Raw genomic sequence first — 56,703 nt, 5'->3', positions numbered from 1 at the left:
CGCTGCCCGCATCCCAGGCATTGAACAGCAACAGCGGCTGCGGCCCGGTATGCAGCGCGTGCAGGCGGCGGGCGAGTTCGGTGCGTCGATGCATGTCGTGGCTCCTGGCCGGTGCGAGCGGCGCAGGCTGCGCCCGTGAGGCGTGCGCGGCAATGACCTGCGCGTCATGCCGGCATGACCCCGGGGTCATGGATGCCGGACCGCGGCCGGCCGTATCCTTGGCCCATGGATGGTGCGATCGCGAGGCACGGCAGCGACACCCGCCCGGGACCGGTCGGCGCGCGGCTGCGCGCATGGCGTTCGGCGCGGCACCTGAGCCAGCTGGCGCTCGCCTTGGCGGCCGACACGTCGGCGCGGCACCTGAGCTGCATCGAGAACGGCCGCTCGCAGCCCGGGCGGGAACTGCTGGCGCGATTGGCCGACGCACTGGAAATGCCGCTGCGCGAGCGCAATGCGCTGCTGCTGGACGCGGGTTACGCGCCGCTGTTCGCGGAGACCGCGCTCGGCGCGCCGGTGCTGGCGCGCATCGACCAGGCCATCGACGCGATCCTCGCCCAGCAGTCGCCGTACCCGGCGTTCCTGATCAACCGCCGCTGGGACGTGCTGCGCGCCAACGCAGCGGCCGAGCGGGTCAACCGGCTGATGCTCGGCGGCCGCCCGAGTGCGCACGACAACATCATGCGGCAGTTCTTCGACCCGGCCGACCTGCGTCAGGCGATCGCCAACTGGGAGGAGGTGGCGGGCGAGCTGATCCGGCACCTGCACGAGCAGGTCGCAGCGTCCCCCGGCGACCGGGTCGCGGCCGCGCTGCTGCAGGACATGCTGTCCTATCCGGGCGTGCCGGCGCGCTGGCGGCTGCGCGACCTGTCGAACCCGCCGTCGCCGCTGTTGACGACCGTCCTGCGCAGGGACGGGATCGAGCTGCGCTTCTTCTCGACCATCACTACCTTCGCCATGCCGCGCGACATCACCCTGGACGAGCTGCACATCGAGTGCTGCTTCCCGATGGACGATGCGACCGCGGCGCACTGCCGCGCGCTGGCGGCGGCTGCGGGAGATGCGGAAGCGCCGGCTCTCAGTCGATGAACTGCAGCCGCGCCAGTTCGGCGTAGAGGCCGCCCTGCGCCAGCAACTGTTCGTGCGTGCCCTGCGCGACGATGCGGCCCTGGTCCATCACCACGATCCGGTCGGCCTTGAGGATGGTGGCCAGGCGGTGCGCGACCACCAGGGTGGTGCGGCCTTCCATCAGGTGCTCGAGCGCGGTCTGCACCGCGCGCTCGCTTTGCGCGTCGAGCGCCGAGGTGGCCTCGTCCAGCAGCAGGATGGGCGCGTCGCGCAGCAGCGCGCGGGCGATGGCGATGCGCTGCTGCTGGCCGCCGGACAGGCGTGCGCCGCGTTCGCCGAGCTGTTCGTCGTAGCCGTTAGGCAGGGCGGTGATGAAGTCGTGCGCCTCGGCCGCGCGCGCGGCAGCCTCCACCTCGGCATCGCTCGCGCCCAGCCGCCCGTAGCGGATGTTCTCGCGCGCGCTCGCAGCGAAGATCGCGGGGTGCTGCGGCACCAGGGCGATCGCGCCACGCAGCGCGGAGGGGTCGAGCGCGGCGATGTCGGTGCCGTCGACCGCGATCCGCCCCGACTGCGGGTCGTGGAAGCGCAGCAGCATCGCGAACACCGTGCTCTTGCCCGCGCCTGAGGGGCCGACCAGGGCCACCGTCTCGCCCGGCGCCACGTCCAGGCTGAAATCGCGCAGCGCAGGTGCTTCCGGCCGCGAGGGATAGTGGAACGTGACCTGGTCCAGGCGCAGGGCGCCGCGCAGCGGCTGCGGCAGCGCCGCCGGCCGCGCCGGGGCCGTGATCAGGCTGCGCTCGCCCAGCAGTTCGCCGATCCGGCCCATGCCGCCGGCAGCGCGCTGCAGTTCGTTCCAGACTTCCGCCAGCGCGCCCACCGAGCCCGCGCCGAGCAGCGCGTAGAGCACGAACTGGCCCAGGGTGCCGGCCGTCATTTCGCCGTCGATCACGTCGTGCGCACCCGACCACAGCACCAGGATGATCGCGCCGAACACCAGCGAGATCGCCACCGCGGTCACCAGCGACTGCACGCCGATCCGCCGCCGCGCGGTGGCCACCGACAGCGCCACTGCGCCCGAGAAGCGCTCTCGCTCATAGTCCTCGCGCGCATGCGACTGCACGGTGCGGATCGCACCCAGCGCCTCGGCGGCGAGCGCGTTGGCGTCGGCGACCCGGTCCTGCGCCTGGCGCGAGATCGACTGCAGGCGGCGCCCGCCCAGGACCAGCGGCAACACCAGCAGCGGGATGCCGACCAGCGCCCACACCGCCAGCTTGGGCGCGGTGACCACCAGCATCACCACGCTGCCCAGCACGGTGACCACGCTGCGCAGGGCCACCGACATCGTCGAGCCGATTACGCTGCGCAGCAGTTCGGTGTCCGCGCTCAGGCGCGAGACCAGCTCGCCGCTGCGGCTGCGTTCGAAGAAGGCCTGGTCCAGGCCGACCAGGTGCGCGTAGAGCCGGTTGCGCAGGTCGGCGACCACGCGTTCGCCCAGCAGCGACACGAAGAAGAAGCGCGCCGCGGTGGCGACGGCCAACGCCAGCGCCACCAGCAGCACCATCGCGAAGGTCGCGTCGATATTGCTGCCGCTGCTGAAACCCTGGTCGATCACATGGCGCACCGCCACCGGCAGGGCCAGGGTCGCGCTCGACGAGGCCGCCAGCGCCACCAGCCAGGCCGCGAACAGGCCCTTCTGGCGGAGGACGAAGGGCCATAGCGTGCGCAGCGAGCCGATAGGCGCCCTGCCGGCATCGGACGCGGTGTCGCGGGCGCGACCGCGCCGGTCATGGGAAAACGCCATCAGCCTTCGTCGTCGAAACGTGCCCGGTCACGGGTGGCGTCGCGCAGGCGCGTTTTCAAGGCGTCCACCTGGTCGGCGGGCAATTCCAGCGCGATCCGCGCGCCGGTGGCGGCGAAGGTTTCGTCCAGTTTGGTGGCCGCGAAGGCTGGCAGCAGGTGGTGCAGCAGCGAAATGTCTTCGAATGGCACCTGCACCGCCAGCCGCGTGGTGTCGACCAGGGCCAGGCGGGGCGCCAGCCGCAGGCACTCGGCCGCGGCGCCGCCATAGGCGCGCACCAGGCCGCCCGCGCCCAGCTTGACCCCGCCGAACCAGCGGGTGACCACGACCACCACGCGGTCGTAGCCCTGGCCGTCGATCGCGGCCAGGATCGGCCGACCGGCGGTACCGGCCGGTTCGCCATCGTCGCTGCTGCGGTAGTCGCCGCCCAGGCGCCAGGCCCAGCAGTTGTGGGTCGCATCGGCGATCGACACCTCGTGCAGGAAGGCGGCCGCTTCAGCGGGCGAGCCGACCGGCGCGGCCCGCGCCAGGAAGCGGCTGCGCTTGACCTCGAGAACGTGCTCGACCGGGGCCGCGAGGGTGTCGAGCGTCATTCTTCGAGCAGCACGCGCAGGTCGGCCGGCACCTTTGCGTGCGGATGGCGGCGCACGAACTCGCGCAGGCTTGCGCGCGCCTCGTCCTCGCGCCCGGCCTGGCGCAGTTCGCGGATGCGCTGCAGCCAGTGCGCGCGTACGCCGGGCGATTCGGCGGACGCGGGCGGGCTGTCGTCCAGGGGCTGGTCGGCCAGTAGATCGGGTTCGACGGCCGGAGACGCTCTGGACCCGCTGACCGTGAGCGGTTCCCGCGCAGGCGCCGCGATGGACCGTGTCTGCGGCTCCGGTGGCGGCGCAACGCCCGCCGCAGGCATAGCGGGAGCGGGCGAGGCGACCGCGGCTTCGGACGGTGGGGGCGGCGCCGGCGGGGCCGGCGGCGGAGGCGGGGGCACGAACCGCCGTGCGTCCGCGGCAGGGGCCGGCGCGGCACGCCGCGGCGCGGGGGACGCTTCGGCCGCAGGTGCGATCACTGCCGAGGGCACGGGCGCCGGCACGGGCGCGGGCGGCGGAGCCGCCATCGCAGCCGCCTCGCGGGCAGCCAGCCGCGCTGCTGCCTGGCGCGCCAAAGCCTGCCGCGCCTCGGCCTGTGCCGTGGCCTCGGCCGCATCGCGCGCGGCCTGCGCGGACGGGCTGGGCGCGCGCTCCACTTCCTCCGGCACGGCGGAGGCGGGCGCCGCCTGGACCGCCAGATCGGCTTCCGCCGATGGCAGGGAGGCGCCATGGGCGTCGGGGCGAACGGGCGTGTCCGCGACCGCCTCGTCCGCAGCCGGTGCGTGCATGGCGTTGGCCGCAGCCGGCGCGGGAACGCGCTCGGCGGCGGTCTCCAGCACGTGCTGGTCCGGCAGCGGCCGCAGTTGCCAGGCCACGCCCATCGCGACCGCCAGCGAGGCCGCCAAGCCCATGGCCACCGGCCAGCGGCGGCGCGCCCGGCGCGGCATGGTCTGGACCGGCGGGGTGGACGCGGACGCGGCATGGGCGGCAGCCAGGATCCTGGCGTCGAGCGCCGACGGCGGGGCGGCCGCAGCGTCCAGCCGCGACAGCCGCTGGGCCAGGTCGCGCTCTTCCGGCGACAGTGGTTCGCGTTCGTGGCGGCTCATGGCGCAGCGCTCCCCAGCCGCGCGCGCAGCTTGTCCATGGCGTAGCGCAGGCGCGATTTCACCGTCTCCCGGCCGACCCCGGTCACCTCGCCGATCTCCTCCAGGCTCAGTTCCTGCTCCAGGCGCAGCACGATGACCTCGCGCTGCTCCGGCGGCAGTTCGTCCAGCGCCAGCTGCAGCCGGCGCCGCTGCTCGAATTCCGACAGCAGCCGTTCGGGCGTGTCCGGGTCCGGCACCCGGGCGGTGCGCTCGTCCGCGTCGGCGGGCGCAGGCGGCCGGTGCTGCAGTGCGCGCCAGTGGTCGGCCAGCCGGTTGTGGGCGATGCGGTACAGCCAGGTGGCGAACGCCGCGTCCGGCGTCCAGCCGCCGCGCGCGGCGATCAGCTTCTGCCACACGTCCTGGAACAGTTCGTCGGCAAGCGCCGCGTCGCGCAACTGGCGCATCAGGAAGCGGTACAGGCGCAGCCGGTGGCGGCCGTACAGCGTCTCGAAGGCGCTCACGTCGCCGGCGGCATAGGCCAGCATCAGCGTCTCGTCGCTGGCTTCGGGGTCGCTGGCTGGCGCGGCGTCGTACACCGGCAGCAGGGTAAGCGCTGGCCCGGTGCGAGTGAAGCCGGGCGCGCGCGGCTGCGCCAGTCCGCAGGTGGGGGAGGAGGACATGGACATGGCAACGGGCGAGGGGCGCAAGCGGGGTTGCCGGTTCGCGCGCCGGATCCCGTTATGCTTTTCCGATGGAGGTGTCGTGGTCGTGAATATCCCCGTGGTCGAGGCACAGGTTCGGGACCCCGGAGGAGACCCGGCGCTGGCCGCCCTTGGCCCGTTGCTGGCCGATACCCTGCCGCCCGGTGCCGCCGTCACGGTGGGCTGGGACGACCCCCTGCTGGGGGGCGGGATCTCGCAGGGCGGTCGCGGTGGCGCGGCCCCTGCCGCCGCGGCGACGCTGCTGGCCGGAGGGGCTGCGGCGGCGGGACGCCACGACCTGGTCCAGTCCTGGACGATCGAGACCACCCGCGTGGCGCTGGTGGTGCAGCCGGGGGGGCGGCTGCCGGGCGCCCTGCGCGACAGCTGGATCGGGCTGGCCCGCGGCCTGATCGACGCGCATGTCGCCAGCGCCCGCGCGCAGTCGCGCTTCGAGGGCCTGCGCAAGTCCGAGCGGCTGCGCCAGGCCCTCTACGAGATCGCAGACCTGTCCGGCGCCAGCCTCGACATGCAGGAGATGCTGGCGCGGATCCACGCCATCGTCGGCACCCTGATGCCGGCCGAGAACTTCTACATCGTGCGCTATGACGATATGCGCGAAACCCTGCGGTTCCTCTACTTCGTCGACCAGCGCGATCCCTGGGTGGCCGATCCGGACGAGGAGATCCCGCTTTCCGAGATGCCCACCAGCCTGACCGTGGCCATGCTGCGGCACGGCCAGCCCATGCTGGGGCCGTCGGCACAGGTGCGGCGCGCGCTGGGCGTGGAGACCGACCCTGCACACGGGCCCGACAGCGCCGACTGGCTGGGCGTGCCGATGCGCCGCGACGGCTGCGTCAGCGGCGCGGTGGTGGTGCAGAGCTACGACCAGCCGGAGCGCTATACCCAGGAGGATCGCGCGCTGCTGGAATTCGTGGCCCAGCACATCCTCACCGCGCTGGACCGCAAGTCCGCGCAGGAGGAACTGGAGCGGCGGGTGGACGAACGCACCCGCGAGCTGCAGCACGCCAACTGGGTGCTGGAGGCCGAGATCGTGGAGCGCGAGCGCGCCGAGAGCCTGCAGCGCGCGCTGTTCCGCATCAGCGAGCTGTCGATCACCGCCGGCAGCATCGAGCGCTTCTACGCCGACGTGCACGGCATCATCGACGAGCTGCTGGACGCGCGGAATTTCTACATCGCCCTGCTATCGGAGGACGGCAGTTCGCTCGAGTTTCCCTATTCGGTCGACGAACTCGACCCGGTGCGCCGGCCGCGGCGGCTGGGCACGGGCCTGACCGAGTACGTGATCCGCACCGGCCAGGCACTGCTGGTGGACCGCTACGGCATGGCGCAGCTCGAACAGGCGGGGCAGGTGCGCAGCCACGGCAGCCTGGCCCACTGCTGGCTGGGCGTGCCGCTCAGCCGCGACGGCATCGCCTGCGGGGTGATCGCCGTGCAGAGCCACAGGCCGGACTGCGTGTTCACCCCGGCCGACCAGGACCTGCTGACCTTCGTCGCCCATCATGTCGACGGCGCACTGGCGCGCAAGCGCGCGCAGGAAGTGCTCAAGGCGACCCATGCCGAACTGGAGTTCCGGGTCGATGCGCGCACCCGCGAGCTGGAGCAGGCCAACCGCGAACTGCGCGCGCAGATCGGCGAGCGCGTGCGCGCGCAGCAGCGGCTCACCCACCAGGCCCGCCACGATGGCCTGACCGGGCTGCCCAACCGCGTGTTCCTGCTCGACCGTCTCGACAGCATGATGCGGCGCATGCCCGAGAACGGCCAGCGGTTCGCCGTGCTGTTCCTGGACCTCGACCGCTTCAAGCTGATCAACGATTCGATGGGCCATGCGGCCGGCGACGCGATGCTGATCGAGATCGGGCGCAGGATCCGCGCCGCGATCGGGACCGAGGACGTGGTCGCGCGCCTGGGCGGCGACGAGTTCGCGATCGTGCTGGCCGGCGTGGACGGTGCGGCGGCCGCCGAAGCCCGTGCCGCGCGCATCCTCAAGAAGCTGGGGCGATCGATGTGGGTGGCCGGGCGCGAGCTGTTTCCCTCCGCCAGCATCGGCATCGCCCTGTGGCAGGCGCGCTACCGCCACGCCGACGAGCTGCTGCGCGATGCCGACGCCGCGATGTACCGGGCCAAGGCCTGCGGGCGCGACCGCAGCGCGCTGTTCGACGAGGAGATGCGGGCCGAGGCGATGCGCCTGCTCGATCTGGAGGCGGACCTGCGCCGCGCGATCCAGCGCGATGCTTTCGAACCGCACTTCCAGCCGATCGTGCGCCTGTCCGACGGCGCGGTGGTCGGGCACGAGGCGCTGCTGCGCTGGAAGCACGAACTGCATGGCTGGCTGCCGCCGTCGGAGTTCCTGCGGGTGTGCGAGGACAGCGGCCTGATCGAGCAGGTGGACTGGCTGCTGTACCGGCGCGTGGTGGCGTGGATGGCGGGCCATCCCGAGGGCTACGTGTCGATCAACGTCTCGCCGCGGCACTTCCACGCCGATGATTTCGCCGAGCGCCTGCTGCGCATCGCCGAGGACGCCGATGTCGACCCGCGCCGGCTGCGCATCGAGATCACCGAGGGCGCGCTGCTGGACGATGCGCCGCGCGCCGCGCGCATCCTCGGTACCTTGCGCGCGCGCGGCGTGCTGGCCCAGCTCGACGACTTCGGCACGGGTTTTTCCGCGCTGTCGTACCTGCACCGCTTCCCGATCCAGGCGCTGAAGATCGACCAGAGCTTCATCGCCGGCCTCTCCGGGGATACCCAGGCCGAAAGCCTCGCGCTGGTGCGGGCGATCCTCGCGCTGGCCGGCACCCTCGGCATCGACACCATCGGCGAAGGGGTCGAGACCTCGCAACAACGCCAGCTGCTGTCCGAACTCGGATGCGCCTACGGCCAGGGCTACCTGTTCGGACGGCCGCGGCCGACGCAGCCCGCGCCTGCCGCCGCCCTGCTGCCGGCCTGAATCACCACGCCACCGGTGGCGCCGCGCCGCCGCGATCGTCGCTGCCGGCCACCAGCGCCGCCGAGGCGTCCACCAGCCCGGCGAACTCGGCGCGCAGCTTCCAGGCATCGTGGCCGCGGTTCTCGCGCGCGCTCGCCGCGATGGCGGTCCAATCCCAGCCGCCCAGGTGCTTGCCGCCGCGCAGGGCATCGGCGAAGGCCGCCACCGTGGCCGCGAAGCGCATCGATTCGCCCGGCTGCGCGCGCATCGCCGCCTGCGTGACCGGGGTTTCGATCAGCCGGCTCGAGGTTTCGCCGGGGCGCTTGTAGCGCAGGCGCAGATGCGCGAACTCGCCCGACGGCGTCGCCACGGCAGGCGTCGGCGCGCCGTAGCGTAGCGCCGGCAGGCGCTCGCCGCCGGAGCCGGCCAGGGTGATCTCGTACAGCGCGGTGACCTCGTGGCCGGCACCGATGTCGCCGGCATCGACCCGGTCGTTGGCGAAATCCTCGCGCGCCAGCATGCGGTTCTCGTAGCCGATCAGGCGGTATTCGGACACCAGCGCGGGATTGAACTCGAGCTGGATCTTCACGTCCTGGGCGATGGTGAGCAGGGTCGAGGACATTTCCTCCACCAGCACCTTGCGCGCTTCGAGCAGGGTGTCGATGTAGGCGTGGTTGCCATCGCCCGCATCGGCCAGGCGCTCGGCCAGGTGGTCGTTGTAATTGCCATGGCCGAAGCCGAGCGTGGTCAGCGCGATGCCGGCTCGGCGCTGGTCGGCGACCATGGTTTCCAGCGAGTCGCCGTCGACGGTGCCGACGTTGAAATCGCCGTCGGTGGCCAGGATCACGCGGTTGACGCCGCCTTCGATGTAGGCGCGTCGCGCCATCGCATAGGCCAGGCGGATGCCGTCGCCGCCATTGGTGCTGCCGCCGGCCTCCAGGCGCCCCAGCGCACCCAGGATCTCGTCCTTGCGGTCGCCGGGCGTGGGCGGCAGCACCAGGCCGGCCGAGCCGGCATACACCACGATCGACACGCGGTCCTGCGCGCGCAACTGGCCGGTGAGTTCGGCGAAAGCCTGCTTGAGCAGCGGCAGCTTGTCGGGCGAATTCATCGAGCCGGAGGTGTCGAGCAGGAACACCAGGTTGGCCGGCGGCAGTTGCGCCTTGGGCACGTCGTAGCCCTTGAGTCCGATCATCAGCAGGTGGCGGCGCGCATCCCAGGGCGCGGGCGCGATCTCGGCGGTCGCGCGGAACGGCGTCTCCAGCGTATCCGGGCCGGGATGGCCATAGTCGAAGTAGTTGATGAACTCCTCGGCCCGCACCGCATCGGCCGGCGGACGCACGCCGGCGCGCAGCATGCGCCGCACGTTGCTGTAGCTGCCGGTGTCGACATCGATCGAGAACGTCGATACCGGCTGCTCGCTCGTGCGCTGCACCGGATTGTCCTCGCGAGGCGCGTAGCGTTCGGTGTTCGCCGGTGCCGGCGCCTCGGCGGCGAGCACGTGGGCCGCGGACACCTGGATGGCGGTGGATTCCCGAGCCATCGCGCGCTGCGCGGCCAGGGACCGCTGCGCTCCGTCCGCGGCAGCCGGCATGGGAGGCGGTGGCGGGGCGGGTGGTGCGATGAGCGTGGCGAGGTCGGCATCTCTCCCGGGCGCGGCCGAACGGCAGGCGGACAGGAGCAGGGCGGCGGCGAGTGCGGCGGCGAGTGCGTTGCGGAACATGAGCGGTCTCCCGAGGGCGTCGGGGAGTGCAAACGCACGGTGCGGCGGAACGGGGTTGCCGGCCCCGCACCTGCGGGCGCCGGGATCAGCCGGCGAGTTCGCGGACCTGTGGCAACAGGTGCCCGAGCACGCGGAACACCTCCGGATCCAGGGTCCGGGCCGTGGCATCGCCCAGCTTGCGCATGGCCTGCGCCTCGGGCATCGGCGCGTGGTAGGGCCGCCGGCTGGTCATGGCGTCGTAGGCGTCGACCAGCGACAGTACCCAGCATTCGAGCGGGATCGCATCGCCGCGCAGGCCGTCGGGATAGCCCGAGCCGTCGACGGCCTCGTGGTGATGGCGGATCAGCTGCGCCACCCGCTGCGCGTCCTCGCGCGCGGTGGCGAGGAACAATCGCTCGCCCCGTTCCGGATGGGTTGCGCATGACGTGCCAGTCGGCTGCGTCCAGCGCGCCGGCCGACAGCAGCACGCCGTCGGGAATGCCGATCTTGCCCACGTCGTGGAAGCGCGCGCCCAGGGCCAGGTCGTGCAGCTGCCGCTGGTCGAGGTCGCAGTGCGTCCCCAGCAGCGTGGCCAGGACGGCCACGCGGTCGCAATGCACGTGGGTGTCGCGATCGCGCTGGTCGAGCGCCGCGGACAGGACGTGCAGGGCGGCATCGTCGACGCCGGGCCGGATTGCGCCGTCGGCGCGGGGTGCAGAGGACATCGCGGGCAGTGCGGACTATGCTGGCAGTGGAAAGGGATGGAGCCGTGCGCAGCGAACAGTCGCGAGCCGACATCGACGCCGGAATTCCAGCCCAAGCCCCGGACGGCGCAGGCGATGCGGTCGCGGCGCCCGCGCGGGCGATAATGCGGCACATGCCCGCCGACCGCCGCCCGCCCGCCATCGCGTTGATGGGCCCCACCGCATCGGGCAAGACCGCGCTGGCGCTGGACTGGGCGCAACGCTTCGGCGGCGAGATCGTCAGCGTCGACTCGGCACTGGTCTACCGCGGCCTCGACATCGGCTCGGCCAAGCCCGACGCCGCCGAACGCGCGCGTGCGCCCCACCACCTGCTCGACCTGCGCGATCCCTGGCAGGCCTATTCGGCGGCCGAGTTCGCCCGCGACGCGCGCGCCGCCATCGAGGGCATCCTCGCCCGCGGTCGCCTGCCGATCCTGGCCGGGGGGACCGGCCTGTACTTCCAGGCCCTGCTGCGCGGACTGTCGCCCATGCCCGAGGCCGACGCGGCGACGCGGGCCGCGATCGCGGAGGAGGCGGCCGTGCGCGGCTGGCCCGCCCTGCATGCCGAACTGGCGCGGATCGACCCGGATGCCGCCGCGCGGATCAAGCCCGGCGATCCGCAGCGCATCCAGCGCGCGATCGAGGTGTTCCGGCTGAGCGGACGCACGATCAGCGACTGGCAGCGGCAGGCCCCGCGGTCGCACCGGCCCCGGGTGCGCGTGCTCAGGCTGGTGATCGCGCCGCGGGAGCGCGCGGTGCTGCACGCGCGCATCGCGCAGCGCTTCGACGCCATGCTCGCCGCCGGCTTCCTTGACGAGGTGCAGGCGCTGCGCGCGCTGCCGCCATTGGCCACGCATCCTGCGCCGCTGGACCTGCCCGCCATCCGCGCCGTCGGCTATCGACAGGCCTGGGAACACCTGGATGGCGGCACCGACGCGGCGCAGTTCCGCGAGCGCGTCATCGCCGCGACGCGCCAGCTCGCCAAGCGCCAGCTCACCTGGTTGCGTGGCGAACTCGACGCCCTGTGGTTCGACCCGGAACGGCAGGGCGAGGCCATCGCCGGCACCGTGCGGCGATTCCTGGGACGCGGCTGACGCCGCCTCGCGGCAGTCCGAATCCGCTCCCGGTCGTGCCTTTTGTGACGCCATCCACCCGCAGCCCGCCCGCGACGCGGCCGGTTGTGTACCATCCCCGTGTTGCCGCCGCCGGGGATGCAAGCGGGTCGGGCAATGCGGCCGGGAAGGTCCGCCAGGGGCGCCGGCCGGACACAACAATAACCAAGCTGGGGAAACACCATGTCCAAGGGACAGTCCTTGCAGGATCCTTTCCTGAATGCGCTGCGGCGCGAACGCGTTCCCGTCTCGATCTACCTGGTCAACGGCATCAAGCTGCAGGGCGTGATCGAATCCTTCGACCAGTTCGTGGTCCTGCTGCGCAATACCGTCAGCCAGATGGTCTACAAGCACGCCATTTCCACCGTGGTGCCGGCGCGCAACGTGCGCGTGGGGCCGGGCGGCGGCGTGGTCCAGGCGACCGACGGCAGCGACGAGGCGCCGGTCGATCCGGCCTGAAGCCGGCCAGGGGGCGTCCCCGCGACGCCCCGGTGGTTGAAGACGGGCACCGCGGCCTCCATGTCGGGTGCCTGAGCCAACCGCCGAGATCCGATGCCGACCCAACTGTTCGAGCGCTCCCGCAAGGGCGAGCACGCGCTGCTGATCCAGCCCCATGCCGGAGGCGCGCCCGACGACGCCGAACTGGAGGAGTTCGCCGAACTGGCGCGCTCCGCCGGCGCCACCGTCGCCACCGTCCTCACCGCGCGCATCGACAAGCCCAACCCGGCGCTGCTGATCGGCACCGGCAAGCTCGAAGAGGTCAAGGCGGCCTGCGAGGCGTCCGGCGCCGACCTGGTGCTGGTCAACCACCCGCTCACGCCCGGCCAGGAACGCAACCTGGAGAAGGCGCTGGAGCGGCGCGTGGTCGACCGCACCGGCCTGATCCTGGACATCTTCGCCCAGCGCGCTCGCAGCCACGACGGCAAGCTGCAGGTCGAACTGGCCCAGCTCAAGCACATGTCCACCCGCCTGGTCCGCGGCTGGACCCACCTCGAGCGCCAGCGCGGCGGCTCGATCGGCCTGCGCGGCCCCGGCGAAACCCAGCTCGAGACCGACCGCCGCCTGCTGCAAAAGCGCGTGGACATGCTGCAGAAGCGCCTGTCCAAGGTGCAGGTGCAGCGCGACCAGATGCGCCGTGCCCGCGTGCGCAGCGAGCTGCCGCGCGTAGCCCTGGTGGGCTACACCAACGCCGGCAAGTCGACCCTGTTCAACGCCCTGACCGGGGCCGATGCCTATGCGGCCGACCAGCTGTTCGCCACGCTGGATCCCACCGTGCGCCGCATCGGCCTGCCCAGCGGGCCGGTGGTGCTGGCCGACACGGTGGGCTTCGTGCGCGACCTGCCGCACGAACTCGTCGCCGCGTTCCGCTCGACCCTCAGCGAGGCGCGCGAGGCCGACCTGCTGCTGCACGTGATCGACGCCGCCGACCCGCTGCGCGAGGAGCGCATCCGCCAGGTCGACGCGGTGCTGGCCGAGATCGGCGCCGGCGATATCCCGCAGCTGCTGGTGTTCAACAAGATCGACCGGATCGAAGGCGCGCAGGCCAGGCGCGATGCGCCCGAGGCGGCGAACGGCAGCGGCGATGCGCTGCCCGGCGGCACAGTGGCTCTCGGCCGCGAGCGGGTCTGGATCTCGGCCCGCGACGGCCTCGGCCTGGACCTGCTGCAGCAGGCGCTGTCGCAACGGCTCGCCCAGCGCAGGATCGTGGCCGAACTGGCGCTCCCGCCCGAGGCCGGACGGCTGCGCGCGCGCCTGCACCAGCTCGAAGCGGTGCGCGCCGAATCTCAGGACGAGCACGGCTGGCGCCTGCAGGTGGACCTGTCCGAGGCCGACGCCGCCCGCCTGGCCGCGCAGGGCGACGGCGCCTTGCTGCGCCCGCTCTTGCCGGAACTCGAGCCCGACCCCACCCTGTAAACTAACGGACCGCCGGCGCAGGAGCCGGCCCAGCCGCGACCGGGTACCGCCCGTGCGCGCCGGGCCGTCCCGCCCCGCAATCGCGACACGCTGCGCCACGCCCACCGAGCGCGGCGCACCCCAGACTGGAGCAGGCATGGCCTGGAACATTCCCGGCAAGAACAACGGCGAGCGACCCGAACGTCCGCGCCCCGACGGCGAAGGCCGCAATCCCTGGCCGCCCAAGCGTCGTCGTGGCGGCGGTGGCATGGGCGACCTGGGCGACCGCCTGCGCGGTCTGTTCGGCGGCGGCGGTGGCGGTGGCAGCCCGCTGCGCTGGATCGGCATCGCCCTGGCGGTGTGGCTGGTGTTCAACTGCTTCGTGCTGATCGGCGAACAGCAGCGCGGCGTGGTGCTGCGCTTCGGCCAGGTGGCGCGCGTGATGCAGCCGGGCCCCAACTTCAAGGCGCCGTGGCCGATCGAGACCGTCACCAAGGTCGACGCGACCAGCGTGCGGACCTTCACCAACAGCCTGCCGGTGCTGACCCGCGACGAGAACATCGTCACCGTCTCGTTCAACGTGCAGTACCGCGTGGCGGATCCGGAGCTGTTCCTGTTCGGCACCCAGAACGCGGTACGCGTGCTGGAGCAGATCGCGCAGAGCGCGGTGCGCGAGCAGATCGGCCGCGCCGACCTGGACACCGCGCTCAACGCCCGCGGGCCGCTGTCGGTGGCCGCCTCGACCGCGCTGCAGGCCTCGCTGGAGGCCTATCGCACCGGCCTGGTGGTGACCGAGCTCAACCTGCAGGACGCGCGTCCGCCGGAAGAGGTCAAGCCCGCGTTCGACGAGGTCAACAGCGCCCAGCAGACCAACGAGCGCCTGGTCAACGAGGCCCGCGCCTACGCCGCGCGCGTGGTGCCCGAGGCCCGCGGCGACGCGCAGCGCCTGCGCACCACCGCCGAGGGTTACAAGACCGCCGCCGTGGCCCGCGCCACCGGTGACGCCGAACGCTTCACCCTGCTGGTGGACGAATACCGCAACGCGCCCGACGTGACCCGCAAGCGCCTGTGGCTGGAGACCCTGCAGCAGGTGCTCGCCGACAACCGCAAGGTGGTGGGCGGCGACGGCCAGCAGCTGATCTACGTGCCCATGACCCAGCAGCAGAACGACGCCGGCGCCGCCGGCAGCCAGCAGCCGCCGGTGCTGCCGCCGGAGATCGTGATGCCGGCCAACGGCGGCGGCGATGCGACCCTGCCGCGACCCAGCCGCACCGCGCGCGGTGAAGGAGGCAACCGATGAGACTCAACCTGATCGCCCCCATCATCGTCGCGGCCGTGCTGCTGCTGATGGGCTCGGTATACGTGGTACGCGAGGGCCAGACCGCCCTGGTGCTCAACCTGGGCCGCGTGGCCCGTACCGACATCGGCCCGGGCCTGCACTTCAAGATCCCGCTGGTGGAAACCGCGCGCGTGTTCGACCGGCGCTTCTACGCCGCCGAGTTCTCGCCCGAGCGCTACCTCACCTCCGAGCGCAAGGACGTGAGCGTGGACTTCGTGGCGATCGGCCTGATCAGCGACGTGGCCGATTTCTACCGCGCCACCGGCGGGCAGATGGACCTGGCCAGCGAGCGCCTGGCGCCGATCATCAAGGACTCGCTGCGCAACGAGATCAACGCCCGCACCCTGCAGCAGCTGGTGTCCGGCGACCGCTCGGAGATCATCGCCAGGCAGCTGGAAGGCATCAACGAGGCGGCCAAGACGCTGGGCATGCGCGTGATCGACATCCGCCTCAAGCAGATCGACCTGCCCACCGACAGCGACGTCATCGCCCAGGTCTACGACCGCATGCGCGCCGAACGTCGCCAGGTGGCCAGCCGCCTGCGCGCGGAAGGTGAAGAGCAGGCCCGCATCATCCGCGCCGAAGCCGACCGCGAGCGCACCGTGCTGGTCGCCGAGGCCGAGCGCGACGCGCAGAAGCTGCGAGGCGAGGGCGATGCCGAGGCCACGCGCATCTACGGCCAGGCCGCCAGCCGCGACCCGGGCTTCTACGCCTTCCAGCGCAGCCTGGAGGCCTACCGCGCCTCGTTCGTCGACGGCAACAGCGTGATCGTGCTCGAGCGCAACGATCCGTTCCTGCAGTACATGCGCAGCGACCGCTGAGGCCAACCGTTCGCGGCTTCCTCCCGCAGCCGCGGGAGGGAGCGGCTTCACCGCCAGGCGGGTGCGACGTCGGTGCTGCTGCGAAGCGCGGGTGTTGCCCGCGCGGCAGGCGCCGCCCGCGCCGCACCCCCATCGCGCATCGCTAGACGCGCGGACGCGCCGGTGGGCCCATGATGGTCACGCCGGGCTTCGCAAGGCCGACCAACCGACAAGGAATCCGACCCATGCAAGACCTCTGGGCCGCCCTGTGCCTGGTTGCCGTCCTCGAAGGCCTGATGCTGTTCGTCGCCCCCGGCGGCTGGAAGCGGGCCGCGCAGCAGCTGCAGGCCCTGCCCGAGCAGCAGCTGCGCCGCATCGGCGTCGTCATCCTGGCCTGCGGCCTGGCCGCGCTGTACTTCGTCCGCGGACAGTAGAACTGCGAGCCGGCACCGGCGCCGGCCGATGGCGGGATCCCTCGCTGCACCCGCGATGACGGAAGGAGATCGCACGCTCTGGTGCGTTGCCGTTGCGACGCGCGCGGGTCGAGGACTGCCGTCTCGCGCCCGCGATCCATCCTCATGCTGCGGCAGATGCCGGATCCCGCTGGATGCCTGCAGCGCCAGGGATCGCCGGTCGCAACGCGCCCGGAGATCCGACGCGCCCCGCTGCCTGGACCTGCGGCTGGCCCCCACCTCCCAAAACCCGGATAATGCATAAAAGCCGGTCGGGGACAGTCTCTCCGCCGGCTTTTTCCGTGTCTGGCCCGGCGTGGCGGACGGCTCCCCGATGGAGCGGCCCGCAAGGCACTCCCGGTCGGATGCGGCCCATCCTGCGGCCCCGATGGCCGCATGCAACAAGGAGACACCAGCCATGGGTCAGTCAGTCGTCGTGTTGGGCGCCCAGTGGGGCGATGAGGGCAAGGGCAAGATCGTCGACCTGCTTACCGAGGAGATCGGCGCAGTCGTGCGCTTCCAGGGCGGCCACAACGCCGGCCATACCCTGGTCATCAACGGCAAGAAGACGGTGCTGCACCTGATCCCGTCCGGCATCCTGCGCGACGACGCGCTGTGCCTGATCGGCAACGGCGTGGTGATCTCGCCCGCGGCCCTGATCAAGGAGATCGAGGAACTCGAAAGCGCCGGCGTGGAAGTGCGCTCGCGGCTGAAGATCAGCCCGGCCGCGCCGCTGATCATGCCCTACCACATCGCGCTGGATCAGGCCCGCGAAAAGGCGGCCGGAGGCAAGGCCATCGGCACCACCGGCCGCGGCATCGGCCCGGCCTATGAAGACAAGGTGGCGCGCCGCGGCATCCGCATCGCCGACCTGCACTATCCCGAGCAGCTCGCCGAGAAGCTCAAGTCCGCGCTCGACTACCACAACTTCGTGCTCACCCAGTACCTCGGCGTCGAGCCGGTCGACTTCCAGAAGACGCTGGACGAAGCGCTGGCCTTCGGAGAGTACGTCGAGCCGATGAAGAGCGACGTCGCCGGCATCTGCCACGACCTGCGCAAGCAGGGCAAGCGCGTGCTGTTCGAAGGCGCGCAGGGCGCGCTGCTCGACATCGACCACGGCACCTATCCCTACGTCACCAGCTCCAACACCACGGTGGGCGGCGCGCTGGCCGGCACCGGCGTGGGCGCGGACGCGATCGACTACGTGCTGGGCATCGCCAAGGCCTACGCCACGCGCGTGGGCGGCGGTCCGTTCCCGACCGAACTGGACGACGAGATCGGGCAGGGCATCCGCGACCGCGGCGCCGAGTACGGCGCCTCGACCGGGCGCCCGCGCCGCTGCGGCTGGATGGACATCGTCGCGCTCAAGCGTGCGGTGGCCATCAACGGCATCTCCGGCCTGTGCATCACCAAGCTCGACGTGCTCGACGGCATGGACAAGCTGAAGATCTGCATCGCCTACGAATACCGCGGCAAGCGCACCGAGTACGCCCCGCTGGACGCGCAGGGCTGGGAAGAGATCACCCCGGTGTATCTCGAGTTCCCCGGCTGGAGCGAGAACACCCATGGCGTGACCGTGTGGGAAGAGCTGCCGCCGGCCGCACGCGCCTACCTGCGCGCGCTGGAGGAGCTGGCCGGCTGCCCGATCAGCATCGTCAGCACCGGCCCCGACCGCGACCACACCATGGTGCTGCAGGATCCGTTCGCCTGACCGCGCGCGGGCACAACGCACGCCCACCGGCGTTGTCGCACCGCCAGCAACGGAATGCAGGCCCACCGCGGTGTCCACCGCCAGCGATGGGCCCGTCATCCTCGCGAAAGCGGGGATCCATTGCCCTTGAAGGAGCCCCGCATCTGCGGGGCTTCCTGCTTTCGGCTGTCGCGCCTCTCCATCCGTCTGCATGAACAGCGGCAGCGCCGCATCCCTGCGGGAAGCGCGGCCACGCCGCCCCCCGTCGCACAATCCAGCCTCCAGCGCATTCCGCAGGCCCCGCCCATGACCCGTCATACCGCCACTGGCCTTCTCGCCGCCGCCCTCATTGTCATGACCGGTGGCAGCACGGCAGCAGCGACCGGCGCCGCACCCGCTACCGGCGCCGAGACCACTGCGCCCGCACCGGTACTCGATCGCTTCTCCAGCCCCGCCAACGGTATCCACACCGGCGGACGGATCACCGCCGACGACCTGCCCACCCTGCGCGTCGCCGGCATCCGCCATGTCATCGACCTGACGCCAGACGCCGAAACCCCCGATTTCGATGAGGCCGCCGCCGTCCGCGCGGCCGGACTGTCCTACGACAACCTGCCCATCGCCGGCGCCGACGACCTCGACCGCGAATCCGTCGCCGCCTTCGACAAACTGCTGCACGGCCTCGATGGTCCGGCCCTGGTCCACTGCGCCAGCGGCAATCGCGTCGGCGCCCTGGCTGCCCTGCGCGCAGCCTGGCTGCAGGGCGCGGAGCAAGACGCCGCCATCGCCGAGGGCCGCCGCTGGGGTTTGCGCAGCCTGGAAGGGGAAGTCCGCAGCCGCCTGGCGCGCGAGCGTTGCGTGGCGTCCGCGCAGGGGCAGGGGGAGATCGACGCCTGCGTCGCTGGCGGCTGACCGCAGACGCAACCCCATCCATCAACCATTGTCGCGCGGGTGCGCTTCCGCGCCGCCCTTTATTCGCGCTCCTTCAGCAGCGTCGAGGGCAGCGTCGCCACGCAGCGCTGCAGCAGGTCGACCAGCTGCCCCTGTTCGGCAGGCGAGAGCGCGCCCAGGGCGCCGTCGATCACGTCCTGCGCCACGTCCGCGCCGCGCATCACCAGTTCCTCCCCGCGGTCGGTGATCCGGAACGACATCACCCGCCCCAGCCAGGGGTGCGGGGTGCGCGCGACCAGTCCATCGCGGCCGAGCCGCAGCAGGATCTGGTGCATGGTCTGCGGCGACACCGCGCTCAGCCGCGCCAGGTCCGCGTTCGAGGCGCCGGGATGCTCCAGCAGGTGCATCAGCACCAGCGCCTGCGGTCGCGACAGCTCGATGCCGGCCTCGCGCAGGCGCTCTTCGATCATCACCGTCAGGCCGAGGTGCAGCCGCTTGAGCAACGAGGTGGCGCGGTAGGCGGTGGAGTTCCTGAACGCCCACAGGGGGCTGGCGTGGTTTTCGGGCATCAGGCCACCTCCACGGTTCCGCAAGTTATCAGTGTGCTGATAGAGTATCAGCATTCTGATACGAGCCGAAACCCATGCCTGCCATTCCCCTGCGCGTGCTGGCTGTCGCCGGACTGCTTGCCCTGGCCGCCTGCGGCGACGACGCGCCACCCGAAGCCGCGCCGAGCCTGACCGTATCGCTGGCCACGCCGACGACGCGTGAAGTGGTGCGCGAGGTGGCCGCCTCCGGCGCAGTCGCTGCATGGGAGGAAGTGTCGGTGGGCGTCGAACTGTCCGGCGTGCGCGTATCCAGCGTCGAAGTGGAAGTGGGCAGCGTGGTGGAGCAGGGCGACGTGCTGCTGCGCCTGGACGACCGCACCCTGGCCTCGCAACTGGCGCAGTCCGATGCCGCGGTGACCGAGGCGCAGACCAACCTGGAGACCGCGCGCCGCAAGGCCGCGCGCATCCGCGAGCTGGCCGACGACCGCATGGTGTCGCTGCAGGACGCCGAGGAAGCCGAGGCCGCGCGCGCCAATGCCCAGGCGCAGCTCAATACCGCGATCGCCAGCCGCGACGCCGCGCGCGTGCAGCGCGACTTCACCGTGGTGCGCGCGCCGGTGGCCGGCGTGGTGTCCGCGCGCAGCGTGCAGCCGGGGCAGGTGGTGGGGGCGGGCGGCGAACTGCTGCGCCTGATCCGCGACGGCCGCCTGGAATGGCGCGCCGAGCTGGCCGAGGACGACCTGCTGCGGGTCGCGCCAGGCACCACCGTGCAGGTCGAGACCTCGGCCGGACCGGTGGCCGGCACGGTACGGCGCGTGTCGCCTGCGCTGGACGTGCAGAGCCGCACCGGCACCCTCTACGCCGACCTGCCCGAACCCGGACCGCTGCGCGCGGGCATGTTCGCGCAGGGCCGCATCGCACTGGGCCGGGCGCAGGCGATGCTGGTTCCCAACGAGTCGGTGGTGCGCCGCGACGGACGCGCCTACGTGTTCGTCGTCGACGGCGAGCACCGCGTGCGCGAGCAGGGCATCGAGGTCGGTGCGACGCACGGCGACCTGATCGAAGTGCGCAGTGGCCTCGACGCCGATGCGCGCGTGGTCGCACGCGGCGCGGGCTTCCTCGGTGACGGCGACCTGGTGCGCGTCGTCGAGGACGCTGCCGCGGCAGCGGGTGCTGCGCCAGGCAGTGGCCGGCCCGCCGGCGCGCCCCAGGGCGCCGCGGACAGGGGCGACCGGCAATGAACTTCTCCGCCTGGTCCATCCATCGCCCGCTGCCGGCGATCCTGGTCTTCATCCTGCTCACCGCGGCCGGGCTGGTCGCGTTCAACCGGCTCGCCGTCTCGCAGTTCCCCGACCTCACCGTGCCGGTGGTCAACGTCACCGTGACCCTGCCCGGCGCCAGCCCCAGCACCCTGGAAACCCAGGTCACGCGCAAGGTCGAGGACGCCACCGCCAGCATCCCCGCGCTGGACAACATGGTCTCGATCGTCAACGAGGGCGTGTCCACCACCATCCTCACCTTCGAGATCGAGAAGGACGGCACCATCGCCAAGGACGAGGTGCGCGACGCCATCGACCGCGTGCGCATCGACCTGCCGGCCGACGTCGAGCCGCCCATCGTCTCGCTGGTCAACGTCACCGGCGGCGACATGCTGCACTACGCCGTCACCGCCGACGGCTGGAGCGACGAGGAGCTCAGCTGGTTCATCGACGACACCGTCGCCAAGCGCCTGTTCGCCGTGCCCGGCGTGGGCGCGGTGCGGCGCATCGGCGGCGTGGACCGCGAGATCCGCGTCGCCCTGCGGCCCGAGGCCGTGCAGGGCTTCGGCGCCAGCCCGGCGCTGATCAGCCAGCAGCTCGCGCGCATCCAGCAGGAGCAGCCCGGCGGCCGCACCACCGTGGGCGGCAGCGAACAGGCAGTGCGCACGCTCGGCACCGTCGCCGATGCCAGCGATCTCGCCGACTTCCCCATCTCCATGCCCGACGGCCGCAGCGTGCGCCTGTCCACGCTGGCCACCGTCACCGACGGCAATGCCACGGTCAGCCAGCGCACCACGCTCGACGGCCGCCCGGTGATCGGTTTCGCCGTGCAGCGCACCACCAACACCAGCGAGGTCGACGTCGGCAACGCCGTGCGCGAAGCCGTGGCAAAGCTGCAGGACGAGCAGCCGCGCCTGCGCATGGTGGAAGTGGCCTCCACCACCCAGGTGGCCGAGGACTCGTTCGAATCCTCGATGCACATGCTCTACGAGGGCGCCGCGCTGGCGGTGCTGGTGGTGTTCCTGTTCCTGCGCGACATCCGCGCCACCCTCATCAGCGCCGTGGCGCTGCCGCTGTCGATCATCCCGACCTTCGCGGTGATGCACTGGTTCGGCTTCAGCCTCAACATGATCACCCTGCTGGCGCTGGCGGTGGTGGTGGGCATCCTGGTGGACGATGCCATCGTGGAGGTGGAGAACATCGACCGCCACCTGCGCATGGGCAAGACGCCGAAAGTGGCCGCGCTGGAAGCCGCCGACGAGATCGGCCTGGCCGTGATCGCCACCTCCTGCACCCTGGCCGCGGTGTTCATCCCGGTGGCCTTCATGCCCGGCATCCCCGGCAAGTTCTTCCGCGAGTTCGGCTGGACCGCGGCTTCGGCCGTGCTGTTCTCGCTGCTGGTCGCGCGCCTGATCACGCCGATGATGGCCGCCTACCTGCTCAAGCCGCTGCCCGAACACAAGGGCGACTCGAAGCTGATGCAGTGGTACCTGCGCTTCGTAGACAACTCGCTCAGGCACCGCAACCGCACGCTCGCCATCGCGCTGGGCATCTTCATCGGCTCGCTGGCGCTGCTGCCGCTGCTGAAGGTCACCTTCATCCCGCCCACCGACGGCATCCAGAGCAGCGTGCTGCTGGAACTGCCGCCCGGCACCGCGCTCGCCACCACCGAGGAGGTGGCCGAAACCGCGCGCCAGCGCATCGCCGACATCCCCGAGATCGAGCACGTGTTCGTCACCGCCGGCAGCACTTCCGGCCCCGGCGGCCCGGCGGGCGACCTCAGCAGCGCCGAGCTGCGCAAGGCCACGCTCACCATCCGCTGGAAGGACGACCGCGACGCCACCCAGTACGAACTGGAATCGCAGGTGCGCGAGCGCCTGGCCGACCTGCCCGGCGTGCGCCTGAGTTTCCAGGGCGGCGAACCCGGCCGCGCGCTGCAGCTGGTGCTGGCCGGCGACGACCCGGTGAAGCTTGCGGCCGCCTCGCGCGACGTGGAGCGTGGCATCCGCCAGCTGCCGGGCCTGGGCACCGTGAGCTCGTCGGCCGCGCTGGTGCGCCCGGAAATCATCGTGCGCCCCGATGCCGCGCGCGCCGCGGACCTCGGCGTATCCACCGCCGACATCGCAGCCGCCACCCGCGTGGCCACCCGCGGCGACTACGAGCAGTTCCTGGCCAAGCTCAACCTGCCCGAACGCCAGGTGCCGATCCGCGTGCAGCTCGACGAAGACGCGCTGTCCGATCCGGCCCTGCTCGGCCAGCTGCGCGTGCCCACCGCCAGCGGCGGCAGCGTGCCGCTGTCGTCCGTCGCCGAGATCACCACCGCCAGCGGCCCCTCGCAGATCGACCGCTTCGACCGCCGCCGCAACGTCACCATCACCGTCGACCTCAACGGCATGGCCATGGGCGAGGTGGAACAGCAGATCGACGCGCTGCCCGCCCTGCAGAACCTTCCGCCGGGCGTGCAGCGCCAGGCCGCCGGCGACAGCGAAGTGTTCGCCGAGATGTTCGGCGGTTTCGTGATGGCCATGGTGGCCGGCATCTTCTGCGTGTACGGCGTGCTGCTGCTGCTGTTCAACCACGCCAGCCAGCCCATCACCATCCTGGTGGCCGTGCCGCTGGCCGCCGGCGGCGCCTTCGGCGCGCTGCTGGTCACGGGCCTCGACATCTCGCTGCCGGTGCTGATCGGCCTGATTTTGCTGATCGGCATCGCGGTCAAGAACTCCATCCTGCTGGTGGACTACGCCGTCATGGCCGAAGCGCAGGGCATGTCGCGCCACGAGGCCCTGATGGACGCCTGCCACAAGCGCGCCCGCCCCGTGATCATGACCACCATGGCCATGGGCGCCGGCATGCTGCCGATTGCATTGGGCCTCACCGCCGACGCCAGCTTCCGCATGCCCATGGCCGTGGCCGTGATCGGCGGCCTGATCACCTCCACCGTGCTCAGCCTGGTGGTGGTGCCGGCGGCGTTCACGCTCGTGGACGACCTGGAGGAGCGGCTGATGGCGAAGTTCCGCAGGCGCGCCCCGGCCGCTGCCTGAGTCCGTCTTTCGCGGCGCACGCGGCCCTTCTGCTCCCGCTCCGAGCGTACTTTCTGCTACTCCCGCGAGCGTGCTTTCGCTCCCTCCCCCGCCTGCGGGGGAGGGCCGGGGTGGGGGCACCGCAGTCCCGATCCCTAAGCCCCGAAACTGGCGATCCGAAGCCGCGATCTGTGTCCAGGGCAGAGCACGGAGCCGCCCAGCAACCCTTGCAAGGTCAGACCTGCCGTGACACCCGTCTCCGGCTTCCGCTTTACCGCCCCGGTCCTTTCCGCCATCATGCGTTGCAATTGCAACGCACGGCGACACCGCATGAAAACAGCCTCTCTGCCGTCCCTCCGCGTCGACCCCGCCCTGCGCGAAGCCGCCGAAGCGGTGCTGCAGGAAGGCGAAACGCTCTCGAGCTTCGTCGAGCAGTCCGTGCGCGCCCAGGTGGAGCGCCGCCGCCAGCAGGAAGCCTTCATTGCCCGCGGCCTCGCGTCCCGTGACCGCGCCGCAGGGAAGGGCCAGTACGTGGACGCCGCCGACGTCCTCGACGGCCTTGCGCAAGAACTCGCGAAAGCCCGCAGGAAGGCCCGGCCCGCATGAGCTTCCGCGTCCGCTTCACGGAGGAAGCGCGGGAAGACCTGGAGCGGCTGTACAACTGGCTCCTGGATCGAAGCGATGGCGATTTCGCGATCGCCGAGCGTGCGCTCCAGTCCATCCGCGACGGAGTCGCCGTGCTCGAACTCGCACCGCTGAGCTGCCGCAAAGCCACCGCGACAGATCCGTTCCTGCGCGAGCTGGTCATCGGCTTCGGCGCCAGCGGCTACGTGCTGCTGTTTGAGGTCGAGGATGCCCACACCGTCACCGTGCTCGCAGCCAGGCACCAGCGCGAAGACGACTACCACTGAAGCCATCTCTCCAACGGCTCCCCGCCCAGCTCGCTCCGCTCCCTCCCCCGCCCGCGGGGGAGGGCTGGGGTGGGGGCCACCGAAGCGCCGTCAACCGGCTTCATCACCGCCCCCGAAGTCCCCGCGCCCGACGCATTCGCCGGGCCGTCTGCCCGTGATCGCTCATCAGCGCGCCCGCCCGACGATCATCACGATGTCATCGCGGCTTTCCTGCGTCGCGCGGGAGGCGGTGATCCGCGGCGCTCCACCCCCCACCGCGACTCACGCCGCGCCGACCGCGGGGGCTGGTCCTGTCCGGCCGCAAGCCTTGGTGCTCGGGCGCGCGCTTCGTCGATGCCGCGCTGCTCACCGCAGGCGGGGCGACGCGCGCCAGCTGGTGCTGGTGCAGCTGCGCCAGCCCGGCGTCACCGTCCCCGATGCCGGCTGGCAGGCCGTCGGCATGGCCGCCATCGAAAGCGGGCCGGTGGACTTCGACGCCGTGCCCTGCGTGCGCATCGGCGGCCCGGGCGCCTATCTCGACCGTCCCGGCTTCTGGCACGGCGGCGCCGGCGTGGCCGCCTGCTGGCTCGGTGCCGCGAACAGATCGCCCAGCGCATGGCCGACCCGGCGCGCGTCGCGAGCGACCCGCACCTGGCCGCCGCGCTGGGACGCGTCGACATGGCACTGAGCGCCGCATCCGCCCTCCTGCGCGAACTCGCCACGCAGATCGACGCCCACCCCGCGCAGCCCCACCAGCGCGAGGTCGTGCGCCTGCGCTCCGTGGTCGAACGCGCCTGCCACGACGTCCTCGACGCCGCCGCCCGCAGCCTCGGCCCCGGGCCGCTGTGTCGCGACGGCGACCATGCGCAGCGCTGCGCGGACCTGTCCGTGTTCGTGCGCCAGAGCCACGCCGACCGCGACTGGGCCGCGCTGGGCGCGCAGGTTGCGGCCCTGGAGGCGGAGGCACGATGGCCGCTGTAGCCCCGCCGCGCATCCACGGCGCGGGCCAGTGCGAATCCGCGTGGCGCGCGTCGCCCTGGCTGGCCGCACTGGACGAGCGGCCGGCCGCGCAACTGCTGCAGGGTCGGCGGCGGCTGGTCCTGCTCTCGCCGCATCCCGATGACGAGACCCTCGCCTGCGGCGGCCTGCTGCGCGCCGCCAGCCAGGCCGGGCTCGACATTCACCTCGTGGCAGTCACCGATGGCGAAGCCTGCTATCCCGGCGATGCCGCCTGGACGCCCGAACGCCTGCGCGAAGTGCGTCCGCGCGAAGTCATGCAGGCCTTCGACGCCCTCGGCGTGCGCGCGCAGGTGCGGCGCCTGGGCCTGCCCGATGGCGGGGTAGGGGCCCAAGTCGATGTCATCGAGGCCGCGCTGCACACCCTGCTGCAACCCGGCGACCTCGTGCTCGCGCCCTGGGAGCAGGACGGCCACCGCGACCACGACGCCGTCGGCCGCGCCGCACTCGCCGTCGCGGCGCAACCGGGCCTGCGCCTGCTGCGCTATCCGGTGTGGGCCTGGCACTGGCTGTCGCCGCACACCCGGCGTGCGCCGTTCGATGCGTTGCGCATGCCGCTCACGCCCGACACCGTCGCCCGCAAGCAGCGCGCCATCGCTGCTTCGCCTCGCAGCTGCACAGCGACGCGCCGCGCGCGCCCGCGCCGATCCTGCCGCCGCACATCGTGGAGCGCTTCCACCGCCCGTTCGAGGTCTACCTGCCATGACGCTCGCACGCTATTTCGAGCAGGTCTGGCAGGAAGGCGACGACCCCTTCGGCTACCGCACCCGCTGGTACGAAACCCGCAAGCGCGACCTGCTGCTGGCCGCGCTGCCGCGCCCGGCGTTCCGGCGCGGCTGGGAAATCGGCTGCGCCAACGGCGAGCTGACCCGCAAGCTGGCGACGCGCTGCGACGCCCTGCTGGGCACCGACCTCAACCCGCGTGCCGTGGCCGTGGCGCGCCAGCGCTGCGCCGGCCTCGGCCACGTCGAACTGCGCTGCATGGAACACCCGAGCGAATGGCCCGACGGCCGCTTCGACCTGGTCGTGGTTGGCGAGATGGGCTACTACCTGGGCGACACCGCCCTGCAGGCCTTCGCCCACCGCATCGACACCTCCCTCGCACCCGATGCCGTGCTGCTGGCCTGCCACTGGCGCCACGCCTTCGACGGCCGCCACAGCGACACCGTGGACGTGCATGCACGGCTGGCGGCCATCCCCGGCCTCACCCGCATCGCCCACTACCGCGACCCCGACTTCCTCCTCGACTGCTGGAGCAGCGACACCACTTCGGTCGCGCAGCGCGAGGGCCTGCGATGATCGGCGTGCTGGTGCCCGCGCACAACGAGGAAGCCCTGATCGGCGACTGCCTGCGCGCCATACTCGCCGCCGCCCGGTCGCCCGCGCTGGCCGGCGAACGCGTCGAAGTGGTGGTGGCCCTGGACAGCTGCAGCGACGCCACCTTCGACGCCTGCGCCGCACTGGGCGTGCGCACCCTCGCACTGGACGCCCGCTGCGTGGGCCGCGCCCGCGCCGCCGCGGCCGACCTGCTGCTGCGCGAAGGCGTCCGCTGGCTCGCCTCCACCGATGCCGACAGCCGCGTGCCCACCGACTGGCTCGCCGCGCAGCTGGCCTGCGACGCGGACGCCTTCTTCGGCACCGTGCGCGTCGCCGACTGGCGCGACTTCGCCCCGCGCGTGCGCGCCGCCTTCCTCGCCGGCGAGCACTACGCCGACGACAACCCGCACGTGCACGGCGCCAACCTCGGCGTCAGCGCCCGCGCCTACCGCGCCGTCGGCGGCTTCCCCGCGCTGCCCGCGCACGAAGACCGCGGCCTGCGCGACGCCTTGGAACGCGGTGGCTTCAGCATCGCCCGCCGTGCGAACCCGGCGGTGATCACCAGCGCACGTCGCGATGCGCGGGCAAGACACGGCTTCGGCGACTACCTGCTGGCGCTGGAGGCGGCGGCCTGAGGGGCCGCCGAAGGGGTTGCCTCGGTGCACTGCTGGTCAGCGGCTGGACCAGCCGGCGCAGTCAAACGGCATCACGGGACGCTCGCCGCCTCTTGCACCCGCAACTGGCCAAGGCGCTCAGCGTCCTGCACGCACGCTCCGGCGAGCCCTGCCCGCTCGAACGCCTGGCCGCGCAGGCAGGCATGTCGCGCAGCGCCTTCGCCGCCGTGTTCAAGCACACCATGGGCACCACGCCCGCCGCCTACGTGCTCGACTGGTGTCCGGGCCTGGCCCCCGCCCCCCTGCGCGAGGGCAGGGCCGTGAAGCAGGTGGCGCACTAGCTGGTTCGCGGGGGCGGGGGCGATTGTGGAAGAATTTCGGAGGCGGTATGGGCTTCGCCGCGGGGTTCCGCCGGTGGGGTGGCGCCGTCGAACGACCAGCGCAGTCGGCCAATAGTTGATGACTCCGAATCTTAGGTAGCCGTGGGCAGCAATGCCGTCCCGCCTATGAGTACCGGTCCGTGCGGGTTAAGGCCTTGACTACTGCGAAAAACTTAAATACTCTTTTTCTCCAAATTCAGATAAGAAAACTGGATCAGGAGTTCAGAATGACGAAATCCGTGGTAATCCCCGACGACCTGTACGCGAAGCTTGCTTCGCTGGCGCGCCCGTTTCTCGACAAGGAGCCGGCAGACGTCATCCGGCGGCTGGTGGGCAAAGAGATCGGTGATGCAGAAGCGACAGGCGAGGGTAGCCTCGCCAATGGCGATGCAGGCGGCTTCATCGATAGGGCGCCGCGGGAGCGCGGCGCGGTGATCGATCTGGATGGCACCACGATCCAGGCAGACTCCGTGCCGGACCTGTGCAGGCAGGTGATGGAGTACTTGTATCGCCACAAGCACTGGGACACAGTCATGCGCCTTGCGCCGTACAAGACCAGTGCGCAGCGCTATCTGTTCGCGAAGACGCCCAAGCATCCGAACGGCAAGGATTTCTTCGTGGAGATCCAGTGCCATGGCCTGTACGTTGAAACCCACAAGAACTATCAGACGGCGATCACCCAGCTGGCGCGCTTCGTAGCCAAGTGCGGCCTGACCCTGACCTATAAGGGCACTTCGGCAAGCTGAAGTCACGCGGAGAACGCTGGCGCGATTGGTTTACATCACACTCGAACAACAACAACACCCAATGCCACTCAAGAAGTCCGACCTTTACGCATCCCTCTGGGCCTCCTGCGATGAACTGCGCGGCGGCATGGACGCCAGCCAGTACAAGGACTACGTCCTCTTCATGCTGTTCATCAAGTACATCAGCGACAAGTACGGCAACAGCAACCAGTTCAAACCGCCGGTCAGCATCCCCGCCGGTGCCAGCTTCGACGACATGATCGCCCTTAAGGGCAAGGCCGACATCGGCGACAGAATCAACACGCAGGTCATCCAGCCGCTGATCGAGGCCAACGACCGGCTCGCCCGCAGCGACTTCCCCGATTTCAACGACCCCAACAAGCTCGGCGAAGGCCAGGCGATGGTCGAGCGCCTGAGCAACCTGATCGCCATCTTCCAGAAGCCCGAGCTCGACTTCTCGCAGAACCGCGCCGACCACGACGACATCCTTGGCGACGCCTACGAATACCTGATGCGGCACTTCGCCACCCAGAGCGGCAAGAGCAAGGGCCAGTTCTACACTCCATCGGAAGTCAGCCGCATCATCGCCAAGGTGATCGGCATCGCGCCGGGCAACACCAAAGCGTCCACCACGGTGTACGACCCGACGTGCGGGTCCGGCTCGCTGCTGCTGAAGGTGGCTGCGGAGTCTGGCAAGCACATCACCTTGGAGGGTCAGGAAAAGGACGTGACCACAGCGGGCCTGGCCCGCATGAACATGATCCTGCACGACTTCCCCACTGCCAACATCCTGTCGGGCAACACCCTCAGCAATCCCAAGTTCAAGGATGGCGAGCAACTGCGCACCTACGATTATGTGGTCGCCAATCCGCCGTTCTCCGACAAGTCGTGGAGCACCGGCCTCACGCCGGCCAACGATCCGTACCAGCGCTTCGCCTGGGGCCTGCCGCCGGCCAAGCAGGGCGACTACGCCTACCTGCTGCACATCATCCGTTCGATGAAAGGCACCGGCAAGGCCGCCTGCATCCTGCCGCACGGCGTGCTGTTCCGTGGCAATGCCGAATCCGTGATCCGCCGGCGGCTGGTGGAAAGCGGCATCCTGAAGGGCATCATCGGCCTGCCGGCCAACCTCTTCTACGGCACCGGCATTCCCGCCTGCATCCTGGTGCTCGACAAGGAGAACGCCGCCGCGCGCAAGGGCGTCTTCATGATCGATGCCGCGCGCGGCTTCATCAAGGACGGCGCCAAGAACCGCCTGCGGGAGCAGGACATCCATCGCATCGTCGATACCTTCGCCAGACAGGCCGACGTGCCACGCTACGCGCGCATGGTGCCGCGCGCGGAGATTGCCGACGGCAAGAACGACTTCAACCTCAACCTGCCACGCTACATCGACAGCAGCGAGCCCGAAGACCTGCACGACATCGACGCGCACCTCAACGGCGGCATCCCCGAGCGCGACCTCGACGCGCTGGGGACCTACTGGCGGGTGTTTCCCAAGGTGCGCGACACCCTGTTCGCGTCCGCTGGGCGCCCGGGTTACGCGCAACTACGGATGCCCATTGCAGAGGTCAACGCGGCCATCTTCGGGCATGCAGAATTCACCGCGTTCCAGCAAGCCGCCGTTACCCATTTCCAGCAATGGCGGGCCGATGCAACGAAGCGCTTGTCCGGCTTCGGGCCAGGAGACCACCCCAAAGAACTGATTGAGGCCATCTCCGAAACGCTGCTTGAAACCTTCCGCAAGGTGCCGCTGCTCGATGCCTACGATGTCTACCAGCGCCTGATGGACTACTGGGCGCACACAATGCAGGACGATGCCTACCAGCTTGCCGCCGACGGCTGGCTCACAAGCGCGCAGCCGCGAGAGATCGTGAAGGTAAAAGACAAGAACAACAAGCTGGTCTGGCCGGAGCCACACGACTACTTCAAGGGCAAGCGGCGCTTCAAGTCCGACCTGCTGCCTGCGCCGCTACTGGTGGTGCGGTACTTCCGCGCCGAGCGCGAAGCCGTCGACGCGACCGATGCAGAACTCGCCGCCCTTGAGCAGCAGCTAGACGAACTGCGCGAGGAACAAGGCGGCGAGGACGGGTTGCTGGCCGAGGTGGTGGAAGGTGAGGGCGACAAGCAGAAGATCACTGCCAAGGCTGTCAAGGCGCGGCTCAAGGAGATCGGCAAGGGTGCCGATGACGCCGACGAGCGCAAGGCGCTCAAGGACTATGCCGCCTTGCTGGATCAGGAAGCCAAGGCCAAGGCCGCGCGCAAGGCCGCGCAGGAGGACCTGGATGGCAAGATCGACTCCAAGTACCAGAACCTGAGCGAGGCAGAGATCAAATCGCTGGTGATCAACGACAAATGGATTGCCACGTTAGCGGAGGCGATCCATGGTGAACTTGATCGGGTCTCGCACCACCTTGCGGGGCGGGTAAGTGAGCTGGCCAGACGCTATGTCACGCCATTGTCCGCGCTTGTCGAGGATGTCGATGTGTGGGCCGCATGTGTCAACGCGCACTTGCGGCAGATGGGGGCGGTATGGAAGTAAAGCAGGGTTACAAGCGAACTGAGGTTGGGATCTTCCCCAATGACTGGGATGTCGTCAGGATCGGCGAGTTGTTTTCGTTCAAGAACGGGTTGAACAAAGCAAAACGATTCTTCGGGCATGGAACCCCAATTGTCAACTACATGGATGTATTCAGGAGTCCATGGTTACGCGCATCAGCGATCAGCGGACGCGTGGATGTGACTAAGAAGGAACTCAGCGCGTATGAAGTGCGTGTAGGGGATGTATTCTTCACAAGAACGTCGGAAACGGTCGATGAGATCGGCGTTTCTTCAGTGTTTCTCGACGAGCCTGTGCAGACTGTCTACAGCGGCTTTGTTCTTCGTGCACGTCCGCTGGATCAAAGCCTTGATGATGGGTTCAAGGCTTATTGCTTCTCGCCACGCTACTTCCGACAGCAAGTAACTACAAAGGCAAGCTATACGACGCGGGCGCTTACAAATGGCCGCTTGCTTTCTGCCGCGTTGCTAGTCCGCCCACCGAAGCGAGAACAACGCGCCATCGCGGCGGCGTTGAGTGATGTGGATGCATTGCTGAGTGGGCTGGGTCGTCTGATCGCCAAGAAGCGCGACCTCAAGCAGGCCGCCATGCAGCTGCTCCTCTCTGGCAAAGTTCGTCTGCCAGGCTTCGCTAGCGAGTGGGAGATGAGGCGGCTGGGAGATCACTTGGAGTTCCTGAGCAATGGGGCAAACTCTCGCGCAGAACTTACGCCAGATGGTCGCGTCAATTACCTACACTACGGCGATATCCATAGTGCGAATGGAGTGTTGCTGAATCCAGGCGTCGTGAGCATGCCTTGCTTGCCTGATTCCAAGGCCAAAGGTCTGGATAGACTCAGGGACGGTGATCTGGTTTTCGTGGATGCTTCGGAGGACCTGGATGGTGTCGGAAAATCCGTGGAGCTTCACGGCGTCGGGGATCGGGAAGTCGTTTCCGGAATGCATACCATCGCAACGCGATTCGAAAAATGCGTGCTGGCCGATGGGTTCAAGGCATACCTTCAGTTCACCCCAGCGTTCCGGGATCACTTGCGTCGACTTGCCTCAGGGACAAAGGTCTACGCAACCAACATGTCCCACATCGCATCCGCGGAACTCCGACTCCCGGGAAGCGATGAACAGATCGCCATTTCCACTGTCCTCGCCGATATGGACGCCGAGATCGAGGCACTGGAAGTCCGCCGCGCCAAGACCCGCGACCTCAAGCAGGCGATGATGCAGGAGCTACTGACAGGAAGGACGCGACTCGTGTGAGCTACGAAATCGCCTTCACCCGCGGATTCAAGGATGGGCTGGAAGTGCTGCCCAAGGATATCTATCCCATCGTGAATCGCCAAGTGTCGTCGATTGCAGAAAATCCCTACGAACGAGATCCGAACCGCAGGCGAATGAAGAATGCGCCGCGAACGTTTCGAGCCAGGATCGGAATTCACGTGCGGATGCTGTACCGCGTTCTGGATCAAACGCGCCAGATCAATTTCCTGGGAATCGGCCCCCGCGGCAGCATCTACGATCGCGGTACGGGTCGAGCGGCTCCGCTTTCGGACAGAGACCGGGATGCACTGCTGGAGCAGCTGAGGGGCGCGCCTCCCCAGCATGGAAAGCCACAGCCAGATCAAGCTCCGACAGCGGTTGTTCCCGTCGAGATCGAAGAGCTGGAATGGATCTGCGAGGATGAGCTGTTCCTCCTTCAGATCCCGCAGGAGGTTTGGCCGACTATCCTCAAGGCGGGATCCGTAGAGGCACTGCAGACTGCAGCGCTCGATTCCCGCATGAAAGTGCGAATCGAGGATTACTGGACCAATCCCAGGCAGACCCAGGTCGAGAAGCTGTACACCCTCAGCCCGGATCAGGGCGTGGATACCATTGCCCAGCGTCCTCTGAGCGAGTTTCTGATCTTGCTCGATCCGGAGCAGCGTTCTGCACTGCAGCGTATCCGCGGTGATGGGCCGTATCTATTGAAAGGCAGCGCGGGAACGGGGAAATCCCTCGTCGGTCTCTATCACATGCGTGATCTCATCGAGAGCCGCGCAGGCGAATCGCTATTCGAGGGCAAGCCTGCATGGTTCGGTGTGATCACTTACACGAACACACTAGTCGACGCGAACCTCGAGCTTCTCCGTTCGATCACTCCGGAGAGCTCGCATCGAATGTCGCTTTGCCGGACGTTGGACAAGATCGCGTACAAGTTGGCAACGTTGTCTTTGGGCAGGCGGCCCCAGCTGCAGGGTGCCGATGCAATGACCGCGATCATCGATCAGGTCGTCCGTCGGAGGAATCAGGAGGGTTCCGCCGAAGTTCTCCTGCTCGACAAACTGGGCGCGTCCTACATCGCTTCGGAGATCGAGCAGATGATCATCGGCAACGGGCTGGAGGAGTTGCAGGGCTATCTCGAGATCGAGCGCCGTGGCCGACGCCGCGCGCTACGCCGCGAGGAGCGGGAGGCGCTCTGGCAGCTCTATCTCCAGTTCATGTCCGCATGCCGTGAGAGGAACATGCAGACGTGGGAGCAGTGCCGGCTCATCGCCTTGAACTATCTTCGTAACCATCCCGAGTATCCGCGCTTCTCGTCCCTGTTCGTGGACGAGGCGCAGGACTTCTCCAAGACCGCCCGGCAGCTTTGCCTTGAGTTGGTCGCAGACCCAAAGAATCTGCTGCTAGCTGCAGATTCAGGGCAGTCGATCTACGCCACCCCCCAATCCTGGCGCAAGTGCGACCTGCGGTTCAATTTTCAAAGACGCAGGCCGATCCTCCTGTCCAAGAGCTATCGTGCAACGTGGCAAATCGGGCAGGCTATTGCACCGCTCCGTAGTGATCCCGGAGATGAGGATGATCAGTCGGCGAACGCGGCGCCGGTATTCTCCGGCCCGAAACCCTCGTGGATCGATGTTGCCCTTCCTGAGCACCCCAAGCGCGTCGCCGAGGAAGTCGAGAAGCTTGTCCGAGACAGTCTCCATCCAATCCAGGCAGGTTTGATTGCAATCATCGTGCGGGACTCACCACGCGCCACGGCATATCAGAACGCGCTAAGCGAGCGCGGAATCGAGTGCGCCGTGGTGACGAAGGGAGCGCCGTTGCAGGTCCGGCGCGAGAATGTCCACATCATTACGGCGCATTCATCGAAAGGACTGGGGTTCCCGGTGGTTTTCGTGCCTGACGTGAGTGCGAGCTGCTACCCGCCGCCCTATCTCCTGAGTCGGACGACAGATCAAGAACAACGGGATGAATTGGGAGCGCAGGAGCAACGCTTGCTTTACGTGGCGCTATCCCGCGCCAGCCATCGGCTCTACATGATCGTTGATCGTGAGGAACCAAGCGTGTTGGTGTCAAAGCTTGATCGCAGCGCGCACTGGGACACGAAATGACGGGTGTCCGAGCAAGCATCTATGGGCTCGTGGAACCTGGTCGAAGGACACCGGCCAGAGAGCTGTGGTCCGAAATGGCTCAGAACGTCGTTGGAGAGTTCAGCGATTGCTACCGATATCGTGATGAGTGGGGCTATCGAATCCTTGTTCTTGACGGTTCGTCGCAGTCGCCCGACAAGGCACTGGTTCGCTACCGTACGATCGAAGCCGGCATTCGGAGACAATCTGGCAAACCGACGTTGCTGGATCTGTCAGTCGGCAACATGTTCTGCGAGGCTCGGGCGGAGCCTGTCCAGCGCCTCCATGTCGTCACCGATCCCAGGTATGCGATCTGGGCCCGTCAAGCGGGGCGAGTCTCACTGTCCGAGCACGTACAACTCATAGAGCAATTCGTCGAACACGTGATGGATTCGGGATGGATCCTGGAGCAGCCAGAGCTGGCGCCGTTCCGCGTTGCACCACCCCGGATACGTAACGGGCGTACAGTGGGCTGGCTGCCAACCACCGGGTGCGGCCAACTTGCGCGGTATCCGGTACTTGATATTGCAGCAGGCACCGATTTCGTGGTGGTCGGCAAGGGTGCAATGGCTCGACGGGCTGCCACCTCGCTCGAACAGGCCTTCTCTCGTTGCTTTCCTGGAAGTTCCGTGAGAAGCGCTGTCGTTTCGTGCTCAGGAAAAGTCAGTCCATCGGCCGTCAGCCTCGTGCTGCTGGACGACCGCAAGGACCTTGCCCAGAACCATGAAGCGCGTGACATCCTTCGCGATGCAGAAGCAGGGGGATCTCGATTCAAGCTTGCGAAAGCAAGTTCGCTGTTGAATCCGTATCCCACGCAGAACATCGCGTATGACCTGTTTCAGGTTGCTGGTGGCAGGCCGTGGGAGCCTGCGATCCCGCAGCCCTCCTTCTGCAGCATGGATGCAGGCCACAGCGTCGAGCAGGGGAAGTCGCGTTGGGTCAAGGTTGAGTCTGATGCACGTCAGCGAATCTTCGATATCAAGGCGTTTGTCACCCCGCTGGCAGAGCATATTCCAGAAGATTGCGTTGGTGCCTTGTGGCCGCTGCAGGATGGTGCGATCGCTTGTCGTGACGGCCGACTGTCCCAAGAGCGAGGCTCGTGGGAAGCCCGGGCAGCGGCTGAGAACAGACAACTGATCGAAGCAAAGAAATCACCAAAATCCATTCTCTGGCGGGCTGATGGCGGAAGGATCATGCCGGCAGAGTTCGGTGACGCGATAGTGGATGACCATGGGGAGGTGTTGCTTCAGACCGCGCCACAGAACGTAGCCGACTACCTCCATCCTGTCCGGCTCGCCACGCGCAGTGGACAAGCGGTAGAAATGGCTACGGCATTCCTCCATCAGTATGCAATGCCTGGATTATCCCTGTTTCACATGTCCAGACTTCCCGGAACCCTGTACTTTGCTGACTTGATAAGCAAACTCACTTCAGATGGTTGGCCAAAAGTCATCGGTCGCGGATTCAGGCTTCCTTCTCTGGTCCCTTGATTGCCATACCAGCCTACCCGCCATCATTCTCGGAGGGATCGCATACCGATGTGCATTCCACTATCCTCCGCTTTGGCTTTCGACTGCACGCTGGAAGCCCGTCGCGTCGAGGCCATGGACCTCAAGCAGGTGATGAGGCAGGGGACGGTTATCGAGAAGACCCTTGTCAGGAATGTGGAGCGCGAAACGGTATGAGCGAGCAAGCAGCGAGACACGATGCCGGCGGCAAATCACGTCCCGCATGGCCAGCGGACTCCAAGGTCAAGCCCACGTTTTCATCGTGTGAGCGATATCGCTATCAACTTTCGGAAGTATGGAATCCAGACGAGCCGCTGGTGCTCTGGGTACTCATGAATCCCAGCGTCGCCTGTGTGGAATATCGCGACCCCACATTGCGCAAGACCGGCACCTTCTCACGGGCGTGGGGCTTCGGTGGCCAACTGATCGCCAATGTCCACGCGTATCGGGCCACCAACAAGCGCAGGTTGCTGGAAGTAGACGACCCCGTTGGTCCCGGCAATGATGAGGCGATCCTGCGCATGGCGGGGCAGGCCGATCAGATCATCCTGGCGTTTGGCCAGCCCCCGAAGCGCCTCAGGGCGCGCGGACAGGCGGTGATCGACTTGCTGGCCGGGCGCCACGGTCTTTCCTGTGTGCGATTGGCGAAAGACGGGAAAACCCCGGTGCATCCCTTGTACCTGCCCGCCGACAGCCGTCCAATGCCGTACCACGCACAGTAGGGGAAGCGCATGCCCGAACAGCCCCGCTCCGAACGCAAGACCCAAGATCGCGTCGTCGCGCTGTTCACCGACGCGGCACGGGCGGACGGGCTTCGCTACAGTCACCTCGGCGACTGGCACGAGCGCGGGTACAACCGCTGCATCGAAACCGAGCTGCTGCGCAACCACCTGTCCCGGTGCGGCTATTCCCCTGCGCACATCGCGGCCGCGCTGCAGAAGCTGGAAACTGCGGCCGACACCACCGGGGTCACGCTTTACCAGGCCAACCTGCGGACGTATCAATTGCTGCGCTATGGCGTGCCGGTGCAGACCGCAGCCGGCGTACCCCACCAGACGGTGCATCTGGTCGATTGGGACGACCCTGAGCGCAACGACTTCGCGCTGGCGGAAGAGGTCACGCTCAAGGGCGGCTACCAGCGCCGGCCCGACCTGGTGCTTTACCTCAACGGCATCGCGGTGGCGGTGATCGAGCTCAAGCGCAGTTCGGTAGAGATCGGCGACGGCGTGCGCCAGCTCATCACCAACCAGGAAGAGATCTTCAACAAGGGCTTCTTCAGCACCGTGCAGCTGCTGCTGGCCGGCAATGATACGCAGGGCTTGCGTTACGGCACCACTGGCACGCCGGAACAGTTTTTCGTGCAGTGGAAGGACGAAGTAGGGGACGATGCGACGGATTCCGGCGCCTTGCTTGACCGACCGCTGGCGCAACTGTGCAGCAAGCCGCGGCTGCTGGACCTGATCCGTCACGGCGTGGTGTTCGATGCCGGCCACAAGAAGCTGCCGCGCCCGCACCAGTACTTCGGCTTGAAGGCCGCGCAGGCACGCATTCGCCAGCAGGCCGGCGGCGTGATCTGGCATACCCAGGGCAGCGGCAAGAGCATCCTGATGGTGCTGCTGGCCAAGTGGCTGTTGGAGCACAACCCTGACGCGCGTGTACTGGTGGTCACCGACCGCGACGAGCTGGACAAGCAGATCGAGGGTGTGATGAAGAACGCCGGCGTGATCGGCGAGGGCGGTCCATCCCCTCGTATCGCGTCGCGCGCCGATTTCGTCGCCAAGCTCGGCGCTGCGGCGCCGCGCTTGATGTGTGCGTTGATCCACAAGTTCGACACTAGCGACTTCGACGGCCCGCCGCCGCCGGTGCATGGCCGGCTGTACGTGTTCGTCGACGAATGCCACCGCACACAGGGTGGCGACATGAACCGGCAGATGAAGCGCTGGCTATCGGCCGCGATCTTCATCGGCTTCACCGGCACCCCGCTGCTGCGCAAGGACAGGCAACTGACCCGAGACGTTTTCGGCACCTACATCCACACCTACAAGTTCCACCAGGCGGTGGCCGACAAAGTGGTGCTGGACCTGAAGTACGAGGCCCGTGACGTGCCGCAACGGTTGACCTCGCAGAAGAAGGTCGACGAGTGGTTCGAGCGGAAGACCCGGAACCTCAACAACTTCCAGAAAGCCGTCCTGCGCAGGCGCTGGGCGACCATGGAGGAGTTGATGAGTGCCGAGGGCCGCAAGCGCGAGATCATCGCCGAGATCATCGGCGACTTCGCGCTCAAGCCGCGGCTCAACAACGACCGGGGCACCGCCCTGTTGGTCACGGGCTCGATCTACGATGCCTGCCATTACTACCGGCTATTCCAGAACACAAGCTTCGGCAAGTACTGCGGGATCGTCACGTCCTACGAGCCGAACCACAATGCCATTTCGCGCGAGCCCGCCGACAGCGACGAGCGCTACAAGTTCGACACGTACACCCAGCACGTCCTCAAGGGCGGCCAGACCACCAGGCAGTACGAAGACGAGACCAAGCGCCGTTTCATCGAGGAGCCGGCCAATCTCAAACTGTTGATCGTCGTCAGCAAGCTGCTGACCGGGTTCGATGCGCCCAGTTGTACCTACATCTATCTCGACAACGAACTGCGCGACCACAACCTGTTCCAGGCCATTTGCCGCACCAATCGTCTGGACGGCGACGACAAGCAGTACGGCCATATTGTCGACTTCAAGGAGTTGTTCGGAGACGTGCAGCAGGCCATCGCCGTCTACAGTTCCGACGAGCTGGACATCGACGAAGGGAACGGCGGCGACAACAACGTTACTCTGAAAGGCTGGCTGGACGAGGGCAGAAAGAAGCTCGACCAAGCCCGCGAGATTCTACGCCACCTGTGCGAGCCGGTGCCGCCACCACGCGAGGTGGAGCAGTACCTGCGCTACTTCTGCGGCAGTGCCGCAGACCCGAACGCACTGAACGAAACGGAGGCCTTGCGCATCGCGTTCTACAAGGCAGTCGCGGTTTTCGTGCGCGCTTACGCATCCATTGCGGAGGACCTGACCGACGCCGGTTTTTCCGATCATGAGGCGGCAGCCATCAGGGACGAGGTCGCGTTCTACAGCGACCTGCGCGGCGCCATCAAGAATCACTCGGGCGAGGAGCTGGACATCAAGCCGTACGAGGCGGACATGCGCCACCTCATCAACACCTACGTCCAGGCCGATCCGGCCGCCGTCCTGGGCGAACTTGGCGAGCGCTCGCTTACCGAGTTGATCATCGAGACTGGCATGCACGACGCCATCGCGCGCAAGCTCAACCGGCAGGACAAGTTGTCGCGGGACGCGATCGCCGAGGGCATCATTAACAACGTCCGCAAGACGATCATCCGCGACCAGCTGACCGACCCGCGCTTCTACGAGTACATGTCGAAGCTGCTCGATGACCTGATCAAGCAAAGTCGGGCAGACGCGGAGGCCTACGAGAAGTTCCTTGAGAGTGCCGAGGCGCTGGTGCGGCGTTTGGCGGAAAAGCGAGGCGACGAAGATGTCCCCCTCGCGTTGCAGGGTCGACGCGAGGCAACCGTGGTCTACGGGAACCTGCCACGCATCCTTGCCCTGGAACACGATGGAAGGGTCGCCGTGGAAGGGCGCGAAAGCTACGGCAATGACATGGTCGAGCTGGCGCTGTCGATCGATCAAACCATGCGTGAGAGCGCGCCCGCCGGCTGGAAGGGCGACGAGGTGAAGGAGGCGCAGGTCCTCAACGCCTTGTTCCCGCTGCTTGGCCGCCATCGTGCCGCAACCTTGGCCCTGTTCGAACTGCTCAAGAACCAGCCGGGATACTGATGGCGGCCACTATTCACCTCGGTGAGGTGGTCATCGCGATGACGACCAAAGCCATCAAGAACGTTCACCTGTCGGTGCACCCGCCACAGGGACGCGTCACGCTGGTTGCGCCCATCGGTACCCGGGTGGAGGTGGCCAGAGCCTATGCCGCGTCCCGTCTCGGCTGGATCCGAGCCCAGCAGGCCAAGTTGCTCGCACAGGCCCGCGAAACACCACGCCGGTTCGTCGGACGGGAAAGTCACTACGTCTGGGGGCGGCGCTACCTGCTTACCGTGATTGAGAAAGACGAGAAGCCGTCCGTGAGGCTGGATCATCGACGCATCTTCCTGCGTGTGCGACCCGGCAGTTCGCCCGAAAAGCGGGAACAGGTAATGCATGCTTGGCACAGGACGCAGTTGCATGCTGCCGTTCCCGTCCTCATCGAGAAGTGGCAACCGAAGCTGGGCGTCAAGGTGTCCGGGTACTTCCTGCAGCGCATGAAAACAAAGTGGGGGGCTTGCAACCACCGGGCAGGTAATATTCGACTCAACACGGAACTGGTGAAGAAGCCCAAGGATCTGCTGGAGTACGTGATCGTTCACGAGATGATCCATCTCCTGGAGCCGACGCATAGCGAGCGCTTCATTGCACTTCTCGATGCGCACTACCCGGCGTGGCGCGAGGCGCGTGTAGAACTGAATGAGTTGCCTCTGGCGGCGGAGAAATGGACCAGTAGCTAGATGTCGTGAAGTTCAGATGCCTGCGGCGTTGGCATGACTCAGCCCTCGTAGAAGAAGCGAGGGCGCCAGAGTGGGGCGCAAACCTTCGAGAGGGCTGGAGGGGCCGTTGCACCCCGGCATCCGAAGTTGGAGGCGCGCTTTGCCCGGCCAGACTCACCCGGTGAGACAGCCCCCCACAACACTGGCCCGCCCCCACCACGGCAGGCCCCATGAACGCCATCCTCCACGCCAGGCCGCTGCCGGCGCCCGTTCCGTCCGGCGGGCAGCTGGCGCGCCGCCTGGCCGATCACTATGCCGACCGGGTCACCGGCCAGTTCACCATCGAGGGCCAGGCGGCCGACCTGCGGCCGCTGCCGCGTGACCTGCCGCCGGCGCTGGCCGATGCGCTGCAGGCGCGCGGCATCCGTTCGCTGTATTCGCACCAGGCCCAGGCCTGGGAGGCGGCGCGGGCGGGGCGGCACGTGGTGGTGGCCACGCCCACGGCGTCGGGCAAGTCGCTGTGCTACACGCTGCCGGTGGTCAGTGCGGCGCTGGAGCAGGGGGCCAAGGCGCTGTACCTGTTCCCCACCAAGGCGCTGGCGCAGGACCAGGTGGCCGAGCTGCTGGAGCTCAATGCCGCGGGCCAGCTGGGGCTGCGCGCGGCCACCTTCGATGGCGATACGCCCGGCGATGCGCGCCAGGCGATCCGGCTCAATGGCGACATCGTGGTCAGCAACCCCGACATGCTGCACCAGGCGATCCTGCCGCACCACACCAAGTGGGCGCAGTTCTTCGAGAACCTGCGCTTTGTGGTGATCGACGAGGTGCACACCTATCGCGGCGTGTTCGGCTCGCACGTGGCCAACGTGATCCGCCGGCTCAAGCGGGTATGCGCGTTCTATGGCGTGCAGCCGCAGTTCGTGCTGTGCTCGGCGACGATCGGCAATGCCGCGCAGCATGCCAGCGCGCTGATCGAGGATGCGGTGGAGGCGATCACCGAGAGCGGCGCGCCCACCGGCGACAAGCACATCCTGCTGTGGAACCCGCCGGTGGTGAACCCGGACCTGGGGATTCGCGCCTCGGCCCGCTCGCAGGCCAACCGCATCGCGCGCATGGCGATCAAGTCGGGCCTGAAGACGATGGTGTTCTGCCAGTCGCGGCTGATGGTCGAGGTGCTCACCAAGTACCTCAAGGAAGTGTTCGACCACGACCCGCGCAAGCCGCGCCGCATCCGCGCCTATCGCGGTGGCTACCTGCCCACCGAGCGGCGCGAGGTGGAGCGCGAGATGCGCTCGGGCAAGATCGACGGCATTGTCAGCACCTCCGCGCTCGAGCTGGGCGTGGACATCGGCAGTCTGGATGTGGTGGTGCTCAACGGCTATCCGGGCTCGATCGCGCAGACCTGGCAGCGCTTCGGGCGCGCCGGTCGGCGCCAGCAGCCGTCGATCGGCGTGCTGGTGGCCAGCAGCCTGCCGCTGGACCAGTACGTGGTGCGCCATCCCGAGTTCTTCGCCAGCGCCACGCCCGAGCAGGCGCGCATCGAGCCCGACCAGCCGCTGATCCTGATGGACCACATCCGCTGCGCGGCCTTCGAGTTGCCGTTCCTGGCCGGCGATGCGTTCGGTCCGGTGGATCCGGGCCCGTGGCTCGACGTGCTGGTGGAAAGCGGCGTGCTGCACCAGGAGGGCGAGCGCTGGGAGTGGATCGCCGACAGCTATCCGGCGCAGGCGGTGAACCTGCGCTCGGTGGCCGATGGCAACTTCGTGGTGGTCGACCGCACCAACGGGCGCCAGACCATCATCGCCGAGGTCGACTACTCGGCCGCGGCGCTCACGCTGTACGAGGGCGCGATCCACATGGTGCAGTCCGAGCCCTACCAGGTCGAACGCCTGGACTGGGAAGGGCGCAAGGCCTACGTGCAGCAGACCAACGTGGACTACTACACCGACGCCATCGACTACACCAAGCTGAAAGTGCTGGACGAGGCCGACGGCGCGCCGGCCGGGCAGGGCAGTGCCCACCATGGCGAGGTGCACGTGCTGCGGCGGGTGTCGGGCTACAAGAAGATCCGCTTCCACACCCACGAGAACATCGGCTACGGGCCGGTGACCTTGCCCGACCAGGAGCTGCACACCACCGCGTGCTGGTGGCAGCTGCCGCAGCGGGTGCTGGATGCCAGTTTCGACAGCCGGCAGGATGCGCTCGACGGGTTCTTGTCGGCGGCGTATGCGCTGCACCTGGTGGCCATGGTCTGCGTGATGGCCGAAGGGCGCGACCTGCAGAAGGCGGTGGGCAGCGGCGATGGCGCGTGGTTCGCCACGGCCGACCTGTCCGGCCGTGGGCAGATCCGTTCGGGCGACAGTGGCGAGGCGATGGTGGAGGCCGAGCGCGGGTTCACGCCCACGCTGTTCCTCTACGACAACTATCCGGGCGGGGTGGGGCTGTCGCTGCCGCTGTTCGAGCGGCGCGAGGACCTGCGCCGGCAGGCGCTCGACCTGATCCGTGCCTGCCCCTGCGCGCACGGTTGCCCGGCATGCGTGGGGCCGATCCTGGCCAGCAGCGAAGCCGCGGGCAAGTCGGTCAAGGCGGCGGGCGTGCAGGTGCTGGAGCTGCTGGGAGAAGAGGCTTGAGCGCGCTGGCCAAGCGGTTGGCGGGATTGCGGCAGCAGGCGGGTGCAGGGGCAACGAGTGGCGGGGCGACGGTGGTGCCCGCCGCGTCGCGTGGGGTATCCGACAGCGGACAGACCCCGCAGCCGACCGCGCTGCGCGGAGCAACAACCGGCAGGACCATGGCAGGACCCGCCGCGCGGCGTGGGACAGTGGGCAGCGAGCAGGCCGCGCACTCGACCGTGCCGGGAGATGCAAGCTTCGGCGAGCGGATCGCGGCACCCGCCGTGTTGCGCGGAACAACGTCCGGCCGACGGGGGATGCCGCCCGCTGCGCTGCACGCGGCAACGACTGTTGAGCGGGCCGCTCCGCCGGCTCCGCAGCGGGGAACAGCGTTCGGGCAGGCCGCGCCGTCCACTGCGCTGCAGACGGCAACAGTCGGCACGCCCGTGACCGCAACCGCCGCGCCCCGCGAAAAGACCGCTGGCGAACAGGTTGCGCAGCTGCGCAAGCTGCTCGGCCTGCGCCCCCGCGCCCTCGCGCCGGTGCGCAGCTTCGACCGCAGGCTCGACGGCGACGAACTCGCGCCGGGCCTGCGCTACCTCGAAAAGTGGATGCCATTCGAACGCCTGCCCGCGCGGCTGGACCTGACCGCACTCAACCTCACGACGTTCGGCCACGACGAAGTCGACACCCACCGCATCCTCGCCTTCGACACCGAGACCACGGGCCTTGCCGGCGGCACCGGCACGCGCGCCTTCATGATCGGCGCCAGCGACTGGCGCGACGGCGGCCTGCGCATCCGCCAGCTGCTGATGACCACCATGGGCGCCGAGCAGGCCATGCTGCAGGAGTTCGCTCGCTGGCTGGAACCGCGCACCGTGCTGTTGTCCTACAACGGCAAGTGCTACGACCGCCCGCTGCTGAGCACGCGCTACACGCTGGCGCGGCTGGCCGATCCGGTGCTCGGCCGCGACCACATCGACCTGCTGCACCCGGTGCGCAGGCGCTATCGCGGGGTGTGGGAAAACTGCCGCCTGGCCACTGTCGAACGGCAGCTGCTGGGCGTGGTGCGCGAGGACGACCTGCCAGGCTCCGAAGCACCCGCGGCCTGGCTCGACTACCTGCGCGGCGGCAGCGCCGACAAGCTGCGGCGCGTGGGCCACCACAACGCGCAGGACTTGCGTAGCCTGGCCGGGCTGCTGGTGCATTTCCATGCACTGGCCTAGGGCGAGGTGCCGGATCGGGCGAACTGACGGCAGGGTGCGTGCAAACCGGGCCGCGTCGTGCGCTGCGCTTCGGCGACGGCCACGCAGGTCGCGTGGCCGTTCCCGCGCGGTGGAAGGCGGACGGCGGCCCTGGTACCTGCAGCCGCCACCCGCATCACGTCGCTGCGCGCGGGCGCCGCACCGCCCGCACCTTCTTCGACAGCCCGCCGCCGCAATAGAAGAGATCGCCGTCATCGGCCTCCAGGCCGCTCACGCCGATGCCCGCCGGCAGTCGCAGCCGTTCGAGTACGGTGCCGTCGGCGGGGTCGATGCGGCGCAGTTCGCTCTCGTCGTCTTCCCAGGTGCCGTGCCAGAGGGCGTCGCCCACCCAGCTCACGCCGGTGATGAAACGGTCGGAGTCGAGGCTGCGCAGCACCTCGCCGGTGGCGGGGTCGATCTGGTGGATGCGGCGGGCCTGGTATTCGCCCACCCACAGGTGGCCGTCGGCCCAGGCCATGCCGGAGTCGCAGCCTTGCGCGGGGGCGGGGATGCTGTGCAGCACGGCGCCGGTGGCGGGGTCGAGCTTGTCGATGCGCGATTCGGCGATCTGGTAGAGGTACTGGCCGTCGAAGGCGGTGCCGGCGTCGCAGGCGCGTTCGATCGCGCGCACGGTGTCGCCGCTGGCGGGGTCGAAGGCGATCAGGCGCGGGCCGATGGCGGCCCAGACGTGGCGGCCGTCGAAGCTTACGCCGTGAACGGCTTCGGCGCCGTCGAAGGGGCCGTACTCGCGGACGATCTCGGCGGGGCGGGCCTTGGCGTGCCTGGCTGCGGTGCTGTAGGTGTTCATTGCGGTGGTTCCTGTGCTGCGCGCCGGGACTGGCGCCGTGCCACCGACTCTAGGCAGCCGGCGCCACGGCCGGGAGTAACAATGTCGTCGCGAAACCGGCCAGCGGTGGCGCCAGCCAGCGGCGTGCGCGGCCGCGGCCTACCGCGCGCACCTCGCCTGCATCCGCCAGCAAGGCGAGGGCGCGCTGCACGCTGCGCGGGCTGGTGTCGAGCGCGAGGGCGAGCGCGGCGCTGGACCAGGCTTCGCCGTCGGCCAGCAGGGCACGCAGCGCGGCCTGGGCACCATCGATGGGCGGCTCGAGCAGGACCACGCGGCGCGCGTCATGCGGCTGCAGCGCGAATCCATGCGCCGTCGCGGCAATCGTGGCCCAGGGCGCAAGCAGGGCGCGCAGGCGGCCGATCTCCACGCGCAGCCGCGCGCGATGCGTTTCGTCGTAGCGGCGCACGTGGAAGGCGGCGGCGATCAGCGCAGCGCGCGGTGCGGGCTGCGGCCACGCGGCGGCCAGCGTGCGGGCGAGTGCGAACAGCACCGGCCGCGCGGCCAGCGGCAGCCAGGCATTGGCGACGCGCACACGCCGGCGGCAGCCGTCGACGACCAGGGCATTGGCGGCGTACAGCGCTTCCACCTCGTGCAGCAGCAACGGGCGCAGCGCGCCGGATTCGCGCAGGCGTGCGACCGGCTGCTGCAGCTGTGCCTGCAGCGCGGCCACTTCCGCCTGCAGGGCGGGGATGCCGGCGCGTGCAGCTGCGGCCTGCGCCTGCGCCAGCGCTTCGCGTGCGGGCGTGGTGCGCACCGCGCGCAGCGCCAGTTCGGCGGCGGCGAGATTGGCCACGGCCGCCAGCGCGGGCGGCAGCGCGGCGCCGTCGAGACGGGCGAGGGCGGTGCGTGCCTCGTCCAGGCGGCCGAGCAGCAGCAGGCGGCGCACGGCCACCACGCGCGCGTGCGCGGCATTGGCATGGTCGCCGCGCGCTTCGAGCGTGCTGGTGGCGCGCAGCAGCGGCTGCTGTGGCTGGTCCAGTTCGCGCAGGGCCAGCGCGATCTCGGCATCGGCCACCACGCAGCGGGCGCGTGCCAGCGCGTGCCGCGTGCCGAAGCCGCGCGCGGCCTGGCGCAGCAGTTCGCGTGCGCGCGGCAGGTCGCCCAGGCGCGCCATCGCCGTGCCGCGCAGGGCCAGCGCCGGCGGGTCCTCGCGCAGGGACACGCGGCCGAGAGCGCCCAGCGCGTCGCCGGCGGCGAGGGCGCGAGCGGCAGCGGCAATCAGGGCGTCCATGCCGCGGAGCGTAGCGCGGTTGCGCCTCTTGCCGCGGTGGAAGGCGCGGTGAGCGGCATGGCAGTCAGCCCGGAAATGCGCCCAGTGCCGCTGCCGGTTGGCCTGGGCGACCGCGAAAGCGAATCCGTGCTTGCCCGCAGCAGGCGTGGCGATGACCTCGTGCAGGTACAGATCCTGGATGGAAGCGGGCGGCATGAAGACCGCGGCAGAAGGCGGATGCGAGAACGGCCCCTTGAAGGGGCCGTCCGATATCGCAGGGCTGTGACGGAGCCAGCGCTGTTCGCGCGGGTCCTGAGGTCCTACTGCTGGCGCTGCTGATCGCGCTGGCGGTTCTGATCCTGCTCGTCACGGTTCTGCTGGTTCTGGTTCTGGTTCTGCTGGTCGCGGTTCTGATCCTGGTCCCGCTGGTTCTGGTTCTGGTTCTGCTGGTTCCGATTCTGCTCGTTCTGGTTCTGATTCTGGTTCTGTTGATTCCGGTTCTGCTCGTTCTGGTTCCGGTTCTGCTGGTCCTGGTTCTGCTCATTCTGATTCTGCTGGTTCATGTCCGCTCCAAAATCCGGCTTGGGGGTTTGCCGGGGCGCCACAACTACGCCTCGATGCGTGTGATTGCGATGAAGATTTCGCTTCGGCATTGCAGGTTCAGTTCGATGATCGCGTTGTGCAGATCGACGCATCGGGATTTCGCGTGCGAGATGCGGCTTGTGCGTTTCCGGCCAGCGTCTTCACGAGAACCGCGCAGCTGACTGGAGTGGACTGGCGTTCCGGGTTCCTGGAGTGCATGCCACGTCGGGCGCTTCGACTTCATTCCTTCGGCGCAATGGCCTGTCGCTGGTACTGTTCGGCTGTTTGTGGCGAGTTCCTGGCCGTATTCGCCATCGTCGTGCTGTCGATCTTCCTGCGCCAGGACAAGTCGCCCGAGTCCAAACCGCTGCGCGCACCGCATGCGCAGACCGGCAACTAGGACTGGTCCGGGCCACTGGGTCGGCACACGGTGAGGACGGGTCCCGCTAGCGCAGCGGCGGCAATCCGTCGATCACCGCGCGCACGCGCTGGGCCAGGTCGCGGGCGGTGAAGGGCTTGCCGATCAGGTGCACGCCCGGGTCGAGCACGCCGTTGTGCACGACGGCGTTGCGGCTGTAGCCGGTGGTGAACAGCACCTTGAGTTCCGGGCGCGCCGCGCAGGCGCGGTCGGCGAGCTGGCGGCCGTTGAGCCCCGGCATCACCACGTCGGTGAACAGCAGCACGATGTCCGGATGCGCATCCAGCAGGCGCAGGGCGGTGTCGGCGCCGTCGGCCTCCAGCACGCGATAGCCGAGCTCGGCCAGCACCTGCACCGAGAACTCGCGCACCGTGGGTTCGTCCTCCACCACCAGCACCAGTTCGCCGGCGTCGCCCAGCGGCGCGGACGCCTCGAGCGCGGCCGCTTCCGGCTCGTCGTCGAACGCGCTGCGCAGCAGCCGCGGCAGGTACACGTTGACCGTGGTGCCCTGGCCCGGTTCGGAATAGATCTTCACGTGGCCGGCGGACTGCTTGACGAAGCCGTACACCTGCGACAGCCCCAGGCCGGTGCCGCGGCCGACGCCCTTGGTGGTGAAGAAGGGATCGAAGGCCTTGGCCATCACCTCCGGCGTCATGCCCGCGCCGGTGTCGCTCACCGCGATCCGCACGTACTGGCCGGGCTGCACGCCCGGGTGTTCGGCGGTGTAGCGGTGGTCTAGGTCGCAGTTGGCGGTTTCGATGGTGAGCCGGCCGCCATCGGGCATGGCGTCGCGGGCATTGACCGCGAGGTTGAGGATCACGTTTTCGAGCTGGTTCTCGTCGGCGTTGATCCACCAGGTGCCCGCGCCCAGTACGGTTTCGAGCTGCACGCTCTTGCCCAGCGAATGCGTGAGCAGGCCGGACATGCCCGCCACCAGGCGGTTGGAATCCAGCGGCACCGGCTGCAGCGGCTGCTGGCGCGAGAACGCCAGCAGCCGCTGGGTGAGCTGCGCTGCGCGCTGCGCGCCGTCCAGCGCGAGGTCGATGTAGCGCTTCATGCGCGGGTCGCTCTCGGCGATGCGCTCGGACAGTAGGTCGAGCGGGCCGATCACAGTGGCCAGCATGTTGTTGAAGTCGTGCGCGATGCCGCCGGTGAGCTGGCCCACGGCTTCCATCTTCTGCGCCTGGCGCAGGGCATCCTCGACCTGCGCGCGCCCGGCGACTTCCTCGGCCACGCGCTGTTCGAGGCGTTCGTTGAGTTCCTTCAGGCGCGCGTCGTCGGCCTTGCGGCGGGTGATGTCGATGGCCACGCCGACCATCCGCAGGCAGCGGTCGCCCTCGAACATGCCCCGGCCCTTGGCCGACACCCAGCGCACGACGCCGTCCTGCCTGCCGACGGTGCGGTACTCGACGTCGTAGGTGGCGCGGCGGGCCGGATCGGCGGCCGCGGCGAGGGCGGCGCTCGTGGCGTCGAGGTCGTCGGGGTGCAGCCCGCGGTAGAAGTCGTGCATGGTCACCGGCGCACCGGGCGCGACGCCGAACATCTCGCGCACGCGCTCGGACCAGATCAGCCGGTCGTGCACCAGGTCCACGTCCCAGAAGCCGAGGTCGCCCGCATCGGTCGCCAGGCGCAGGCGCTCCTCGCGCTCGGCCAGCGCCGCGGCGGCCTGTTGGCGCTCGGTGAGGTCGAGCATCGCGCCGATCATGCGCACCGCTTCGCCGTCCGCGCCGCGCAGCACGGTGCCGCGGTCGAACACCGCCGCATGGCTGCCGTCGGCGCGCCGGAAGCGGTATTCGCCGGTCCATGCGCTGTCGTGGCCTTCGATGACTGCATGGATGGCCGTGTCGATACGTGCGCGATCGTCGGGGTGGATGTGATCCAGCCACCATTGCGCGCTGGTTTCCAGGTCGGCGTGGCCGAAGCGGGTGCGCAGCGCCTCGTTCCAGACCACGTGCCCGTCGGCGATGCGCCAATCCCAGATGGCGTCATTGGTGGCCTGGGCGGCGAGGCGGTAGCGTTCCTCGATCTCCCGGTGGTGCTGCTCGGCGATGCGGCGCTCGGTGATGTCGAGCGAGGTGCCGACCAGGCCGATCACCTCGCCGGCGTCGTTGCGCAACGGTGCCTTGGTCGAGAGCCACCAGGCGCGGCGACCGTCCGGGAAACTGATCTCCTCCTCCAGCTGCTCGGCCTGCCCGCTGGCCATGACCCGCGCATCGGCGGCCATCACCGCGGCCGCCTGCGCAGGGTCGGACAGCAGTTCGGCATCGGTACGGCCGATGTAGTCCTCCGGCGACCGGCCGAGCAGCGCGTCGGTGCCGCGATTGCCGATCAGCAGCCGGCCCTCGCGGTCCTTGGCGTAGAGCACGCCCGGCATCGCCTCGACGAAGGAACGCAGCAGGGCCTGCGCCTGGTCGCGCTCGGCTTCGAGCCGGCGGCGATGGTCGATGTCGATCAGCACGCCGGGAAAACGCAGCGGACGGCCGTCGGCGTCGAGTTCGACCTGGCCCGCCGCCTCCCGCCAGCGATAGCTGCCGTCGCCCGCGCGGCCGCGGAAGCGATACGCGTAGCGCCCGCCGCGCGCGATCGCCGTGGCGATCGCCGCGGCCAGTCCCGGCTCGTCGTCGGGATGCACATGCGCAAGCACCCGGGCCACGCGCAGGTCGTCGCGCGGCAGTGCGGGATCCAGGCCCAGGGCCTGGGCCAGCGCCTCGTCGACGCTCAGGCGGTCCTGGGCGAGGTCCCAGGACCAGGTGCCGAGGATCGCGCCTGCGGCCGGCTGGATCTGCTGGCGCGCGGCGTCCAGACCGGCAGGGGTGTCGCTGGCGTGCGCTGAAGCCACGGCGTTCTCGCAGGGCGGGGAGGGGCGCGCGCAGCGCCACACGCGTCGGCGGTGGCCCGCGGTCGCGCGGTGGTGGCAGTCTAGAACAGGCGCGTGGCCCCGTTGTGAGCGCGGATCCCGCGCCCCGCGGACGCCGCGCCGCGGCGCCCGCGGGTGGCGCTTCAGCGGCTGGCCGCGCCCTGCGCCGCAGCCTCGATCGCTTCGGCCACGGCCTGCGGCCGGGTGTAGTACAGCGCGTGGCTGGCCTGCACGTAGCGGATCTGCGCGCCGATGCGCTCGGCCATGTGCACCAGCATCGCCTGGTCGAAGGCCTTGTCCTCGGTGGCGATCACCGCCCAGCTGGGCTTGCTGCGCCAGGCGGCGTGCTTCACCGGTACCTCGAATTCGGCCATGGCGATCGGCACCTGGGAGTCGCGCAGGAAGGCGGCGTCGGCATCGCTGGCGTCGGCCGCGAAGCCGGCCTTGAACTTCTCGCCGTTGAGATAGCCGATGCCGTCGGGATGCACGTCGATCACGAACTCCGGCGTGGCGGCGAACCCCGCGTACTGCTGGGCCGTGGTTTCGCCCTGGTCGGGCGCGAGCGCCGAGACGTAGACCAGGCCGGCGACCTTGTCGTGCACGCCGGCTTCGGTGATCACGGTGCCGCCCCAGGAGTGGCCGACCAGGATCGCGGGGCCGTCCTGGCGGTCGAGCGCACGGCGGGTGGCGGCGACGTCGTCGGCCAGCGAGGTCAGCGGGTTCTGCACGATGGTGACGCGATAGCCGCGGCCGGTGAGCGCGTCGTAGACGCCGCGCCAGCCGGAACCGTCCGCGAAGGCGCCGTGCACCAGCACGATGTTGTTCACGCGCGCAGCGTCGGCGCCGGCAGCCGGCGTGGCGGCCTGGGCGGGGGAAAGGGTGGCCGCCATCGCGGCGGCCAGCAGGGCGGGGAAGATCCTGGTCATGACGGTGTCCTCGGGGCTGGTTGCCGGCGCGGAGTGGCCGGTGGAGCCACTGTGCGTGCGGCCGCCATGCCGTTGGCGACCCGGCGTCCGGAAGACTTGACCACGCGTCCCGCCGGGGCGCGGAGCGCGTGGCATGCCGATTGCATGGCTGTCGCTGCGCTGGCCCGCCCGCCCTTGCGGGCGCCGGCGCACCGCCCGGCCCCCAAGAGGCCATCCCGAGACTTCGCCATGTTGCCCAGTTCCGTGCAGTCCACCGTCGTCGTTGGTCCCTGGCAGGCATCCGCTCCCTCCGCGCCGCCCCCGCGCTCCACGCCCGAGCGGCGCAAGCCGGCCGTCGCGCCCACCCCGGAGGCCTTGCGCGCGGGGCTGACGGCGCCGCAGCTGGTCACGCTGGAGGCGCTGGAGATCTTCCGCTGGCGCCTGGGCTTCGTGCGCCGGCCGCTGTTCCAGGCGCCGATCCCGGTGGTGTTCGACCAGGACGGCAGCCGCTTCGTGGTGATCCTGGAGGACGGCACGCTCGACGAGACGCCGGCGCTGAAGCTGCGCAGCTGAGGCGTCTTCCACCCGCCGCCAGGCTTGTGGGGCGATCGCGGGCGGGCGTCCGCGACCAGGCTCGCTTCCGCCAGCACTGCTGTCGGCTCCGCGGAACGCCGCTGTGGGAGCGCGCTCGCGCGCGAACGCCTCGCGACCGGAACCGCCCCGCAGGCGACCTGCCGGCTGCCCGCTATCATGGGCGCCCCTCGTGCATGGCGCCGCGTCCCATGGCCAAAGGCAATCCACTGCAGGAACAACTGCTCAAGGCCGGGCTGGTCAAGAAGTCCAAGGTCTCGGCCGTGGCGCGCGAGCAGCACCTGGCCCGCCACGCCAAGGCCGCCGCCGGACCCAACGAGATCGAGCTGGAGGCGCAGCGCGCGCGCGCGGAGAAGGCCGAGCGCGACCGCGCGCTGGAAGCGCAGCGGCGCGAGCAGGCACGGGCGAAGGAACTGCGCGCTCAGGCCCTGCAGATCATCCGCGACCGGCGGGTGGCGCACGGCGGCGAGGTCGAGTACCGCTTCACCGCCGCGGGTGCGATCCGCAGCGTGCTGGTCGACGAGGACCTGCGGCGCAAGCTGGCCGCCGGGGCGCTGGTGATCGCCGACAGCGGCGACGGCTATACGCTGCTGCCGCGGGTGGCCGCCGACCAGGTGCGCGCACGCGATGCGGCGATGATCGTGCTGGACCATGGCCAGCCGGGCGAACCGGCCGCCTCCAGCGACGAGGACGATGCCTACTACGCGCAGTTCAAGGTGCCGGACGACCTGATCTGGTAGCGCGCGTGTAGGGCGGGGTTGCGACCCGGCCCGGTGCGGGGCGCTTCGAATGGACCGGGGCGGGGCATGCACGCGCCGCTGTCGGGACCGGCCCGGGTCGCGAATCCCGTACGCGGCGCACGACGGTCGCTTCACCGGCAGCCTGCGATGCTCGCCCACCCACGGCGATCGGCAAGGAGCGCGCGATGAAGCACAAGGCCCTCGACCAGCAGGTGATCGTCATCACCGGCGCCAGCAGCGGCATAGGCCTGTGCACGGCGCTGCTGGCGGCCGAACGCGGCGCCACGGTGGTGCTGCTGGCCCGCAGCGCCGCCACGCTGCAGGATGTGGTGCAGGCGATCGAAGCCGGAGGCGGCCGCGCCCGCGCGATCGCCTGCGATGTGTCCAGCCGTGAACAGGTGGAGCAGGCGGTTTCGCAGATGCTGGCCGCGCACGGCCGCATCGATACCTGGGTAAACAATGCGGGCGTGGCCATCTATGGCCGGCTCGACGAGGTGTCGGAAGAAGACAGCCGGCGCCTGTTCGACATCAACTTCTGGGGCCTGGTCAACGGCTCGCTCGCCGCGCTGCCGGCGCTGCGCGAGTCGCGCGGCGTGCTGGTCAACGTCGGCAGCGAGGTCTCCGACGCGGTCGTTCCGCTGCAGGGCATGTACTCGGCGTCCAAGCACGCGGTGAAGGGCTTCACCGACGCGCTGCGGGTGGAGCAGGTGCGCGTGGACCAGGAAGACCTAGACATCGTGCTGGTGCAGCCCACGGCCACCAACACACCTTATCCGCAGCATGCCCGCAACTACCTCGACCGCGAACCCAAGCTGCCCGATCCGCTGATCGATCCGCACCGCGTGGCCGAGGCGATCCTGGACGCCGCGGCGAAGGGCGGCCGCGAAGTGAAGGTCGGCGCGATGGCGCACATGAACACGTCGATGAGCAAGCTGCTTCCGGCCCTGGCCGAGCGCATGTCGGCGCGGCAGGCCCGTCGCCAGGAACGCGACCAGCCGCCGCGTCGCCCCGAAGGCACGCTGTACCAGGCGGGCGAGAGCGGCCGCGTCTATGGCGTGGACGAGGAAGGCAGGGTGCTCGAGTCGCGCTGACGCCGCCGCCTGGGGCGGTGTCGGCGCTGCGGGAGCGTGCCTCCTCCCGCGCGACCGCTTTGTCTGCTGAGTAGTTCCTGACGTTTGTCGCCCGACCGCCTTCGCGATCGCCCGCGCGCTTGCGCCTGCCGGAGTTCAATCCGCGATGTGGTAGCAGTTGCGTCCGGCGTGCTTGGCCACGTACAGCGCCGCGTCCGCCTTCGCGACCAGAGTTGCGGCATCCACCGGCCGGTCGGTGCAGGCCACGCCGATGCTGGTGCCCAACTGCAGGGGCTGGCCGCCGGCATCCATCGGCTCGACCATGGACGCGATCACCTTGCGGGCGACCGCCTCGGCGCCGCCGCGCGGCACGTCCTCGAGCAGGATCACGAACTCGTCGCCGCCCAGGCGCGCGACCAGGTCGGTCTCGCGCACGCTGTCGCACAGCCGCCTCGCAAATCCCCGCAGCACCGCGTCGCCCGCGGCATGGCCGTAGCCGTCGTTGATCGCCTTGAAGCGGTCCAGGTCCAGGCACAGCAGGGCGATCGGCACGTGGTGGCGGTGCACGCGCTTGAGCGCCAGGTCCAGGCGCTCGTCGAACTGGCGGCGGTTGGGCAGCTCGGTCAGTGCGTCCACGCGCGACTGGCGCTCCAGTTCGCGCCGGCTTTCGGCCAGCGCCTGCTCGGCGGCGACACGGCGGTTGATGTTGCGCGCGGTGATCATCAGGTCGTAACCGCCGTCCCCGTCGGCCGGCACGCGCCGCGACACCGCCTCGATCCAGATGTCGTGGCCGTCGCGGTGGCGCAGGCGGTAGATGTCGGTACGGGGCTCGTCCGACAGGAAGGCCTGGCGCATCGACTGTTGTTGGAGTTCGCGGTCGTCGGGGTGCACCACGTCCCAGTGCGAACCTTGCAGTTCCTCCGGTCGCCAGCCCACCATCTCGGAGGCGGAAGGCGAGACGTAGGCGCGTTCGCCACTGGCGCCGATGCGCACGATGGCGTCGTGCGAATAGTCGGCCAGCATGCGGTAGCGGCGCTCGCTGTCGCGCAGGCTGGCGGCCAGGCGGTCGCGTTCGGCCGTCGCCAGGCCCACCGGAATCGTCAGCAGGCAGGCGCCGGCGATGAACAGCTGCAGCAGCGCGATGCGCTCGCCGCTGTCCAGGTACTCCCGCGCGAACGGGCCGAAATCCTGGCTGGTGGCGATCGCCCCCACCAGCGCCAGCGTGATCACGCCGAGCCCGGCGCCGGCGAAGCGATGGCGCACGGCCACCAGCAGCAGCGGTGGATAGGTGAGGAACAGCACCGGCAGGTCGGTGGCGAACGCAGCCGCGCCCACCGCGGCCACCAGCGTCAACGGGCCGACCAGGTTCCAGCGCCGGTGGCGGGCGACGAACAGGCCCAGGCCTTCGCGATGCGCCACCAGGGTGGTGGTCGCCACCACCACCATGCCTACCGCGTGCGCGCTGAACCAGCGCGCCAGCGCGGGAACCAGCGGCTGCGCGTGCAGAACGTGGGCCACGCTGGCGGCGAGCAGTCCCGACACCGTGCACGCGATGAGCGTTGCCGCCGTGGCGATGCCGCCCAGGCGCATCCAGCTGCGCGGGTCGCGTGTGTCCGGTACCAGGCGGCGCACCGCACCGGCCACCAGCAACACCTCCACCAGGTTGCAGGCCGCGATGGCGATCGCATAGCCGGGCGCGTCGCCCGCCAGCATGCGTGCCGGCAGCTCGCTCAGGAAGGCCACCAGCAGGTAGCCCGGCCACATCGACGTGCGGCGCGACAGCAGCCAGCCGGTGAGGATGCCGTTGCCGACCCAGATCGCGGACAGTTCGCCCGGGCCACGCGCGAGGGTCAGCGACAACCATGCGGTCGCGGCGATCAGCACGGCCAGGATGGTACGGTCGGCCCAGTACGTGCGCGGAATCCTCAAGCGGACGGGCATGGCGTTGTCGGCAGTTCCAGTGCGCGCACTGTAGGCAAGCACGGCGCGGCTGTCATTCGGCAGCGGGTGATGCGCGTCACGCGGCGCAGGCCGTGCTCAGCGTTCCGGCGGCGTGCAGATCGAGACGTCGATCTGGTCCAGGCGCCAGTCCACCGCCTGCGCGATCGCGCGCACTTCCTCCACCTGTGCGGCTGTGAGGCTCGGGTTGTGCAGCAGCACGATTCCCGACAGGTGCAGGCCCTCCTCGTGCAGGCGCACGGTGCAGCCATCCATCCAGGGCAGGGCGGAAATTTCCGCGCACAGGCGCTCGGGCAATGGATCTGGATCGCCGCGTTCGAGCGTCTGTGGCCGCGCGTCGTGCAGGTCGCGCACCGCGCCGCGCAGGTTGCTGGCGCCGTCGTGCAGGATGCTGGCCGCGATCAGCAGCGCCGCCACCGCATCCGCCCACCAGAGCCCGAAGCCGATGCCGGTGACGCCTGCGATGCCGGCTGCGGCGGTCATCCAGTCGGCCTTGCCCATGTCGGCATCGGTGTGCAGCGGCTTGAGCGACAGGCTGCGTGCGAGTTCGAGTTTCTTGTGGCCGAGGATGATCGGCGGGATCGCCGAGACCAGCAGCGCGCCGATCATGATCCAGCCCTGCCACAGCACCTGCCCGGCCACCACCACCGTGCCCACCACGGGCCGGGTGGCGGTGAGCAGCGTGTGCAGGCCGTCGTAGACCAGCGCCAGCCCCACGCCGGTGAGCGCCACGGCCGAGATCAGGAAGTTGACGTCGAAGGCGCGCTCGCGACCGGTGATGTAGTCGGCGTCCACGCCCTTGCGGCGGAAGCGGCTGGCGACCAGGAAGGCGACCGGCGGGACCAGGCTGAGCAGATCCTCGATCAGCGCGGTCTTCATCGCCTGGGAGCCGCCCATCGAGAAGAACATCAGCGCCGAGACCAGGCTCATCCACAGCAGCGTCCACCGGCACAGGCGTTCCGCACGGCGCAGGGCGTCGCGCTGCGCGGCGGGGAGTTCGCGCGGGGGCGGCCGCGTGCCGACGCTCATTGCGCGCCCTCGCGCTCGACCAGGTAGCGGTCGAAGCCCAGGTGCCAGGCGGATTGACC

The 56,703-nt window shown here is 69.3% G+C and carries 48 protein-coding genes and 2 pseudogenes (2 of these 50 running past the window's edge); 34 read left to right on the top strand and 16 right to left on the bottom strand.

From position 1 onward, the window contains the following. Positions 1-94, bottom strand: the start of a protein-coding gene (locus ACQYVW_RS04600) for an isocitrate lyase/PEP mutase family protein (protein WP_434946187.1). Its footprint begins 668 nt before the window's first position; the window shows 94 of its 762 coding nt (coding positions 1-94); the start codon lies at positions 92-94; its stop codon lies beyond the left edge, outside the window. A 131-nt stretch (positions 95-225) separates the two neighbouring features. Between ACQYVW_RS04600 and ACQYVW_RS04595 the strand changes: the two genes are divergently transcribed. Next, a complete protein-coding gene (locus ACQYVW_RS04595; protein WP_434946186.1) occupies positions 226-1,086 on the top strand; it encodes a helix-turn-helix domain-containing protein in 861 nt (286 codons plus the stop codon). Here the strand turns inward: ACQYVW_RS04595 and ACQYVW_RS04590 are convergent. The 4 genes from ACQYVW_RS04590 to ACQYVW_RS04575 are packed head-to-tail and all read right to left on the bottom strand — an operon-like array spanning position 1,076 to position 5,212. Further along, complete coding sequence (locus tag ACQYVW_RS04590; protein ID WP_434946185.1) at positions 1,076-2,866, bottom strand: ABC transporter transmembrane domain-containing protein; 1,791 nt, start codon at positions 2,864-2,866, stop codon at positions 1,076-1,078. The two genes, ACQYVW_RS04595 and ACQYVW_RS04590, sit on opposite strands and share 11 nt — an antisense overlap. Next, positions 2,866-3,456 carry an IMPACT family protein gene (locus tag ACQYVW_RS04585; RefSeq protein ID WP_434934069.1) on the bottom strand — a complete coding sequence of 197 codons (591 nt, stop codon included), beginning with the start codon at positions 3,454-3,456 and terminating at the stop codon, positions 2,866-2,868. The genes ACQYVW_RS04590 and ACQYVW_RS04585 overlap by 1 nt, the downstream gene beginning before the upstream one ends. Next, positions 3,453-4,553, bottom strand: a complete 1,101-nt coding sequence (locus ACQYVW_RS04580) for a hypothetical protein (protein ID WP_434946184.1) — start codon at positions 4,551-4,553, stop codon at positions 3,453-3,455. Before ACQYVW_RS04580 ends, ACQYVW_RS04585 begins: the two co-directional genes overlap by 4 nt. Beyond that, positions 4,550-5,212 (bottom strand): RNA polymerase sigma factor, encoded by a 663-nt coding sequence (locus ACQYVW_RS04575; RefSeq protein WP_434946183.1) that lies wholly within the window; start codon positions 5,210-5,212, stop codon positions 4,550-4,552. Before ACQYVW_RS04575 ends, ACQYVW_RS04580 begins: the two co-directional genes overlap by 4 nt. A gap of 88 nt (positions 5,213-5,300) precedes the next feature. Between ACQYVW_RS04575 and ACQYVW_RS04570 the strand changes: the two genes are divergently transcribed. Continuing rightward, positions 5,301-8,198: an EAL domain-containing protein gene (locus ACQYVW_RS04570; protein ID WP_434946182.1), complete on the top strand. Its 2,898-nt coding sequence runs from the start codon at positions 5,301-5,303 to the stop codon at positions 8,196-8,198. A gap of 1 nt (position 8,199) precedes the next feature. Here ACQYVW_RS04570 and ACQYVW_RS04565 read toward each other — a convergent pair whose 3' ends face one another. Continuing rightward, the gene (locus ACQYVW_RS04565; protein WP_434946181.1) at positions 8,200-9,900 is read right to left on the bottom strand and encodes a vWA domain-containing protein; all 1,701 of its coding nucleotides are present in this window, start codon (positions 9,898-9,900) and stop codon (positions 8,200-8,202) included. 85 nt (positions 9,901-9,985) lie between these two features. Beyond that, on the bottom strand, positions 9,986-10,291 hold the full coding sequence (locus ACQYVW_RS04560; RefSeq protein ID WP_434946180.1) for an HD-GYP domain-containing protein: 306 nt from the start codon (positions 10,289-10,291) through the stop codon (positions 9,986-9,988). Between the two features lie 465 nt (positions 10,292-10,756). On the opposite strand from ACQYVW_RS04560, the gene miaA reads away from it, so the two are divergent. The 8 genes from miaA to ACQYVW_RS04520 all read left to right on the top strand — a co-directional run bounded on the left by miaA (position 10,757) and on the right by ACQYVW_RS04520 (position 18,820). Continuing rightward, positions 10,757-11,716 (top strand): tRNA (adenosine(37)-N6)-dimethylallyltransferase MiaA, encoded by a 960-nt coding sequence (gene miaA, locus ACQYVW_RS04555; protein ID WP_434935305.1) that lies wholly within the window; start codon positions 10,757-10,759, stop codon positions 11,714-11,716. 201 nt (positions 11,717-11,917) lie between these two features. Next, entirely contained in the window at positions 11,918-12,193 is a 276-nt protein-coding gene (gene hfq, locus ACQYVW_RS04550) for an RNA chaperone Hfq (protein ID WP_434935303.1), read from the top strand. Positions 12,194-12,298: 105 nt separating this feature from the next. Next, positions 12,299-13,648 (top strand): ribosome rescue GTPase HflX, encoded by a 1,350-nt coding sequence (gene hflX, locus ACQYVW_RS04545; protein ID WP_434946263.1) that lies wholly within the window; start codon positions 12,299-12,301, stop codon positions 13,646-13,648. A gap of 136 nt (positions 13,649-13,784) precedes the next feature. Continuing rightward, a complete protein-coding gene (gene hflK / locus ACQYVW_RS04540; RefSeq protein WP_434946179.1) occupies positions 13,785-14,927 on the top strand; it encodes an FtsH protease activity modulator HflK in 1,143 nt (380 codons plus the stop codon). Next, positions 14,924-15,787: a protease modulator HflC gene (gene hflC / locus ACQYVW_RS04535; RefSeq protein ID WP_434935299.1), complete on the top strand. Its 864-nt coding sequence runs from the start codon at positions 14,924-14,926 to the stop codon at positions 15,785-15,787. The genes hflK and hflC overlap by 4 nt, the downstream gene beginning before the upstream one ends. A gap of 224 nt (positions 15,788-16,011) precedes the next feature. Continuing rightward, on the top strand, positions 16,012-16,200 hold the full coding sequence (locus ACQYVW_RS04530) for a DUF2065 domain-containing protein (RefSeq protein ID WP_434935298.1): 189 nt from the start codon (positions 16,012-16,014) through the stop codon (positions 16,198-16,200). 436 nt (positions 16,201-16,636) lie between these two features. Continuing rightward, positions 16,637-17,929: an adenylosuccinate synthase gene (locus ACQYVW_RS04525; protein ID WP_434946178.1), complete on the top strand. Its 1,293-nt coding sequence runs from the start codon at positions 16,637-16,639 to the stop codon at positions 17,927-17,929. 126 nt (positions 17,930-18,055) lie between these two features. Beyond that, positions 18,056-18,820, top strand: a complete 765-nt coding sequence (locus tag ACQYVW_RS04520; protein WP_434946177.1) for a protein tyrosine phosphatase family protein — start codon at positions 18,056-18,058, stop codon at positions 18,818-18,820. Positions 18,821-18,879: 59 nt separating this feature from the next. Here the strand turns inward: ACQYVW_RS04520 and ACQYVW_RS04515 are convergent, their stop codons facing one another. Next, positions 18,880-19,368, bottom strand: a complete 489-nt coding sequence (locus tag ACQYVW_RS04515; RefSeq protein WP_434946176.1) for a MarR family winged helix-turn-helix transcriptional regulator — start codon at positions 19,366-19,368, stop codon at positions 18,880-18,882. Between the two features lie 74 nt (positions 19,369-19,442). Here ACQYVW_RS04515 and ACQYVW_RS04510 point away from each other — a divergent pair, with 74 nt between their 5' ends. The 20 genes and pseudogenes from ACQYVW_RS04510 to ACQYVW_RS04415 all read left to right on the top strand — a co-directional run bounded on the left by ACQYVW_RS04510 (position 19,443) and on the right by ACQYVW_RS04415 (position 44,418). Beyond that, complete coding sequence (locus ACQYVW_RS04510; RefSeq protein WP_434946175.1) at positions 19,443-20,588, top strand: efflux RND transporter periplasmic adaptor subunit; 1,146 nt, start codon at positions 19,443-19,445, stop codon at positions 20,586-20,588. After that, positions 20,585-23,647, top strand: coding sequence for an efflux RND transporter permease subunit (locus ACQYVW_RS04505; RefSeq protein WP_434946174.1), 3,063 nt, complete (start codon positions 20,585-20,587; stop codon positions 23,645-23,647). The genes ACQYVW_RS04510 and ACQYVW_RS04505 overlap by 4 nt, the downstream gene beginning before the upstream one ends. Positions 23,648-23,956: 309 nt before the next feature. Further along, complete coding sequence (locus ACQYVW_RS04500; protein ID WP_434946173.1) at positions 23,957-24,232, top strand: YlcI/YnfO family protein; 276 nt, start codon at positions 23,957-23,959, stop codon at positions 24,230-24,232. Further along, positions 24,229-24,537: a type II toxin-antitoxin system RelE/ParE family toxin gene (locus ACQYVW_RS04495; RefSeq protein ID WP_434946172.1), complete on the top strand. Its 309-nt coding sequence runs from the start codon at positions 24,229-24,231 to the stop codon at positions 24,535-24,537. Before ACQYVW_RS04500 ends, ACQYVW_RS04495 begins: the two co-directional genes overlap by 4 nt. Positions 24,538-24,691: 154 nt before the next feature. After that, positions 24,692-25,204 carry a hypothetical protein gene (locus tag ACQYVW_RS04490; protein ID WP_434946171.1) on the top strand — a complete coding sequence of 171 codons (513 nt, stop codon included), beginning with the start codon at positions 24,692-24,694 and terminating at the stop codon, positions 25,202-25,204. Beyond that, positions 25,195-25,497 (top strand): hypothetical protein, encoded by a 303-nt coding sequence (locus tag ACQYVW_RS04485; RefSeq protein WP_434946170.1) that lies wholly within the window; start codon positions 25,195-25,197, stop codon positions 25,495-25,497. Before ACQYVW_RS04490 ends, ACQYVW_RS04485 begins: the two co-directional genes overlap by 10 nt. Further along, positions 25,485-25,928, top strand: a pseudogene (locus tag ACQYVW_RS04480) (PIG-L deacetylase family protein); the annotation flags it as partial. The gene ACQYVW_RS04485 and the pseudogene ACQYVW_RS04480, both read left to right, overlap by 13 nt. A gap of 307 nt (positions 25,929-26,235) precedes the next feature. After that, positions 26,236-26,832, top strand: a complete 597-nt coding sequence (locus ACQYVW_RS04475; RefSeq protein WP_434946169.1) for a class I SAM-dependent DNA methyltransferase — start codon at positions 26,236-26,238, stop codon at positions 26,830-26,832. After that, positions 26,829-27,485 carry a glycosyltransferase family 2 protein gene (locus tag ACQYVW_RS04470; RefSeq protein ID WP_434946262.1) on the top strand — a complete coding sequence of 219 codons (657 nt, stop codon included), beginning with the start codon at positions 26,829-26,831 and terminating at the stop codon, positions 27,483-27,485. The genes ACQYVW_RS04475 and ACQYVW_RS04470 overlap by 4 nt, the downstream gene beginning before the upstream one ends. A gap of 92 nt (positions 27,486-27,577) precedes the next feature. Then, positions 27,578-27,805 (top strand): AraC family transcriptional regulator, encoded by a 228-nt coding sequence (locus ACQYVW_RS04465; RefSeq protein WP_434946168.1) that lies wholly within the window; start codon positions 27,578-27,580, stop codon positions 27,803-27,805. A 266-nt stretch (positions 27,806-28,071) separates the two neighbouring features. Further along, positions 28,072-28,590: a hypothetical protein gene (locus tag ACQYVW_RS04460; RefSeq protein WP_434946167.1), complete on the top strand. Its 519-nt coding sequence runs from the start codon at positions 28,072-28,074 to the stop codon at positions 28,588-28,590. A gap of 61 nt (positions 28,591-28,651) precedes the next feature. Next, complete coding sequence (locus ACQYVW_RS04455; RefSeq protein ID WP_434946166.1) at positions 28,652-31,132, top strand: type I restriction-modification system subunit M; 2,481 nt, start codon at positions 28,652-28,654, stop codon at positions 31,130-31,132. Continuing rightward, complete coding sequence (locus ACQYVW_RS04450) at positions 31,123-32,403, top strand: restriction endonuclease subunit S (protein WP_434946165.1); 1,281 nt, start codon at positions 31,123-31,125, stop codon at positions 32,401-32,403. Before ACQYVW_RS04455 ends, ACQYVW_RS04450 begins: the two co-directional genes overlap by 10 nt. Next, positions 32,400-34,514, top strand: coding sequence for a 3'-5' exonuclease (locus ACQYVW_RS04445; RefSeq protein WP_434946164.1), 2,115 nt, complete (start codon positions 32,400-32,402; stop codon positions 34,512-34,514). The genes ACQYVW_RS04450 and ACQYVW_RS04445 overlap by 4 nt, the downstream gene beginning before the upstream one ends. 74 nt (positions 34,515-34,588) lie before the next feature. Continuing rightward, positions 34,589-36,022, top strand: coding sequence for a hypothetical protein (locus ACQYVW_RS04440; RefSeq protein ID WP_434946163.1), 1,434 nt, complete (start codon positions 34,589-34,591; stop codon positions 36,020-36,022). A gap of 191 nt (positions 36,023-36,213) precedes the next feature. After that, on the top strand, positions 36,214-36,762 hold the full coding sequence (locus ACQYVW_RS04435) for a DUF1643 domain-containing protein (RefSeq protein WP_434946162.1): 549 nt from the start codon (positions 36,214-36,216) through the stop codon (positions 36,760-36,762). A 9-nt stretch (positions 36,763-36,771) separates the two neighbouring features. Continuing rightward, the gene (locus ACQYVW_RS04430; protein WP_434946161.1) at positions 36,772-39,885 is read left to right on the top strand and encodes a type I restriction endonuclease subunit R; all 3,114 of its coding nucleotides are present in this window, start codon (positions 36,772-36,774) and stop codon (positions 39,883-39,885) included. 38 nt (positions 39,886-39,923) lie between these two features. Further along, on the top strand, positions 39,924-40,604 hold the full coding sequence (locus tag ACQYVW_RS04425; RefSeq protein ID WP_434946160.1) for a M48 family metallopeptidase: 681 nt from the start codon (positions 39,924-39,926) through the stop codon (positions 40,602-40,604). Positions 40,605-40,813: 209 nt separating this feature from the next. Further along, the gene (locus tag ACQYVW_RS04420) at positions 40,814-43,213 is read left to right on the top strand and encodes a DEAD/DEAH box helicase (protein ID WP_434946159.1); all 2,400 of its coding nucleotides are present in this window, start codon (positions 40,814-40,816) and stop codon (positions 43,211-43,213) included. A gap of 425 nt (positions 43,214-43,638) precedes the next feature. Next, the gene (locus ACQYVW_RS04415) at positions 43,639-44,418 is read left to right on the top strand and encodes a ribonuclease H-like domain-containing protein (protein WP_434946158.1); all 780 of its coding nucleotides are present in this window, start codon (positions 43,639-43,641) and stop codon (positions 44,416-44,418) included. Positions 44,419-44,572: 154 nt separating this feature from the next. On the opposite strand, the gene ACQYVW_RS04410 is transcribed toward ACQYVW_RS04415, so the two are convergent. The 3 genes from ACQYVW_RS04410 to ACQYVW_RS04400 form a co-directional block, all read right to left on the bottom strand. Further along, positions 44,573-45,244 (bottom strand): outer membrane protein assembly factor BamB family protein, encoded by a 672-nt coding sequence (locus ACQYVW_RS04410; protein ID WP_434946157.1) that lies wholly within the window; start codon positions 45,242-45,244, stop codon positions 44,573-44,575. Between the two features lie 49 nt (positions 45,245-45,293). After that, positions 45,294-46,709, bottom strand: a complete 1,416-nt coding sequence (locus ACQYVW_RS04405) for a helix-turn-helix domain-containing protein (protein ID WP_434946156.1) — start codon at positions 46,707-46,709, stop codon at positions 45,294-45,296. A 104-nt stretch (positions 46,710-46,813) separates the two neighbouring features. Then, positions 46,814-47,056: a hypothetical protein gene (locus ACQYVW_RS04400; protein WP_434936686.1), complete on the bottom strand. Its 243-nt coding sequence runs from the start codon at positions 47,054-47,056 to the stop codon at positions 46,814-46,816. A gap of 311 nt (positions 47,057-47,367) precedes the next feature. On the opposite strand from ACQYVW_RS04400, the pseudogene ACQYVW_RS04395 reads away from it, so the two are divergent. Beyond that, positions 47,368-47,475 (top strand): annotated as a pseudogene (locus ACQYVW_RS04395) (DUF6766 family protein); the annotation flags it as partial. Between the two features lie 46 nt (positions 47,476-47,521). Here ACQYVW_RS04395 and ACQYVW_RS04390 read toward each other — a convergent pair. Together ACQYVW_RS04390 and ACQYVW_RS04385 are read right to left on the bottom strand one after the other, a co-directional pair. Further along, positions 47,522-50,332, bottom strand: coding sequence for a PAS domain-containing protein (locus ACQYVW_RS04390; protein WP_434946155.1), 2,811 nt, complete (start codon positions 50,330-50,332; stop codon positions 47,522-47,524). A gap of 161 nt (positions 50,333-50,493) precedes the next feature. After that, positions 50,494-51,276 carry an alpha/beta fold hydrolase gene (locus ACQYVW_RS04385; protein ID WP_434935444.1) on the bottom strand — a complete coding sequence of 261 codons (783 nt, stop codon included), beginning with the start codon at positions 51,274-51,276 and terminating at the stop codon, positions 50,494-50,496. A 228-nt stretch (positions 51,277-51,504) separates the two neighbouring features. Here ACQYVW_RS04385 and ACQYVW_RS04380 point away from each other — a divergent pair, with 228 nt between their 5' ends. The 3 genes from ACQYVW_RS04380 to ACQYVW_RS04370 all read left to right on the top strand — a co-directional run bounded on the left by ACQYVW_RS04380 (position 51,505) and on the right by ACQYVW_RS04370 (position 53,677). Further along, positions 51,505-51,828, top strand: a complete 324-nt coding sequence (locus ACQYVW_RS04380) for a hypothetical protein (RefSeq protein ID WP_434935443.1) — start codon at positions 51,505-51,507, stop codon at positions 51,826-51,828. Positions 51,829-52,037: 209 nt separating this feature from the next. After that, on the top strand, positions 52,038-52,586 hold the full coding sequence (locus tag ACQYVW_RS04375; RefSeq protein ID WP_434946154.1) for a DUF2058 domain-containing protein: 549 nt from the start codon (positions 52,038-52,040) through the stop codon (positions 52,584-52,586). Positions 52,587-52,771: 185 nt separating this feature from the next. Next, positions 52,772-53,677: an SDR family oxidoreductase gene (locus ACQYVW_RS04370; protein ID WP_434946153.1), complete on the top strand. Its 906-nt coding sequence runs from the start codon at positions 52,772-52,774 to the stop codon at positions 53,675-53,677. Between the two features lie 135 nt (positions 53,678-53,812). Here ACQYVW_RS04370 and ACQYVW_RS04365 read toward each other — a convergent pair whose 3' ends face one another. The 3 genes from ACQYVW_RS04365 to ACQYVW_RS04355 form a co-directional block, all read right to left on the bottom strand. Continuing rightward, positions 53,813-55,597 (bottom strand): diguanylate cyclase domain-containing protein, encoded by a 1,785-nt coding sequence (locus ACQYVW_RS04365; RefSeq protein WP_434946152.1) that lies wholly within the window; start codon positions 55,595-55,597, stop codon positions 53,813-53,815. A gap of 96 nt (positions 55,598-55,693) precedes the next feature. Beyond that, a complete protein-coding gene (locus tag ACQYVW_RS04360) occupies positions 55,694-56,644 on the bottom strand; it encodes a cation efflux transmembrane domain-containing protein (RefSeq protein ID WP_434946151.1) in 951 nt (316 codons plus the stop codon). Next, a protein-coding gene (locus tag ACQYVW_RS04355; RefSeq protein WP_434946150.1) for a transglycosylase SLT domain-containing protein crosses the window boundary here: on the bottom strand, positions 56,641-56,703 show its final stretch. Its footprint extends 414 nt past the window's final position; 63 of the gene's 477 nt are visible here — the last part of the coding sequence; its start codon lies off the right edge, out of view; it ends in the stop codon at positions 56,641-56,643. The genes ACQYVW_RS04360 and ACQYVW_RS04355 overlap by 4 nt, the downstream gene beginning before the upstream one ends.

The organism is Luteimonas campi, assembly GCF_051162505.1.
Lineage (GTDB): Bacteria > Pseudomonadota > Gammaproteobacteria > Xanthomonadales > Xanthomonadaceae > Luteimonas.
Note: the sequence above shows the minus strand (reverse complement) of the source record. Positions and strands in the feature narration are given on the sequence as shown.

Coding starts and splice junctions, on each gene's coding strand:
- ACQYVW_RS04440 (WP_434946163.1), top strand. CDS start 34,589: ATGGCTCAGAACGTCGTTGGAGAGTTCAGCGATTGCTACCGATATCGT.
- ACQYVW_RS04505 (WP_434946174.1), top strand. CDS start 20,585: ATGAACTTCTCCGCCTGGTCCATCCATCGCCCGCTGCCGGCGATCCTG.
- ACQYVW_RS04525 (WP_434946178.1), top strand. CDS start 16,637: ATGGGTCAGTCAGTCGTCGTGTTGGGCGCCCAGTGGGGCGATGAGGGC.
- ACQYVW_RS04485 (WP_434946170.1), top strand. CDS start 25,195: ATGGCACTGAGCGCCGCATCCGCCCTCCTGCGCGAACTCGCCACGCAG.
- ACQYVW_RS04380 (WP_434935443.1), top strand. CDS start 51,505: ATGTTGCCCAGTTCCGTGCAGTCCACCGTCGTCGTTGGTCCCTGGCAG.
- ACQYVW_RS04455 (WP_434946166.1), top strand. CDS start 28,652: ATGCCACTCAAGAAGTCCGACCTTTACGCATCCCTCTGGGCCTCCTGC.
- ACQYVW_RS04435 (WP_434946162.1), top strand. CDS start 36,214: ATGAGCGAGCAAGCAGCGAGACACGATGCCGGCGGCAAATCACGTCCC.
- hfq (WP_434935303.1), top strand. CDS start 11,918: ATGTCCAAGGGACAGTCCTTGCAGGATCCTTTCCTGAATGCGCTGCGG.
- ACQYVW_RS04470 (WP_434946262.1), top strand. CDS start 26,829: ATGATCGGCGTGCTGGTGCCCGCGCACAACGAGGAAGCCCTGATCGGC.
- ACQYVW_RS04530 (WP_434935298.1), top strand. CDS start 16,012: ATGCAAGACCTCTGGGCCGCCCTGTGCCTGGTTGCCGTCCTCGAAGGC.
- ACQYVW_RS04565 (WP_434946181.1), bottom strand. CDS start 9,900: ATGTTCCGCAACGCACTCGCCGCCGCACTCGCCGCCGCCCTGCTCCTG.
- ACQYVW_RS04360 (WP_434946151.1), bottom strand. CDS start 56,644: ATGAGCGTCGGCACGCGGCCGCCCCCGCGCGAACTCCCCGCCGCGCAG.
- ACQYVW_RS04590 (WP_434946185.1), bottom strand. CDS start 2,866: ATGGCGTTTTCCCATGACCGGCGCGGTCGCGCCCGCGACACCGCGTCC.
- ACQYVW_RS04400 (WP_434936686.1), bottom strand. CDS start 47,056: ATGAACCAGCAGAATCAGAATGAGCAGAACCAGGACCAGCAGAACCGG.
- ACQYVW_RS04575 (WP_434946183.1), bottom strand. CDS start 5,212: ATGTCCTCCTCCCCCACCTGCGGACTGGCGCAGCCGCGCGCGCCCGGC.
- ACQYVW_RS04385 (WP_434935444.1), bottom strand. CDS start 51,276: ATGACCAGGATCTTCCCCGCCCTGCTGGCCGCCGCGATGGCGGCCACC.
- ACQYVW_RS04580 (WP_434946184.1), bottom strand. CDS start 4,553: ATGAGCCGCCACGAACGCGAACCACTGTCGCCGGAAGAGCGCGACCTG.
- ACQYVW_RS04375 (WP_434946154.1), top strand. CDS start 52,038: ATGGCCAAAGGCAATCCACTGCAGGAACAACTGCTCAAGGCCGGGCTG.
- ACQYVW_RS04430 (WP_434946161.1), top strand. CDS start 36,772: ATGCCCGAACAGCCCCGCTCCGAACGCAAGACCCAAGATCGCGTCGTC.
- ACQYVW_RS04365 (WP_434946152.1), bottom strand. CDS start 55,597: ATGCCCGTCCGCTTGAGGATTCCGCGCACGTACTGGGCCGACCGTACC.
- ACQYVW_RS04370 (WP_434946153.1), top strand. CDS start 52,772: ATGAAGCACAAGGCCCTCGACCAGCAGGTGATCGTCATCACCGGCGCC.
- ACQYVW_RS04510 (WP_434946175.1), top strand. CDS start 19,443: ATGCCTGCCATTCCCCTGCGCGTGCTGGCTGTCGCCGGACTGCTTGCC.
- ACQYVW_RS04585 (WP_434934069.1), bottom strand. CDS start 3,456: ATGACGCTCGACACCCTCGCGGCCCCGGTCGAGCACGTTCTCGAGGTC.
- ACQYVW_RS04420 (WP_434946159.1), top strand. CDS start 40,814: ATGAACGCCATCCTCCACGCCAGGCCGCTGCCGGCGCCCGTTCCGTCC.
- ACQYVW_RS04495 (WP_434946172.1), top strand. CDS start 24,229: ATGAGCTTCCGCGTCCGCTTCACGGAGGAAGCGCGGGAAGACCTGGAG.
- hflC (WP_434935299.1), top strand. CDS start 14,924: ATGAGACTCAACCTGATCGCCCCCATCATCGTCGCGGCCGTGCTGCTG.
- hflK (WP_434946179.1), top strand. CDS start 13,785: ATGGCCTGGAACATTCCCGGCAAGAACAACGGCGAGCGACCCGAACGT.
- ACQYVW_RS04405 (WP_434946156.1), bottom strand. CDS start 46,709: ATGCCGCCCGCTTCCATCCAGGATCTGTACCTGCACGAGGTCATCGCC.
- ACQYVW_RS04450 (WP_434946165.1), top strand. CDS start 31,123: ATGGAAGTAAAGCAGGGTTACAAGCGAACTGAGGTTGGGATCTTCCCC.
- ACQYVW_RS04460 (WP_434946167.1), top strand. CDS start 28,072: ATGACGAAATCCGTGGTAATCCCCGACGACCTGTACGCGAAGCTTGCT.
- ACQYVW_RS04475 (WP_434946169.1), top strand. CDS start 26,236: ATGACGCTCGCACGCTATTTCGAGCAGGTCTGGCAGGAAGGCGACGAC.
- ACQYVW_RS04425 (WP_434946160.1), top strand. CDS start 39,924: ATGACGACCAAAGCCATCAAGAACGTTCACCTGTCGGTGCACCCGCCA.
- ACQYVW_RS04595 (WP_434946186.1), top strand. CDS start 226: ATGGATGGTGCGATCGCGAGGCACGGCAGCGACACCCGCCCGGGACCG.
- ACQYVW_RS04500 (WP_434946173.1), top strand. CDS start 23,957: ATGAAAACAGCCTCTCTGCCGTCCCTCCGCGTCGACCCCGCCCTGCGC.
- ACQYVW_RS04515 (WP_434946176.1), bottom strand. CDS start 19,368: ATGCCCGAAAACCACGCCAGCCCCCTGTGGGCGTTCAGGAACTCCACC.
- miaA (WP_434935305.1), top strand. CDS start 10,757: ATGCCCGCCGACCGCCGCCCGCCCGCCATCGCGTTGATGGGCCCCACC.
- ACQYVW_RS04410 (WP_434946157.1), bottom strand. CDS start 45,244: ATGAACACCTACAGCACCGCAGCCAGGCACGCCAAGGCCCGCCCCGCC.